We start from the raw sequence: 56,127 nt of genomic DNA, 5'->3' as shown, positions 1-56,127 counted from the left end.
GTTTTTGCAGTTCGGGCGAGCGGTCGCGCGTCGCCGTTTCCAGCAGGGGGCGGTCCCCGGGTCGCAGGTCGCGGCGCACCAGGGCCAGCAGTTCCCGGCGCCGGTCGGCGGGCTGAGCGGCCCACAGCTCTTGCAATTCCTGGGCAGCCCGCGCCGGGTCACTCCGGCGCAGCTCGGCCAACGCTTCCAGTCTCGCGGCCCAGGCGGCTTCTTCCCCGGCCTTCTGCGCCTGCCGGTGCAGGGGATGGGCGTCCAAGGTGGCCCGCGCCCGCACGTCGGCCAGGGTCCACAGCGAGTGGGCCAGGTCGGGATTCTGACCATGCAGGGCCAGCACCTGCGCGGCATTCAGGGTCCAGCCGTGCGCCGACACCGTCTCCAACGCCGGGGCGGTCAGATCGGCTCGGACCAGCGTGGGCAGCAGGGCCGCCAGGGCGGGCGGCAGCGGACGGTCGGGGCCAGGCAGAGGTGTGGGCGGCGGCGCGGCAGCCTTCAGCAGGGGCGTGCCGGCGCGGGCGTGCAGGCCCAGCAGGGCGGCGCGGCCCAGCAGCCGGGCCTCGGGCGTGTCGCCGGGCACACTCGACAGGGCCTGGGCCAGCGCCCCGGCGGGGGCAGGCAACTCGGCCCGGCTGGTGCCGCGCGTGGCGACCACGGCCAGATCACGCAGGTCGCGGCTCATGCGGGCACTCCAGGTTCGTGCAGGGTTCCGGCGGCCCCCGGCCGGCCCACTTCCGTGGAGACGGCCCCTATCGGCAGGAAGGTCACGCCGTCCCATTCACCGAAATAGGTCCGCATCTGCGTTTCCGCCTGTGCCAGCATGACCCAGAGGTCGGCCTGCTCCACCCGCGCACTCAGGGGAACGGCGTGGCCTTCGGCGTCGCAAAGCTGCGGCGGGTCGAGATGGAGGTACGCCGGGCCGACAAAGGCGCCGATGCGCTCCAGCCAGGGGTTCAGGGCCAGCGCCGCCGCGTACCGCTCCTGCAATTCTGCCAGTGTTCCGCCGGGGAGGGGCAGTGGGGTGGCCGCCACCGCCGCTTCTCCCTGCAGGATGGCCCGCTGGGCGTGGGCCGAGGGCGCGTAGGCCACGGCCGCCGTGAAGGGCTGCTGCGGGGCCAGGGGCAGGGGCAGCGCCTGTCCCGCCGGGGCGAAGTCGAGCAGCAGGGCCAGCCGGGGTTCCTCGCCGGGCTGGCCTTCCCCCAGCAGCCAGGTGCGGCGCACGTTCAGTTTCCCCTCCTCCTCCTGCACCGAGCCGAGGGCCTGCCAGACCTGCGGCGCGGCCGGGGGCAGGCTGGCACGGTCAAGCGGTGCGCCCAGCGCCGTCAGGAGGTCGGCACGCTCAGCTGCGCCCAGGGTGTCCCGCACGCGCCAGCCTTGCGTGAGCAGCCACAGCTGTCCCAGGTGGGCGGTGAGAGCTTCGCCCCCAGGGTCGGCACGGCCCTCGTGCAGCAACTCCGGAAGCTGCCGGACCTGCCGCGCCGCGCCCGCCAGCTGGGCATCGACCAGCCGCGCCGCCTGCCGGTCCCAGTCGCCGTAGGGGCGGGCACGGGCGGCCTGAAGCCCCTCGCGCACGAGGTCACTCAGCCATACTTCGAGGTCCTCCAGCCCCGCCGAACGCTTGCGGTCGCGGGCGGCCTGGGCTTTGGCCTGAGCCTTGGCCTGTGCGGTAGGGTCGGCAGGTTGGTCATCGGGGGGCTGCGCGGCCTTCTCGGCGCGGGCCACGCGGCCCCCCAGCCACCTGGCGAGGTCGGGGGGCGGAGAGGAAGCCTGCCACTCCCCCACCCGTGCGGCATGCAGGAGCAGCAGCCCCAGCGCGTGCTTGCAGGGAAATTTGCGGCTGGGACAGCTACATTTGCTGGCGATCTCGGCGCTGCGGGCATCCACACCCACCAGGTAGGGGTGCGCGCCACTGCCCTGGCATTCGCCCCACAGCACGTCGCCGTCGCGGGCCAGCGTGGGCCATCCGGACGGGCGGGCGAGCTTCTGGGCGGCTTTGGCGCTGCTGCTGTCAGGTGCGAGGGCCAGCGCGATGTCTGCGGTCAGTTGGTCGAGGATCGGGGACAATACGTAAGCTCCTTTTAAATTACGCTTATGACGTAATAGTAATATACAGATCATTTTTCCGCAAGACTGCCTGGCCCCGCACAGCACAGGGCTGGCGGAGGGCTACCGCTCTTTTGCAGTTCCTCCACGGAGGCCACGCGGCGGGTCAGCCGGTGAGCAAAACACGTGGGCGGAGAGGTTCAAACCGCCGCTGGTTTTTAGGCGGCATCAGGAAGTCCGCCGGGATGAGGGTGGAGGTCCTGCCCGCTTCCGGCCTGAGTTCGTTGGCACAAACGAAATCGCCGGTCAGGTCCTCGAACCGGTATCCCTCGTGCTGATTGGCAAGCCGCAAGGTGCCTTCCCCGAACGCCGTGTGGGACGTTCACAGACAAGCCCCGCGCCGCCCTTCCTGGCCGCGCGGGACTCCCGGGAAGACGGCCTTACTCCCCGATCCAGTCGATGGTCTGGGCGGCCTCACGCAGGTTCTTGACTTCCCCAGTCGGCCCGGTGACCTTGAGGGCCGCCGCAGTGCTGGCCGCCGCGTTCAGCAGCAGGGCCGTGATGCCGTCCGGGCCGGTGGTCGTGGTCCCCTTCCAGGTCTCGCCCGGCGCGATGGTGGTCCCCAGGAGCTGTTCGGCCCCGCCACTCTGGCTGGAAATGACGTACACCGGGGCCTTGCCCGTGTTCTTGACTTCCCAGTCGATGGAGACGCCCGCGACCGGCCGACCGTCCTTGTCGGTGGCCCGCAGGGGAATGGAGACTTCACCCACGTCCTCGCTGGCCACCGTGGGGGACGTGCCCGTGCTGACCGGCGAGGTCACCTCCACCTCCTGAATCTCGACCTTCTGGACGGGACCGGCCGGGGTGGCCGGGTTGCTCTGGGCGGGCGGCTGGCTGGGGGCCGTCATACCCGGCGGCAGCGCGGGGATGCTGAAGATGGTGACCTGCGCGGTGGCGCTGGAGAGCAGCAGGGCGGTGGACAGGAACAGGTGGCGCATGGGGTCTCCTTGGGAGGGGGGTGGGTCAGGCGGGCAGGATGTACAGACCGTTACTGCGGAAGGACAGGCGAACGTCGGTCCCGTTCGGCAGCACCGTCGCCTCGGAAGGCGGGGCGATCAGCACCTCACCGGCCGGTGTGTCGATGGTGTATTCGGTGGTGGCCCCCAGATAGGCACCGGACGTGACGCGGCCAGCCAGCCCGGTGTGGCTGAAGGCGATGGCCTCCGGGCGGACCAGCACGCGCACGTTTCCGGTGGGCGCGCCCGGCTGGGTGTAAGGCAGGGTGACGCTCCCGAACGCCAATTGCTGGCCGTCGTAGGTGGCCTGGAGCAGGTTGGCTTCCCCGATAAAGTCGGCCACAAAGGCGTTGGCGGGCCGGCGGTAGAGGTCTTCGGGACTCCCGACCTGCTCGATGTTCCCCGCACTCATCACCACGACCACGTCCGAGATCGCGAGCGCCTCGGCCTGATCGTGCGTGACGTATACGGCGGTGATGCCGAGGTCCTGCTGGATCGCGCGAATCTCGTTGCGCATCTTGCGGCGCAGCTTGGCGTCCAGGTTGCTGAGGGGTTCGTCGAACAGCAGCACCTTGGGCTTCATGACCAGCGCGCGGGCCAGGGCGACGCGCTGTTGCTGCCCGCCCGAAAGCTGGGAAGGCGCGCGGCCCCCGTACCCGCCGAGGCCGACCAGGGCCAGGGCTTCTTCCGCCGCCGTGAGGGGCTGGGGGTGGCGGCCGACGCGCAGGCCATACGCGACGTTTTCCAGCACGCTCAGGTGCGGGAAGAGGGCGTAACTCTGGAACACCATCGTCACGTCCCGCTGGGCCGCCGAGAGCTGGGTCACGTCCTCCCCGTCGATGGAGAGCTGGCCTTCCGTGATGGTTTCCAGCCCGGCGATCATCCGCAGGATGGTGGTTTTCCCGCAGCCGCTGGGACCCAGCAGGGTAACCAGCGTTCCGGGCTGGATATCGAGGCTCACGCGGTTCACGACGGTGTTCCTGCCGAAGCGTTTGGTGATGCCTTCCAGCCGGACGGGGGCGGCCTGGCTGGCCTGAAAGCGGGCGGTCGGGCGGGGTGCGGGAAGCGTGGTCATGAGGTCACCTTGACGGGCGTACCCAGGCGGCTGACGAGCAGGTTCGTCAGGGCGATCACGGCGGCGAGCGTGAAGACCAGCAGGGCGGAGAGGGCGGCGGCGTCCCCGAGCTGCCCGCGTTCCACCATGCTGAGAATCTCGCTGGTCACGACCTTGTGATCCGGGGAGATCAGGAAGATGATCTGCGAGATGGCCGTCATGGCGCGCACGAAGGCGAAGATCAGGGCCGACACCAGCGCCGGGCGGATCAGCGGCATCACCACGCGCAGCAGGGTGGTCACGCTGCTGGCGCGCAGGGTGGTGCTGGCCTCCTCCAGGGCCGGGTCGATCTGCCGCAGGTTGGCGACGGCCGAGCGGATGCCGACGGGCATGTTGCGGAAGACGAAGGCGATCACCAGGATGATCATGGTGCCGGTCAGGTACGCGAAGCCGCTGTTGAGCGCCATCACGTAGCCGATGCCGATGACCGTGCCCGGAACCGCGAAGGAGAGCAGCGAGCCGAGTTCGATGAAGCCCCGCCCGAAGAACTTCTGCCGCGTGATCAGAAAGGCGATCACCACGCTGAGGAGCAGCACCGGCACGCTGCTGATCGCGGCGATCTTGAGGGTATTCAGGAACACCGCCATCGAGCCGGAGGACAGGTTGAGGAGGTGTTCCACGGTGAAGGTGTTGTTGAAGCCCCACAGTTTCACCAGGGCGCCGAACAGCATGCTTCCGTACACCGCGCCGACCAGCAGCACCCAGAGCGTGAACAGCACGAGCAGGGAGCGTTCCAGCGCGGGAGGCAGCGGCGTCACGCCGCCCTGGGTGGGCTTGCCCGTCACGGTTGTGAAGTTGGTGCGGCCCACCCAGGCCTGCTGCACCAGAAACGCCGTGATGCTGAGGGCCAGCAGGACCGTGCCGTACACCGACGCCTCGTTGGGGTTGAACTCGACCGCGAAATACACCTCGGTGGCCAGGAACGACCCGCCCATGATGAAGGGGTTCCCGAAGTCCGCGAGGCTCTCGATCACGGTCAGCAAGAAGGCGTTTGCCAGGCCGGGCCGGACCAGCGGCCAGATCACCGTTTTCAGCACGTGCCAGCGGTTGGCGCCGAGGGTCACGGCGGCTTCTTCCAGCGTGCCGTTCAGGCTCTGCACCACGCCGACCAGCACCAGGTACGCGATGGGCGTGAAGGCCAGCGTCTGCGCGATGCCCACACCCAGCGGCCCCAGCAGCGCGTCGGTGTCCAGGCCCAGGATACTGTGGGTAATCAGCCCCTGGCGGCCCAGCAGGAAGATCAGCGCGAAGCCGATCACGAAGGGCGGCGTGATGATGGGCAGCAGCGAGAAGACCCCCAGCAGCCGCGCCGCCGTGACCCGCCGCCGGGTCAACCACCCCGCCAGCGCGAGGCCCAGCAGGACGCCCAGCCCCTTGAACAGCAGGCCGTAAGCCGCCGTCGTCGGTGTGCTGGACGCCAGTGAACCGACGGCGTACCCGGCCAGCGCCAGCGGCAGGAACAGGTAGGGACCGAAGGGTGCCCGGCTGCGAGCCCCCAGCAGCGCGAAGGCGAACGCGAGCGCGGTCGAGGCGGCGGCCACACTCACCGAGAGCAGCAGGCTATTCCGCAGTGCCCCGAAACCCAGCAGCAAGCTGGCCAGCACGCCGGCACCCAGGGCAGCCAGCAGCGTGTTCCGCAGCACGGCGAGCGCGGGACGGCGCCGCCACAGCGAGAGGGCCAGACCGCCCAACGCCCCCACGGCGGTCCAGATCAGGGCCAGCGTCCCCTCACTGCGCGGCGTGGTGTCGTTTTCGAGGACGAAGAAGGCGGGCGAACCGAGCACCGACCGGAAGGCTTCCAGGCTGAAACCCGTCTCACCGAAGGCCGTCCGCAGCACCTTGACGAGCGGGAACATCACGAACAGGATCAGGAACAGGCCCACCCACAGGGTCGCGCCCGCGATGAAGCGGTCGGCCTTGATGATGCCCGTGTCCGAGAGGGCCATCCCGGTGAGCGACAGCAGTGACAGCGCCGTAACCAGCGCCCCCAGGTCCACCGGCTGATTCCGGAAGACGATGAAAGAGGCCGTGACCAAGAAGCCCGCCAGGCCCACCACCAGCGCGGGCCAGGCCCGGACGGCGCGATTCAGGAAGCCGGCGGCCAGCGAGGCCACCAGGGCCAGCAGCGGCACCCACAGCCAGGGCGCGGCGGGCAGCAGTTCCAGCGCCGTGTCGCCCCCGGCCAGGAAGGCGCGCCCGCTGCGCTGCCAGGGCAGGAACGCGAAGGCGAGCAGCCCCAGCACCGGCCAGACCAGCAACGCGAGCTGAAGGGCGCGCGGCCGGGTCAGGCGGCCCAGCGGGGGATTCAGCGACGTGGCAATGGGAAGACCTCCTTCGTCCAGCGGGAGATGATGCGGTTCCGCGTGGCCGTCTCGCCCCACTTCGCGAAGTCGTAGTCGATCAGCTTGATCTTGTCGAGGTTGGGGGCGGCGGCGGGCACGGGCGTCTTGCTGTTCGACGGGATCTGGAAGGACTCCACCGTGGCGGCGAGCTTCTGAATGTCGGGCCGCAACACGAAGTCGATGAACTTCTTGCCGCCTTCGGGGTTGGGGCCGCCCGTCACCAGGCTCACGCCGCCGATCTCGGTGCCGGTGCCGCTTCTGGGCGCGGCGGCCCGCACCGGGAAGCCCCGGACGTTCTGCGCCACCGCGTCGTGCATGAAGGTCACGCCCACGGCCACCTCACCACGGGCCGCCAGGAATGCCGCGCCCGAGCCGGGGCGGGTGTAGCCGTTGCGGGGAACGTTGTTGTGGATCTTCTTCAGCAGGTCGAAGGCCCTGTCCTCGCCGTAGATCTGGATCAGGGTGGTGATCATGGTGTAGGCCGTGCCGGAGGTGTTGGGGTTCGGCATGGCGATCAGGCCCTTGTAGCGGGGGTCGCCCAGGTCGGTCCAGTCCTGGGGCGCCGGCAGGTTCCGCCGCTTGAGAACCGTGTCATTGACCGCGAAGCCCAGCGCCCCGGTGTACAGCGGGATATAGGCGTTCTTCACCTGCTGGCGGAGTTCGGGATACAGGTCGTTCCAGGCCCTGGGTTTGTAAAAGGTCAGGAGCTTTTCCCTGGTGCCCGTCTCGTGAACGTCGCCGGTGCCGCCGAACAGCACGTCGAAGCCGGGATTGGCCTTCTCGGCGCGCAAGCGGGCCAGCGACTCGCCGGCGGACAGCCGCAGGAACTTGGCTTCCTGGCCCGTCTCCTTCTTGTAGGCGTTGGCGACCACCTGGCACCAGTCGGCCTGTGCGCCGCAGATAAAGGTCACGGCTCCCTGGGCCGAAGCCGTGGCCGCCGAGAACAGCGCGAGCGTGAGCAGACGTTTCATAGCAAAACCTCCTGAACAGAAAGGGGACGGGCGCTGGACTGGCCGCCGTGAGGTCGGCCAGCGAAACGGATTGTGGTGTTGCCTTCAAAGTCTGCGGCCCCAGGCTGGCCCGCTCAAGCTTTGGTTCATAGAGTTCATGTGCCGGGGTCCGCCGCCCCCGGACGGGCGCTCTACACTGTGGGGCAGCATGTTTCCAAGCTTGTGGCGCAGAGTGGTCGTCCTGTGGCGGCTGGCGCTGGCGCTGGCCTGCCTGGGAAGCGCCAGCCTCGCGGGGCCGGTCCGGGTGGAGTTCTGGCACATTTTCTCGGACGCGCCGCGTGCCCGCTGGATGCAGGAACGGGCGGACGCCTTCAACCGCGCGCATCCGGACATCCAGGTCGTTCCGGTCGCCCACACGAGCTACCCGCAGGTCTTTCAGGCCCTGGCGACCGCCGCGCGCACAGGCAAGGCCCCCGCGCTGGTGCAGATCTCGGAGGCGGGCACGCAACTGGCCGTGGACAGCATGCTGTTCCGCCCGCTCCCGCCCCAGGTGGCCCGGCAGTTCGGGGATTACCTGCCCGCCGTCCTGCGCTACTACACCGTGGGCGGGCGGCTGTACGGCATCCCCTTCAACACGTCCTCCCCGGTGCTGTACGCCAACCGCACCCTGTTGCGGCGTGCCGGCCTCGGCGACGCCCCGTTGCCCCGGACCCTGGAGGAACTGACCCGGACCTGCGACGCGCTGAAACGGGCGCGGGTGCCGGCCAGGTGCCTGACCTTTCCGGTCGACGCCTGGTACTTCGAGCAGTGGGCCGCCCAGGGGGGGGCGCTCTGGGTGGACGGGCAGAATGGCCGCCGGCAGCGGGCCACGCAGGCCTACCTGGACAGCGAGGCGGTCGCCCGGCCCCTGCGCTGGCTCCAGCAGATGAACGCCGCCGGGTATTACCTGAACCCCGGGAAGCCCGAGGACAACGCCGGCTCGACCCAGCTTTTCCTGAAAGGGAACGTGGCGTTCCTGCTGACCTCGTCTTCGCGGATCGGTCAGGTGCTCGCGGGCAGCCGGCAGGGCGGCTTTCAGGTGGACGTGGGCGTCATGCCGGTCCCGCAGGGCAGCCCCCGGCAGGGTCTGGTGGTGGGGGGCAGCAGCCTGTGGATTCCGCGTGAGATTCCCGCCCGGACCGCTGCCGCCGCCCAGGCTTTCGCGCTGGACCTGACGGGCACCGCCAACCTGGCCGCCTGGCACCGGCTGAGTGGCTACGACCCGCTGCGGGCGAGCAGCGTGAAGCTGCTGCGGCAGCAGGGGTGGTTGCAGCCCGGCACCGCGCATGCCGCCGCGTTCGAGCAGTTCCGCGCGACCCGGCCCACACCCGCGACCTCCGGCGCCCTGTTCGGCAGTTTCTATGAGGTCAGGGCCGTGCTGCACGCGTCCATCGACCGGGTGCTGAAGGGGGCCGACGTGACCGGCACCTTGCGGGCCGCCAAGGCGCGGGCAGACCAGATTATCCGGGCCTACAATGCGCGCTTCTAGCCTGCCTGCCCCCCGCCCCCGGCGGTCCGCCGCGAGGGAACTCGCCGCCGCCACCGTCCCCCCGGCCCGCTGGCGGCGCCTGAGGATGTGGCAGCGCTTCTTCCTGAGTCAGGTCGGCGCGTTCACGCTGCTGATGCTGGTGCTCGCCGCCGTGCAGTACACCTCGCTGAACGACCGGACCCGCCTGGAGTTCGGCGACCGCGCGCTGATGATCTCCCGCACCCTGGCGGACATGCCGCTGCTGGTCACCTACTTCACCCGTCCCGACGTGCCCGTCACGCTTGACCCCCTGCTGGAGCGGGTCCGGCAGGACATCGGGGCCGACTTTCTGGTGGTCGGGGGGCGGCTGGGCATGCGCTACGCCCATCCCTTTCCGCCCGCGCTCGCCGCCCGCCTCAGTGAAAGCGGCAGCGACGACGTGCTGGCCGGGGGGGACCCGGTCGAGGTGGGCGTGGGGCAGTTCAGGGACTTCATCTGGGGGAAGGCGGAAATTCGCGGCGCGGGGGGTGAGGTGATCGGCCTGGTTTCTACCGGTTTCCTGCTGCCCACCGTCCAGGCGGGCATCGGCCGCGTGATGCGGGGGCTGCTGCCGTGGTACGCGTTCGGGCTGCTGTTCGCCCTGCTGAGCAGCCTCTACCTCAGCGGGCGCCTGCGGCGGGATCTGTTCGACCTGGAACCCGATCAGATCTCGGGGCTGATGGCCCAGCACCACGCCGTTCTGACCGCCCTGCGCGAGGGCGTGCTGGTGATCGCCGATCAGCAGGTGATCCTGGCCAACCAGCGGGCGCTGGATCAGCTCGGCGTGACGGGCGTCGCCGCGCTGCCGCCCCTGCCGGTCCTCTGGCCGGAGCTGCACACGCTATTGCAGTCAGAAGGAACCCGGCCATTCCGTGAGCAGCCGTCCTCCTGGAAGAGGCAGGCCATGCTGGTTTCCCGCTATCCCCTGCCCCACGCGCAGCAGGTGGTCCTGTTCCGCGAACGTGCCGAGGCGGTCCAGCTCGCCGAGGAGCTGACCCAGACGCGGCAGTACGTGGACCTCCTGCGCTCCCAGACGCATGAATTCACCAACCGCCTGCACACCATCGCGGGCCTGATCCAGCTGGGCCTGCCAGAGCTGGCGCTCCAGATCATCGGGCGGGAAGCTGTTCAGGCCCAGCACGCCAGTGACAGCGTCGCCGGCATCGCCCCGCCCCGGCTGGCCGCCCTCCTGGTGGGCAAGATCGCGCGCGCCCGTGAACTGGGTGTGGCGTTTGGGGTGGACGCCGCCTCCGCCCTGGGGGATCACTGGCCGGAGAACGTGGTGGACGTGCTGGTGCTGACCGTGGGCAACCTGATCGAGAACGCGTTCGACGCGGCCCTGGGGCAGCCCCAGCCCCAGGTGACGGTGGTGGTGGGCGAGGACGCCGAGGGGTTACAGGTCGAGGTGCGCGACAACGGCCCCGGTATCCCGCCCCAACAGGTGCCCTCGCTGCCTCTGCGCGGCTTCAGCACCAAGGGCGAGGGACGGGGCCAGGGCCTGCACCTTGCCCATCAGCAACTGCTGACGGTCCAGGGCGCACTTCAGTATCTCCGTGTTCAGGAGGAATCCGTGTTTATTGTCAGTATTCCCAGCCTGCCGGAGGGCGGGGCATGAGTGCGCCGCCCAGCCGCGTCCTGATCGTCGAGGACGACGAGATCGTCCGCACCATTCACCGGACGCTGGTCCAGGCCACGCCCGGCTTTCTGGTCGTGGGCGAAGTGGGGACGCTGGCGCAGGCCGAGCGCGACCTGGGCACCGTGCCCGTAGACCTCCTGATCGTGGATATCTACCTGCCGGACGGTTCCGGCCTGGACTGGGTGCAGCGCCTCCCACGGACCGGCACCGCGCCGGACACGATCATGATCACCGCCGCCAACGACCTGAGAACGGTGCAGACGGCGGTGCGCAGCGGTGTGCTCGACTTCCTGATCAAGCCCTTCGATCACGCCCGGCTGGCCGCGGCCTTGCAACGCCACCAGCAGCGCCGGTTGACACCTTCGCCGGCGCAACTCACCCAGCACGCCGTGGACCGTTTGCTGCGCCACGATCCCGTGACGCGTCTGCCCAAAGGCATCGATGCCCTGACCTTACAAAGAGTGCAGCTTCTCCTGGAAAAGCGGCCGGAGGCGCTCAGTGCCGAGGCGGCCGGACAATGCCTGGGGGTCAGCCGCATCACCGCCTGGCGCTACCTCGAATACCTGGTGACGCTGTCCCTCGCCGAGGTGGATGTCCAATACCAGCCCACTGGACGGCCCCTGAAGCTGTACCGGCACTGCGTGCCCAGAAGTGGCTGAGGCGGCCATGCCCGCTTTCCCTGTCCGAAGCGCCCGGCGCGCAGTGATCAGCTGGCGCATGTAGAGAGCCGCCCGGCCCGCCCTACTTTTCCTCGCCCGGCAGTAAGAATGGCGGTTCCTTCGACTCGGTCCCGGTCGGTTCCGGGGGCGCTGGGGACAGGGCAAGACGATGGCAGGCTTGCGTCTCAAGGTCGCGCGCCTCGTCCTGGTGCACAGCCTCAAGTTCCTTTGTTCGCGGTTAATCACCAACCCGCTTCTGACGTCAGGTTGGGGTTAACCCCAGGTACGCGTGCGCTCGCTGTGCACCGGGCTGGTGGCCCTGGTGTCCGCCGTGGTCATGCGTCGTCACGTCTGCCACCTGTCCAGCGGTTACCGCGGCCGGTGCTGCCCACTTCTGCCCAGGGTCAGCCGAGGAGGGCTTCGATCTTTGGCCGCTGCTGGTCAAAGGTGCCGTAGAAGAACTGCTCGCCAACCACCGTGATGGGGGCGACGCGCACGCCGTACCGCGCTTTTGCCTCGTCCGCGACCGCCGGAATGGTCAGGTCCCGTTCCTCGAAGGGAATGCCGCGCCGGTTGAACCAGAGGCGCAGGGCATGGCAGTCCGGGCAGGTGGGTGTGGCGTACAGGATGACGTTTGGCATGGGGAACCTCACGACAACAAGGGGGCAGACCCGCGTCCGCCCCCTTGAGAGATATGACATGTGGGTGGCTTCAGATGTACTTGAAGACTTCCATCAGCTCGTCGACGATTTCCTTCTCGTCGCCGCGCGTCGCCGCGGTCGCCACGTGCGATTCGAGGTGCCCGCGCAGGATCACATTTGCCGCGCCGTCCAGCGCGCCCTGCACGGCCTTGATCTGCCGCAGGACATCCACGCAGTACACGTCCGGGTCTTCCAGCGAGCGGCGGATGCTTTCCAGGTGCCCGCGGGCGATGGCGAGACGACGCGCGGCGCGCTTGCGGCTGTCCTCCGGCATGCAGAGGTGATGGCCCGTGTGGCAGCTCTCCCCCTGGGGGGAGGTCATATCCAGCAGCTCGGCGGTCGTCTCCCCCGCCATTACGGGTTCGCCACCTGGGCGCCGTAGCCTTCCTCGACCACGGCGGCGACAAGCTGCTGAGGTTCGGCGTTGCCCTGCACGACGGCCTTGCTGGCCCCCAGGTCCACCTGGGCATCGGTCACGCCGGGAACGCTCTTGAGGGCCTTGGCCACACCTGCCTGGCAGTGGCCGCAGGTCATACCGGTGATGTTCAGTTCAATCTGGGTCATGGCTTTCCTCCTGAAGAAAGATTATACCCTCCCCCCTGGGGTGTCAAGGCGGTTACACAGGAAGTGCGTCTTACGCGGACCTGTAGCCGCAACCTCTTGACCATCCCCCTCCCACGGGCTTATCTTCTGGGTATCGGTAATCCCCCCAGGGGGGATAGGAGGAAGTGAAGATGACAAAGACCATCGAACTCGGCGTGCAGGGGATGACCTGTGCCAGTTGCGTCGGAAGGGTCGAACGCGGCCTGAAGAAGGTGGCGGGGGTCGAGAGTGCCAGCGTGAACCTCGCCACCGAGCGGGCCACCGTCGCCTACGACCCGGCGATCACCACGCCTCAGGTTCTGCTGGACAAGGTGAAGGACGTCGGCTACGAACCCGTGGTCAGCAGCGTGGAACTGGGCATCCAGGGCATGACCTGCGCGAGCTGCGTCGGCCGGGTCGAGCGGGCGCTGAACAAAGTCGACGGCGTGCTGAGTGCCAGCGTGAATCTCGCCACCGAACGCGCCAGCGTGACTTACCTTCCCTCCAGCGTCAGCCCCGGTCAGCTCAAGGCGGCCATTCGTGACGCCGGGTATGAGGTGCTGGAAGAACAGGCGGGCGTGAGCCGCGAGGACCAGGAACGCGAGACGCGTGCGCGGGAAGTGAACCACCTCCGCAATCAGGTGCTGTTCAGCGCCGTCTTCGCCGTGCCGCTGATGCTGCTGGCGATGGTGCCGATGCTGGTCCCGGCCGTGAACGACTGGCTGATGACCACCTTCGGTCCTGGCGTCATGACGGCCCTGAACTGGGTCATGCTCGCCCTGGCGCTCCCCATCCAGTTCGGCCCCGGGCTGCGCTTCTACCGCCTGGGCTGGAAGAGCCTGAAAGGCAGGTCGCCCGACATGAACGCGCTGGTGATGATCGGCACCACGGCCGCGTTCCTGTACTCGCTGGTTGCCACCGTCCTGCCCGGCATCTTCCCGGAAGGCACCGCGCACGTGTATTACGAGGCGTCGGGCGTCGTCATCACGCTGATCCTGCTGGGCAAGTACTTCGAGGCCATTGCCAAGGGGCGCAGCAGCGAGGCCATGAAAAAGCTGCTCAGCCTGCAAGCCAGGACGGCGCGGGTCGTGCGGAACGGGCAGGAACTCGAACTTCCGACTGACGAGGTGCTGGTGGGCGACCTGATCTCCGTCCGCCCTGGGGAGAAGATCCCGGTGGACGGCGAGGTGGTGCAGGGCGCCAGCTTCGTGGACGAGAGCATGATCACGGGCGAACCCGTCCCGGTGAGCAAGCAGGCCGGTGCGCCTGTGGTCGGCGGCACCATCAACCAGAACGGTGCCCTCACCTTCCGTGCAACTCGCATCGGTGCCGACACGGCGCTCGCGCAGATCATCAGGCTGGTGGAGACGGCCCAGGGCAGCAAGCCGCCCATCCAGGGCCTGGCCGACCGGGTGGTCGCGGTGTTCGTGCCGGTCGTGCTGGGCATCGCCGCGCTGACCTTCCTGCTGTGGCTGATGTTCGGTGGGCAGACGGCCCTGAGCTTCGCGCTGATCACGACGGTCGCGGTGCTGATCATCGCCTGCCCCTGCGCGATGGGCCTGGCGACCCCGACCAGCATCATGGTGGGTACCGGCAAGGCCGCCGAGTTGGGCGTGCTGTTCAAGGGCGGCGGCGCGCTGGAAGGCTTGCAAGATGTACAGGTAGTCGCCGTGGACAAGACCGGCACCCTCACGAAAGGCCGGCCCGAACTCACCGACCTGGTGACGGCCCCCGGCTTCGACCGCGTCAACGTCCTGAAGTTGGTTGCTGCCGCTGAAGAGCAGAGCGAGCACCCCATCGCCCGCGCCATCGTGGACGCGGCGAGGCGCGAAGGTGTGGCCGCCCTGAAGCCTGAGGCCTTTGAAGCAGTGCCCGGCTACGGCCTGGAAGCGCGCGTGGAGGGCTGCCTCGTGCAGGTGGGGGCGGACCGCTACATGACCCGGCTTGGCCTGGACGTGAACGCCTTCGCGGGGCAGGCCGAACGTCTGGGCGACGAGGGCAAGAGTCCGCTGTACGCCGCCATTGACGGCCAGCTGGCCGCCGTGATCGCCGTCGCGGACCCGATCAAGGACGGCAGCCAGGAGGCCGTGAACGCCCTGCACCGCATGGGCCTGAAGGTCGCCATGATCACCGGGGACAATGGGCGCACCGCGAACGCCATCGCCCGTCAACTCGGCATCGACGAGGTGCTGGCCGAGGTGCTGCCCAGCGGCAAGAGCGACGCCGTGAAGGCGTTGCAGGCGAAAGGCAGCAAGGTGGCCTTCGTGGGGGACGGCATCAACGACGCGCCCGCCCTGGCCCAGGCCGATGTGGGTCTCGCCATCGGCACCGGGACGGACGTGGCCGTAGAAACCGCCGACGTGATCCTGATGTCGGGCGACCTGCGCGGCGTACCGAACGCCTTCGCGCTCAGCCGCGCCACCCTAAGGAACATCAAGCTCAACCTCTTCTGGGCCTTCGCGTACAACATCATCCTGATTCCCGTCGCGGCGGGCGTGCTGTACCCGGCCTTCGGCGTCCTGCTCAGCCCGGTTCTCGCTGCGGCGGCGATGGGCTTCTCCAGCGTCTTCGTCCTCTCCAACGCGATGAGGCTGCGCGGCTTCCGGCCCCCCGTGAAGCCTGACGCCGTTCCCGTAGCGCAGCCCACCCCTGTCCACGCCTGAAGTTCCCCGGCGCGGGAGGCACGCCGCTTCCCGCGCTTCATGCAGGAGAAAACCCATGACCAGGCTCAACGTCGGCCCCTACGTCGCTTCCCTGAAGACCGGCCCCGCCCTCGTCCGTGACCGCCAGGCGTTCCTGGCCCGTGCCCGCCTGCGCGACGAGGTGCCCACTGTCGCCGGCCTGCCCCTGGTGGGGTTGGGTGGCTCGTGCGGCAAGCCCGCCTTCCTGCTGCCGTATCTGGTCCGCTGGAACGAACAGAACACCCTCACCCTGGAGCAGGTCACTCAGGCGTTCGGCTGCTTCGTGGAATACGGCGCGTACCCGCACCTGAAGTTGGAGGAGGGTGGGCAGGAGGTCGCCGCCGTGCAGGATTGGAGCAACATGGCGATGGTGTTCGTCCGGCCCGGGTACGAGCGCGGGGAGGAACTGCTCGTGCGCCTGCGGGATGCGCTGGAGTCCACCCCTCCTGAAGCTTGAGCCAGCAGAAAGACAAGGCCCCCTCGCCGAAGGGGGTCTTTTCGTCGAGGCACCTGGGAGGCCTCAGCCTTCAGGCCCCCGGCAGGGTGAAGGTGAACGTGCTGCCGCCTTCGTCCGACGTGACACCCATGTGGCCGCCCATCTGCTCCACCAGGCCGCGCGCGATGGTCAGGCCGACGCCGCTCCCCTCACCGCGCGTCCGGGCCGGGTCCACCCGGTAGAAGCGCTCGAAAATCCGCGCGAGGTGTTCAGCGGGAATGCCGCTCCCAGTGTCCTCGACGCTGAACCCGACCTGTCCTCCAACCGCCTGCACCGCCAGCGTGACCCGGCCGCCCTGCGGCGTGTGGCGCAGCGCGTTGGAGAGCAGGTTGGACAGCACCTGCAAGGCCCGCTCGAAGTCCGCCCGGACCTGTGCGTCGTCTGGGAGGGCCTGGGCAGTCAGCGTGACCCCGCGACCGGCGTAGGCGTCCCCGAAGCGCTCCAGGGCCGCGGCCAGCAGGGTCCGGGCACCAAAGGTCGTGGGGTGGAGTTCCACCCGGCCCGCCTCGATCCGGGACACCAAGCTCAGATCGCTGGCGAGGCGCTCCATGGCCCGCACCTCCCGCCGGATCGCGGGCGCGGCCTGATCCGGCGTCATCACGCCGTCGGTAAGGGCTTCCGTGTATCCGCGCAGCGCCGCGAGCGGTGTGCGCAACTCGTGCCCGACGTTCCCGATCAGGGCCACCCGGTCCTGCTCCACCCGCTCCAGTGAACCGGCCATGACGTTGAAGTTGTGCGCGAGACCCGCCAGCTCGTCCCGACCAGGTTCAGGAAGCCGCCGGCTGTACTGTCCCGCGGCGAGCGCCTGGCTGCCTTCCGAGAGCAGCCGCACCGCCCGCACGATGCGCCGGGAGGTCAGCGAGGCCGTGATCGCGGCGACGGCCACCGCGAAGGGCAGCGCGGCCAAGAGGGCGCTGTTGAGGGTGCGGCGCATGCCGCGTTCCAGGTCCGGGCGCAGGGCGCGCCCCTCGGGGCCGATCAGGGTGACCATCTGCTCGACGTGGTGCCGGTAGAAGCTGGGCGCGATGAGTTCCACCACCAGGAACAGCGCGCCCAGCGCGACCAGAATCACCAGCAGGTGCCCCAGGAAAAGGCGGGGAAAGAGCTTCACGCCTCCTCCCGGAAGCGGTACCCCACCCCGCGCACCGTCTCGATGAAGCGTGGCCGCTCCGGCTGTTCGCCCAGCTTGCGGCGCAACCCGGCCATGTGGACGTCCACCACCCGCTCCACACCGGGGAAGTCGGCTCCCCACACCCGTTCGAGCAGGCGATCCCGCGACCACACGAAGCCGGGATGGCGGGCCAGGGTGAGCAGCAGGTCGAATTCCAGCTTCGACAGGGCGAGTTCCCGGCCGTCGAGGGTCGCGGTGCGGGTCCGCTCGTCCAGTTGCAGGCCGCCCGCCGACACGCTGTCCTGAAGACGCGCCCGGCGCAGCAGCGCCCGCACGCGCGCCACGACCTCGCGGGGCGAGAAGGGCTTGGTGACGTAGTCGTCCGCCCCGACCTCCAGGCCGCGCAGCTTGTCCTCCTCCTCGCCCCGCGCCGTGAGCAGCAGGATCGGGAAGTCCGGATGGTCACGCCGCTGCTGCCGCGCGAGTTCCAGACCGCTCGTGCCCGGCAGCATCCAGTCGAGGATGGCGAGGTCGGCCTCCGCGAGTTTCAACTGTCCCGCCGCCCCATCCTGCGCTTCCAGCACCGTGTGCCCATCATTGCGCAGGTACGCCCCGAGAATCTCCAGGATGGCGGGGTCGTCGTCAACGATCAGAATGCGGGCCATGACTGCCCCCCAGGGTAAAGGTCCCGCCGGGGGGCGAAGGGTTCGGACAGCAAGGTGCGACCCTGCCTGAGGCACAGGGCCGCACGCGAGGTTTCGCTCAGCCGCGCCGGGCGAGCCACTGCCGATAGGTGTACATCTCGTCGGCCTGCGCCTTGATGATGTCGCGCGAGAGCTTCAGCACGCGGGGATCGCTGCTCTTCTGCAACGCGAGGTTCGCCATATCCAGCGCCGAGGCGTGGTGGGGCAACATCCCCTGCACGAAGGCCACGTCCGGGTTCTTCGCGGTCTTCAGCGGCGTGACCATGCCCTTCATGCCGCTCGCCATCATGTCGCGCATGCCCGTATTCACTCCACCCAGGGGCTTGAGCCAGGTACTCATGTCGCTGATCTCGCGGGTCTGGTCGCGGATGACGTTCGCCACCCAGGTCTTCACCTGCGCGTCCTTTACCCGGCCCTGCACGGCGCGCGCCATGTCCACGGCTCCCTGGTGGTGCGCGATCATCATGGAGAGATAGGCGCGGTCGAAGGCTTTCCCGCTCAACCCGGCGAGGCCGCCCATGTCGTTCATGCCGTGAGACATCGATGTCGTGCTGCTTGCAGGTGTGCCGTGCATGCTGTGGTCCATCTGTGCGAGCGCGGGGGTCGCCGCCAGGGTCAGGGCCGTGAGGGTGCTCAGAAGGAGGCTCTTGCTCTTCATGGCCTGACGCTACCGGGCGTGTGTTCAGCCTGTGTAAAGGCGGACCCGGCCGAGGAATCTCCGTGCGGCGAGGGCAGAAAGCGCCTGTCTTCATCCGTCCTTCAGCCCAGCGTTACAGAAGCTGAACACGGCCTTCTTACGGTGGACGGGTCGAGTGACCCAGAAGCCCCCATTCCACCGAGGAGGACACCATGCCGCAAGCCACCCAGGCCATGCTCGCCACCCATCCCCAGCGGGAATCCGCTGCCTTCAACATGCAGGCCCTCACCGCCTGCATCGAGGCCTGCTTCGAATGCGCGCAGGTATGTACCTCCTGCGCCGACGCCTGCCTGGGTGAGCAGGAGCACCTGATGCATCTGGTGCGCTGCATCCGCCTCAACCTCGACTGCGCGGACATCTGCACGGCCACCGGGCGGGTCGTGACGCGCCTCACGCAGGCGGACCCGGCGGTGCTGCGCGCCCAGCTCCAGGCCTGCGTGGCGGCCTGCCAGGCCTGTGGGGACGAGTGCGAGATGCACGCCCGCGAGATGAATATGGAGCACTGCCGCATCTGCGCCGAGAGCTGCCGCCGCTGCGAGCAGGCCTGCCAGCAACTGCTCGGCGGGATGAACGCTTGAAGAAGCTGACGCTGGCCCGACCGACTGCCCCGCAGCTCTGATGGAAGAGCGAGAGCAGGTGTCAAGGTCTTGGCACCTGCTGCCTACCGCGCATCTCAGAACACCTTGCTGCCCAGCTTCGCGTCCCGCTCGGGGGTCAGGAACGTCGCCTCACCGCTCGCCGCGCCCGGCACCTGCACCCCGAGGATCAGCACCTCGCTCATCACCTCCCCCACCTGCCGCGCCTCAAAGTTCAGCACGCCGACCACCTGCTGCCCCAGCAGTTCCTCCAGCGTGTGCTGCGTGAAGCGCCCCACGCTCACCCGGCGTCCGTACTTGCCGAAGTCCACGGTCAGCCGGTACGCGGGCTTCGGCGCGCTGGGTTCCAGGGCCACCCCCACCACCCGGCCCAGACGGATGTCCAGCTGCCCCAGCGTCTCCTCGTACGTCACGGTCTCCTTGAGTTCGGTTGCCATCACTCACCACGCTCCTGTCTCCACGATGTCGAGAGCAAGCCTACGGCCACCGTGGACAGCGAGAAAGCCGCCGTGAGTGACACCAGTGGGGACGCGAGCGGCGCGAGGGCAGGACAGGGTAATAGTGGCGTAGCTCAACGCCGCACCCAGCGCCCAGAACGCGCCGATGATGAGTCCCGGACCTGATCTGGACCGACATGACCCACAACGAGACGCGGCTGACCGAGGCCTACCGGCCCCCGCCCTCGCAGCCACCGGGAACAGGTCGCCAGGGTACGGGCCGAATTGCCCTGGCTGCCCCCGAGGACATGGCCCCGATGGTGGTGTTTCTGGCGTCCGACGAGGCGAAACACGTTACCGGGGCCAGCAGCGAGTCCACCGGCTGAGCCGCAGCAAACCCCTCAACCCACCGGCTGAAGTCGCGGCCCCACTTTGCGACAACGGTGGAGGGGGAAGCCCAGCCCACAGCACATGCAGTCTGCCGCCGCCTCCACGCCCTGACGCACGATCATCCCACCACCGCACCCTCCCGGGTCAGAGAGCCGCCTGCGGACGGTGTGGGCTTCCGTGCGGCAGTTGTACCGGGTCAAATGGTGAGACCACCCCGCGCCTATGCTGAACGTTAGCTATGAGCAGCACCATGGCCGTGCTGGGTCAGCGGCTGCGCGCCTTACCCGCGCGCCGGGTCGGTCTGGCCGCCTGGCTGTGGGGAGAGGCGGGCATCGGCAAGACCCATGCCAGTCGGGCGCTGCTGCGCGAGGCCCCCTGCCGCAGCCTGACCCTGGCGGCGACGCTGCCGCTGGCCGAGCTGGTGCGCGCCCTGCCGCGCCCCGCGCGCCTGCGGGTCTGGACCCAGATCGCGCTGGAGGGGGTTCAGGAGGGCCGGGCCGTCGCCGCGCCGGCAGCCGACATCCTGGCGGCCCTGCTGGCCCAGCTCGCGCCCTTCGTGCTGCACCTCGAAGACCTGCACGGGGCGGACGCAGCCCGATTGGAGCTGACCGGACAACTCGCCGCCGCCGTGGCCCGGACGCGCGGGGCCGGATTGCTGGTCACCAGCCGCCTGCCCCCGCCGGACACCTGGCCCGAGGGGGACAGCGTGGTGGCCCTGGAACGGCTCTCGCCCCGGGCCGCAGCCGCCCTGCTGGACGCCGAGGCCGGGGCCGAGCTGCCGCCGGGCGCCGCCGCCTGGGTGTTCGAGCGGGCGCGCGGCAATCCCCTCTTCACGCTGGAATACTTCCGGCTGCTGGCCCGGCAGGGCCACCTCTGGAACAGCGGGGACCGCTGGCGCTGGCGGGCGCCCGGGGATGAGCCGCTGCCGGTCACGGTGGAGGCCATCATCGAGCAGATTCTGGAAGGGGTGGGCGCAGCGGGCGCGGCAGGTCGGCTGATGGCGGCGCTGGCCCTCCTCCCCCCCGGAGTCGACGACGCGCGGCTGACCGCCATCACGGCGCTGACACCCCAGCTTCTGGCCGAGGCCCGCCTGGAATTGCAGCGCCGGGGCGTGCTGGCACCGGGAGGGTTCGCCCATCCGCTTTACCGGGAAGTGGCCCGGAAACAGCTGCGCCCGGAGCAGCGTCAGGCCCTGGCCCGGCAGGCCATCACCGTTTTCCGGCACGACCCACAAAGAGCGGCCCACCTGATCGACGAGGCGCAGCTGGAGCCGCGCGAGGCCGCCGCGCTGTTCCTCCAGGCGGCGGAGGCGGCCGGGGCTGGAGATGGAGATGGACCCCACAGCGCCCGTCTGCTGGCCCGGGCGGCGCAGCACGCCAGCGGTCCCGAGCAGGTCCACCTGGCCTTGCGGGCGGCGCGGGGGCTGCGGGAAGCCGATCTGCCCGAAGCGCTGCGCCTGGCCGAACTGGCCCATCACCTGGCCCCGCAGCAGGCTGGGGCGGCGGGCCTGTATGCCGAACTGCTGGCCGGTCAGGGGAGGCTGGCCGAAGCCGAGGCCTGTCTGCAAGGCCTCCCCGCCGAAGAAAGGACGGGCCGGGCTTGGTGGTCGCGCCTGATCCGGCTGCGGGGAGCCGCCCGGCACCACGGCGGCGTGCTGGAGCTGTGGCAGGCCCACCCTGAACTGCACCGGCAACCGGACCCCGGGGTGGTCTACGCCGTGGCTTTTGCCTCGGCCCACTCCGCGCGGCTGGGGCAGGCGGCGAGCCTGGCGGGCGGCGCGCTGGCCCAGCCTGACCTGGACGCGCCGACCCGCTGCGACCTGATCAATGTGCTGGGGATCGTGCGCTACAACCAGAACGATTTTGAGGGCGCGGCACAGTTTTACGCGCAGGCCCTCGAACAGGCCCGCGCCGCCGGGCTGACCCACCTGGAGGCGGTGTATCTGAGCAACCGGGCGATGGCGCTGGGCGAACTCGGGCAGTCCCGGGCGCGGCTGGCCGACCTGGGAGAGAGCCTGCGGCTGTACCGGGCGCAGGGGCAGTTGCTGCAGGCCACCCGCACGCAGGTGGCCCTGGCCGACGCCTACCTGGACCTGGCCCGGTACGAGGAGGCCGAGGAACTGCTGCTGGAATCGCGCGACTTTCTGGCCCGGCTCGGCCCGTCCGAACACCTCATCGAGTGCGAGTACCGCCTGAGCGTGCTGTACCGGCACTGGGCACCGCCGCACGGGGGCCTGCTCTCGCTCCGGCATGCCCGCGCGGCCCTGGCGCACGCCCGGCAACTGGCCCTGCCCGGCAAGCTGGCCTGGGCGCTGTGCTACGCCTCCACCGCCGAATCCTGTTTTGCCGGCGCCGGGGAAGGCCAGCGGCTGGCCCAGGAGGCGCTGACCCTGGCGACCCAGCTGAACGCACCCGGACCAAGCGGCATGGCGCGGTTCGCGCTGGCCTTTGCGCTGGAGGCCGCCGGTCAGCCGGACGAGGCGTTGCGGGCGTTCGAGGCCACCGAGGCGGCCTTGCTGGCCCAGGGCATCGTGGACGCCGCGCAGGAGGTCGGGCTGGAGGCAGACCGGCTCTCGGGCCGCCGCCAGCGCGCCGCCGAGCGCCTGGCCTGGTTCGAGCAGGCGGGAATGAAGAACCTGGCGCAGGTGACCCGGCGCTACTTCCCGGGCCTGGGGGAGGCCGCAGGCCAGGGCACCCCTCCGGGCAGCGCACGGCCCCAGGCTTCCCCGGCACACCTGCGTCTGGAAGTGCTGGGCGAGATGCGTTGTGGCCCACCCGGCGCGTGCGCGGCGGTCCGGGGCCGCAAGCGCCGCGAACTGCTCGCCGGCCTGCTCGGGGGCCGCCTGCGGGGCCGGCCGGACGTGTCCCGGCCAGCGCTGATGGACGCGCTGTATCCGCACGCCGGGGAGGATCAGGCGGCGGCGGCCCTCAAGGAACTGGTGCACCAGACCCGCGCGGCGCTGGGGGCGGGCGTCATCCGGACCACCGGGGACGGCTACGCGCTGGGCGACCTGGAATCCGACGCCGAGACCTTCCTGAAGACCGGGGACACGGCCCTGTGGCGCGGCCCTTACCTGGCGGGCGAGGAACCGGCCTCGGACGGCCTGATCACGGACACGCTGTATGGCGCGCTGGGCACCCGCGCCCAGGCCCTCAGCGCAGATCAGCCCGCCGAGGCCGCACGCCTGGGCCGCCTGCTGTGCGAGGCCAATCCCTACGACCTCGCGGCCCTGGCACTCACCCTGAACGCCCTGCGGGCCGCCGGCAACCACCGCAGCCTGGGCCGCTTCTACCACGCGGCCCGCCAACGCCTGCTGGAAGTCGGCGAACGCCTGCCCGAAGAGTGGACGACTTTTCTGCAAGGCCACGTCGGGGCCTGAATCCGGGAAGCTGTGCAGGGACCACCACAGGCCACGCGGCTGGTGCCCCAGAGGGTGAATGCGGCGGCGCACTCTCCCCTTTTCCTGACCGCCGCATAACCGGGGGCAGCTCACCCTGTAGGCACGAGGAGGGCCGGGACACCGGCCACCCCGGAAGACAGGTCGGCCCGGCGTCCGCCCGCACCGCTCCCCTGGAAAGAGGGCCGTCCCTGCACTTTCCGCTGCGGTCACCATCAGGGACAGGGGGAACACCATGTTCGCCAAGATGTTGCTGTTCTGCGCCGCCGGCCTGCTGGTGTCGGGCGCGGCGGCCCAGGCTCCGCGCTATTACCGCCTGCAACTCAAATCGGACGGGCAGTATCTGGACGCCGACCACTGCGCCTCGCCCGTCACGCTCAATCCCGGTTCGACCTTCGCGGGCGGCGCGTGCGAACTGTGGCGGCTCGTCCCAGCGGGCGGCGGCTATTACCGGCTGCAACTCAAGTACAACAGGCAGTATCTGGACGCCGACCACTGCTCGGCACCCATCGGCCTGAATCCCGGCTCGACGTATGCGGGCGGGGCCTGCCAGCTCTGGAAGCTCGTGCCCAACGGCGACGGCTACTACCGGCTGCAACTGAAGATCAACAACCAGTATCTGGACGCGGTGAACTGCACGCCCACTCTGGGCCTGAATCCCGGTTCGACGTATGCGGACGGCGCTTGCCAGCTGTGGCGGCTGGTGCCCGAGTCGGTGCGGCTCGACTGATCCCGACTCCAGGTGAGTCGAAGACGCGGGGCGAGCGAAGCGGGCAGGCGTCCTCCCGGGGGGGGCAGGCTTGCTCAAGCGAGTCCGTTCTGACCGACCGTCCGTTCGGCTGGGAAAGCGAGAAGAGGAACCTCCCGGCCGGCGGCGACACAAGACCCCATGGGGGTTTGCCCGGATGTTCTGGAATCAGAGCCAGCTGGTAGAGCGGCCCCGGGCGGCGGGACGCCGTGAACCGTTCCCCGCTGCCCACAACGACACCTGAGCCAGGGGCAAGGAAGCCGCATGGATGATCTTCCCATCACATCACCGGGCCTGACCTACCGGCTCTGTCCCCGCTGCGCCCGCGCCGTGCCCAGCCGTTCAGGCGAGCGGTACTGCGTCAACGACGGCACGGAACTGCTCGGCGCCTGCCCACGGTGCGGCGCGCCCATCACCTCGCCCTATGCCCGCTTCTGCGTGCGCTGCGGGACCGACCTCACGCACAGCCTGAAGCCCGGGCCGGCCTGACCCGGCGCCCGCCCCAACCTCCCCGAGCTGACGAGAACAAAGGAGAACCTCATGTCCAAGCTGCATCCCCTCCTGCTCCTGCTGACCCTCGGTCTGGCTGCCTGCGGCTCGTCTGGCCCTGCGGGGGGCGACGACCCGGCCCAGACCGCCTTCTTTAAAGCCCAGCCCGAGTTCGGCGCGGCCGTGCCCCCCGGCAGCGAGCCGGTCACGCCCGCCCAATTCATGGAGGCCGTCAAGAACGGCGGCAAGGTCATCACCGCCCAGGACCTCGCCAACGAAAAGGCGGCCCAGGAGCGGCAGGACGCCCAGGACGACGCGGATGCCCGGACGTACATCGCGGCGCACCCGGAGTTCAGTTCGCTGCTTGATCCCCCGGCGGCGGACGCGATCAACGCCGACGGCGACCGCCTGGTGAGCGTGCCGACGGCGGGCGGTCCCAAGACGATCATGCTGATGGGCAATGCCTTTGGCCGCGCCGTGCTGGCAAACCACGCGCGGACCTTCCCCAGCCAGGCCAACCAGTACAGTCTCTACAGCCAGCTTTACGCCGATCTGGACATCACACTGAAAAAGCTCAACAACAGCGTTCAGCAGTTCGGCTTGCCTGCCCCGGACGAGGTGAAGAGCTACAGCGCCGAGCGGCTGCTGGTCCTGAACCGGCACGCGGGCGAGGTCATCAACGAGTACCGCGACTCGATCTACAACATCAGTTACCTGCTCGACCCGGCCAATGGGGAAACCGGATCGAAAGACCAGCTCGACCGCACCCAGAAGGGGGCCTGCGAGCCGCCCGCCGCCGGGGGCATCTACCAGAACTTCGACTGGCCGCTGAAGGCCCTGACCACCACCGTCAAGGATCAGGGGCAGCGCGGCACCTGCTGGGCCTTCGCCACCGTCGCCGCCCTGGAAGCCGAGATTGCGCGGCGCGATCACAAGGAGGTCAACCTCTCCGAGCAGGCTTACGTCGGTCACCGCTTCATGGACTGGGCACCGCGCGCCTTCGGTGAGGGCGGCGATCCCCTCTTTATCGCGCAGAAGGCGAGTGCGGCGAACTACGTCTTCGCCTATGAATCGGGCTGGCAGTACAACAAGAGCCTCAGCCGCGTGGTGCCCAAGAACACCCAGACCTACACGCACTCCTGCGACGGCTACCGGGACGGGGCGGTGAATTACGGCGCGTGCTCGGACACCAACGACCAGGGCAACTGGTTCACCGTGACGGTGGGCGGCCGGATTTACCTGCTGAGGAGCCTGCCCAACACCGGCGCGGGCAGCGGCTACCGGATGAGGTCGCCCACGGATTTCTGGAACCAGGATGACAAGGATCAGAGCATGGTGATCCTGCTGCTGCGCTCGGTGCTGGGCCACGCCACCACGCTGACGCTGGACATGCGCTACGTGGCCCCCGACGCCAACGGCTACGCGCCCAACAAGAGCATGGGCAAACTGCCGAACGGCAAACCGGACTTCCAACTCACCCACGTGATGACCGTGACGGGCTTCATCTCCAGCCAGAACCTCCGCAAGACGCTGCCGGGCGCGCCTATCGCTGACGACTACGGCTACTTCATCGTCAAGAACTCCTGGGGCGATTGCTGGGGCGACCAGGGCTATGTGTACCTGCCCTGGACCTGGGTGAAGACCTTCACCGGGCAGGCCAGCACCGGGATTCTGCCGCAGTAGCAGGCGTGCGGGAAGGGTGAGCGGTTCGGCACTCGCCCCTCCTGCACGCAAAGGAGGCTCCATGTCCCCCGTCCTCCGGCTCCTGACGGCCTCCCTGCTGGCCGCCTCTTGCGGCGTCACCCTGGCCGGGCAAACCCCCTCGGAACCCGCGCCTCGCTCGCTGCTGCTGGGCCTGAAGTTGTCTGACGCGCCGCGCCGCATCACCGGCGGGCCAGGCTACGCCGCTGAAACCGCCCAGATGAACAGGGGTGCCCTGGCCTGGACCCTGGGCCGCTGCACCCGCTCTGAGCTGCTGTACTGGACCACCGCGCTGAAGGTCCGGCCCGGGGAGGACGGCGCGTGCTGGCCTCGGTGGTCCTGAACCCCGGCCCCCACCTCTCGCTGTGCGAGCTGGCCCGCTGACCCTGCCTTGATCGCCGCCCTCGCCGCCGTGGGCCGCGCAGAAACCCACCCAGGAGAACCCATGTCGCACCTGAAAGTGTCATATCTCAAAGGGCACGTCCTCGCCCTCCTTGCCCTCGCTCTTCCCACGCTGGCCGCCGCCCAGAGCTATTCGCTGGTGGTGAACGGCCAGGTGGCCCCGGCCCAGGCCATCGTCGTGAAAGGTCAGACGTATGTGCCGCTCTCGGCGCTGCAATTGCTGGGCATTCCCAGCAGCCTGAAGGGCACTACGCTGACGCTGGGCACGGGCACGCCACCGGCCACCACGCCCGGCGGGGCCAACCAGCGCACCGCGCTGGAGGGTTGCATCGGTGAAACCCTCTTCAACGGCGTCTGGCGCCTGACGGTCAGGAAGGTCGAGCGGATCGGCGCGGAGGCCGGGCACGGACCCGGCTGGGGAGTCACCATCGAACTCAGGAACGGCACCGCGACCAAAACCAACCTTCAGGACACCGGCCTGGAAGCCATTGAGCTGGTCGGGGCGGACGGCAACACCTTCTTCTTTCAGGAGCGGGCAGCGGAAGAACCGCTTATCTACAACACGGTGACGCAGGCAGGCGGCATCACGTACCAGCTCAAGTTCCATGTGCAGGACTACCGCGCGCCCGCCTCCAGCGTCCCGGCGGCGGCAAAACTGGTCATCACTCTCAATCCCCAGAAGATGACGGCGGGCTACCTGAAGGAGGGCCACGTGGCCTACACCACCCCGGCTCCCAGCTTCCGGGTGCGGCTGAACTGTTCCAGGTGAGGCCGCCGCCGGGACGCTGTGCGGCCGGAACTTCACAGCGTCCCGGAACTTCACCCGTGACCGTCCGGGGCATCCTCCGGAGTGGCCGCCTGCCGGGCGCCGGGCTGCCCGGAAGGGCGGGGGAAGGTCGGTGGGGGGCCGCCGTAGGCCAGCCGGTAGCGTTCCCAGGAAACCTGCGCGTCGGCCACCTGGCCGCGCCGCAACAGGAGCCGGATCAAGGCCTCGTACGCCTCAAACCGGTTGGGGTCGATGGTGAGAATGCGCGAGTAGGTGGCCTGGGCATCCTGCCACTGCCCTCCGGACGTTTGCAGCTCGGCGCTGCGGAACAGGGCACGCAGGGCGAGTTCACGCAGGTAGTCGCGTTCGAGGGCGTACCAGTCGGTAAAAAGGTCGTCTTCCAGAAAGTCGCCCCGGTACAGCCGCAGGGCCTGCTGGTAGGTGGCGACGGCTTCCGCACCCGCTTGCGTGTCGCCCCGCTGCACCAGCAATTCGAACTCCTGAACGTCCAGGCGGTAGGGCAGCAGGGGGGCGAAGCGGTAGGTATTCCCGTCGCGCAGCAGCACCTGGGCCTCGGCACTGCCCGGCGGCTCCAGCACCTGCCGCAGGGCGTTCAGGGTGACGTGCAGGCGCGCCAGGACGCGGCCGCTGACCTCCTCGCCCGGCCACAGCGCGTCGCAGAGTTCCTCGACCGACACCGGGCGGCCCCAGCGGGTCACCAGCAGCTTGAGCAGGGCGTAAGCCTGCCGCCGCTTGAAATCGCGGGGAGACAGCACCTGCCCCTGACGGCGCACCCGGAAGGCCCCCAGGGTTTCGAGGTCCAGCCACGGCGCGGCGGGCGGCCCGGGGGGCGCGGTGCCCAGGTCCAGGGCACCGGCGGCCAGGCGGGTCATCCACAGCAGGGGCGCCGCCGCCTCGGTCATCACGCCTTCGGGCAGGCTGCGGGGAAACTGCACGGTTTCCACGCCGCTGACCTGCCCGCCCTGCCAGACCGGCAGGCAGATGGTCCGCACGTCGTCGGGCTGGAGGGCGCAGTGCAGTTGCGGATGCCCGGACACCTGCACCAGCCCGTGCAGCGCCGGGCAACGCTCGGGACCGGGGCAGGGGCGGATCTGGCCCGGGTGCGTCTCGGTCACCTCGCCCTGCCGGGGATGCAGGGCCGCGCGCAGGGCCGAGGTGGCGTGCAGGTTCTCTTCCAGCAGCCCCAGCGCCCGTTCGCCCGGCGTCGCGCCCTCCTGCACCCGCTCCAGCGCCCGCTCGCCCAGCGAGGTCAGCACGGCGTACAGGCTGGCGGCCAGCAGCGGGGCCACCCGTTCCAGCGTGTGCTGCGCCCGCGTGAGCTGCCCTGCATCGTGCGCGGCCAGATTCAGCACCCCGATCACGGCGTGGGGCAGCGTCAGGGGCACACTGACAAAGACCTGATACCCCAGCGCCGTGACCTCTTCGCGCAGAAACCGGGCGTCCCTGCCGAGCGCCAGACTCACCTGCGGCTCGCGGGTCTGCGCCGCCCGGCCCGGAAACCCGTCCCCGAACCGGAAGACCGTGCGCTTAAAAAAGGCGCGGTGGTCGGGTCCGGCGTACCCGCTCAGAAAGAGGGTGGTCTGCTGCGGATCGGCCAGAAAGAGTTCCGCCACGTCCATCCCGGTGGCCCGCGTCAGGTCGGCCAGCAGCACCCGCAGCACGTGGAACAGTTGCCGGGGATCACGGCTGAGGGTCGCGGCTGTCCAGCTCACGGTGTCCAGCACGTCAGCAGGCATGTGGTCCAGTATGACCCGTCCTGTCTGGGCGGTGGCCCCCGGTCCTTCCTAAAGTGGTCTTTACCCTGCCGCCCGCCCACGGCTCACCCGCATCAGGGAAACTCGGCCATGACCCAGCGCAACGACGACAGGCCGCAGTCTCCCCCTCCGGGCGAGCACGTTCGCCCTGATCCTTTCGGTCCTGGGCCGGGCGAGTCCCCCGAGGCCGACACGCCACAACCCACGCAACGTGGCCCGGCCGGGGCTGAAACCGACAGCGGCGACCAGACCACCGAGGCAGGCCACTGACCACCAGCGAGAGGGCGGGGAAACCGGAGTCTCTCCCGCCCCCATTGCAGGTTTCCTAGCTGGGTTTTTCGGCTCCCCTGCGCCCGTAGAAGTACCAGTTCAGGGCCAGGTTGAGGGCGCAGAACACCGCCAGGCCGAAGAAAAAGGCCTTCACGTTCCCGCTGGCCGCCAGGTTGGCGCTGATCAGCATGCTCACGATGAAGGGGCCGAACGCCGCGATGGCTGCCGTCCAGCCGATCACGCCCGCGCTCTGGGGCGGATTGAAGATGATCGGCATCTGCCGGAAGGTGCTGGCATTCCCGATGCCGCTGAACAGGAAGATGGCCAGCATTGCCGCCACGAAAAAGGGGAAGGAGTCCAGGCTGGTGGGCGTGACAAAAAAGGTCACGGCGACGGCCCCCAGCCCCATTCCGAGGGCGCTGATGGTGGTCAGGACCGCGCCGCCCGTCCGGTCCGCGACCATGCCGAACAGCACGCGCACCGCCGAGCCGATCAGGGGACCGTAAAAGGCGAACTTCAGGGGCAGGGGCGGATTCTCGAAGCCGCCGTACAGCTCCTTGATCAGCAGCGGAAAGGCCGCCGCCAGACCACTGAACGCGCCGAAGGTCATCATGTAGATGCTGGTCATCACCCAGGTGTGCTTGTCGCGGAAGATGGCGAACTGCTGCCCGAAGTTGGCCTTGACGGGCACGCTGCGAATCAGCAGCCAGGTCAGCAGGGCGGCCAGCAGCAGCCAGGGGATATACACCCAGGAGGCGTTTTGCAGCCAGATGTCCTGGGTCTTGTTGGCCCAGGTCCAGGCCTGATAACCGCCGGGCACGAACCAGAACAGATTCACGCCCACCACCCAGGGCGTCAGGAACTGCGTCAGCGACACCCCGAAGTTGCCGATGCCCGCCTGAATACCCAGCGCCGTGCCCTGCATGTGCTTGGGGAAAAACAGGTTGGTCGAGGGCATAAAGGAACTGAAGTTCCCGCCGCCCAGACCCGCCGCGAAGGCCAGCAGCATCAGCACCCAGAAGGGCGTCTGGGGATTCTGGACCGCCACGCCCCAGCCGACGGCGGGAATCAGCAGGCTGAGGGTCGCCAGCGTCAGCGTGTGGCGGGAACCGTACATCGGAATCAGGAACATGTGGACCAGCCGCAGCAGGCCCGCCGCGAGGCCCGGCATGGCGGTCAGCCAGAACAGCTGGCTCTTGCTGAGGTTGAAGCCGATGCCGTTGAGCCGCACCACGATGGCGCTCACCATGAACCAGGTGGCAAAGGCCAGCGTAAGCGCGAAGGTGGTCACGGCCAGCGTCCGCCAGGCGCGGGCCTTGCCTCCGGCTTCCCAGAAGGCGGGATCGTTGGGTGCCCAGCTCGGCAGCCAGCTGGAGGAGCGGGATTTGGACGGGGTGGTGGTCATGAACCTTTCCTTTTACTCGCGCGGCTCGCGCGGAATGAGCCTCACCAGGCCGAGCGTCAGGGCCGCCAGCAGCAGGCTGGACAGCGCGGCGGGCCACAGCAGGGCGCGCTCGTGCCCCAGGTAGGCGTCGAGGCTGGTCATCAGGATGAACAGCTGGATGCTCCAGAGAATCAGGATGAACGCGAGGACGATGCCCACGATCAGGCTGCGCTGCGCATAACGGGGCTTGCCGGGGCCGGTCAATGCCCACCTCCCCCCACGGCCCAGACCTCGCCGTCCCGCAGTTCGAGTTCGACCCGGTTCAGCCCGCGCTGGGGCGGCCCCGAGATCACGTCCCCGGTCCGGGCATTGAAGAAGCCCTCGTGGCAGGGGCATTCCAGCTTGCGGCTGTGCGGGGCGTAGTACACCGCGCAGCCCAGGTGCGGGCACTTCTGCCCAAAGGCGCTGAAGGTGCCGTCGTCGTGGCGCACCAGCAGCGAGAACTGGCCCTTTTGCGGGTACTCAAAGGCCTGGGAGGTGCCGGGCGGAAAGTCCTCCACGCGGCCCAGCCGGACCCGGGGGGCCTGCGGCGTTTGCCGGGGCAGGCTGCCCGCCACCGCGACCAGTGTGGTCCCGGCGGCCAGCCCCGCGCTCGACAGCCCCAGGAACCGGGTGAACTCGCGCCGCGAGACGTAGTCAGTGGCGTCCCAGTCCACGCTGAAATCGGTTTTCCAGTGCGGCTGCCTGGGGCGGGGGTCTTCGAGACGGTCTTTCTGGGCAGGCGTTGCAGGCTTGGGGGTCACAGGTGCTCTCCCATCGGCAGCGGTTCGAGGTGGGCAAAGGGGTCCAGGTGGTCGAAGGCGTCCGGCTCGAAGCGGGCGTCCATATGCGAGAGCACATCCATGTTCAGGCCGACGTCGCCTGCGGGCAGCACCAGAAAGACCTTGGTGGTGATGGTCTGCGCGCCGAACTGAAAGGTGTTGCTGGGCGTGCCCTGCCGCCGCGACTGGAACTCTTCCAGGGTGCCGTAGAACAGGGCCTCGCTGGGGCAGACGCTGGCGCACATGGGTTTCTTGCCCAGCGAGGTCCGGTCGTAGCACATGTCGCACTTGAGCATCTGGTCGATTTCGGGGTAGTAGCGCGGCACGCCGAAGGGGCAGGCATTCACGCAGTTCGAGCAGCCGATGCAGCGCGGGGCCTGACTGGACTGCACGATGCCGTCCTCGGTGCGCTTGATGGCGTCGGCGGGACACACGGCGGCGCAGGTGGGCAGGTCGCAGTGCATACAGACCATCGGGGCGGTCTGGGTACTCGTGCCGCGCTCGATGTATTCGAGGTGAATCATGCTCTTGCCCCGGTGGGTGGCGCACTCGCTGCACCCCTGCATACACGCCTTGCAGCCGATGCAGCGGACCGGGTCCACAAAAAAGCGCATCTCGCTCACCTTCGCAGCTCCTGTCTTCTGGCGTTCAGGCCGTAGCCCGCCGGGAGGTTCTTCTCGGTCACGGCGCTCAGCCGCCGGGCGTTTTCCCCCTCCACGATCTCCTCGGGGGTGGCGAGGCGCACCTGGCAGGTGGACACCTTGAACTCGGGAATCTTGGAGATGGGGTCCAGCGCGCGCTGCGTGAGCAGGTTCGCGCTCTGGCGCCCGCCCCAGTGGTAGGCCATGAACACGGTGTCGGGGCGGATGGTGTTCACCACGTTGGCCTGGATGGTCACCTGGCCGCGCCGACTGGTCACCGTGACCCAGTCGTCGGTCTGGATGCCCAGCTGCCGCGCCAGGCGGGGGTGAAGCTCCAGCTTGGGGTGCGGAAACTGGTCGACCAGCGGCCCGATGCGGCGGGTCTGGGTGCCGCTGAGGTACTGGCTGACCACCCGGCCCGTCGTGAACCACACCGGGTACTCGTCGTCCACGACCTCGGCACTCTCGCGCCACTTGACCACGTTGAAGCGCGCCCGCCCATCGGGGAAGTAGAACTGCCCGCCCTCGAACAGCCGGGGCGTGCCGGGGTGAACGCTGTCGAGTTCCTCGATGTGCATGGTGGTGTTGCCGCGCTCGGTGACCTGCGGGCAGGGCCAGAACACGCCCTGGTTGTTCACCACCTTTTCCCAGGTGATGCCGCTGTAGTCCGCCGTTCCGCCGCGTGACGCCAGGCGCAGCTCGTTGAAAATCTCCTGGGTGCTGCCGTACTGAAAGTACCTGCCGCGTCCCAGCCGCTGCGCGATGTCCAGCAGGATTTCCCAGTCGCGGCGGGCCTCGCCGGGCGGCGTGACGGGCGCGTTGATCTTGATCACGCGGCCCTCGCCGCTGGTGGAGGTGCCCTCGTCTTCCTCGTGCAGGCTGCCGGGCAGCACGATGTCGGCGTGTTCGGCGGTTTCCGAGAGGAAAAAATCGATCACGCTGTAGTGTTCGAGTTTGTTCAGCGCCTCGCGGTTGAAGTTCGCGTCGGGCAGCGATACCAGCGGGTTAAAGCAGATGGAGAGCAGGCCCTTGATCTCGCCTGCGTGAATGGCGTTCAGGATTTCCTGGGCGGTCAGGCCCTTGCCGGGCAGTTCCTCTTCGGGCAGGCCCCACACGTCGCAGATGTAGCGGCGGTGTTCGGGGTTGGTGATGTCGCGGTTGCCGGGAAGCTGGTCGCACTTGTGCCCGTGTTCGCGCCCGCCCTGGCCGTTGCCCTGCCCGGTGATGGTGGAGTGGCCGCAGCCCTCGCGCCCGATCTTGCCGGTGGCGAGCGCCAGGTTCGCGCAGGACATCACGTTCTCCACGCCCTTGGTCTGGTGCTCCAGGCCCCGCGCGTGCAGGATAAAGCCCGTCTCGGCCTCGCCGTACCAGCGGGCGGCCAGCTCGATCTTTTCGGCGGGCACCCCGGTGATCTCGGCGGCCCATTCGGGCGTCGCGTGGCTGACCGCCGCGCGCACGTCGTCAAAGCCCACGGTGTGCGCCTGGATAAACGCCTCGTCGGTCAGGCCGTCGCGGATAATCACGTGCAGCATGCCCATCAGCAGGGCGCTGTCCGAGCCGATCCGCAGCGGCAGGAAGAGGTCGGCGGTGCGGGCCATCGGCACCATGCGCGGGTCGGCGTAGATCAGCCGTGCGCCCGCGTCCCGCGCCCGCCAGATGTAGTCGGTGGTGATCGGAAAGCACTCGGCGATGTTGGTGCCGATCGCAAAGATGACCTTGGCCCTGGGAATGTCGTCCCAGGCGTTGCTGGCGCGGTCGATGCCGTAGGCTTTCTTGTTCCCGGCCCCCGCCGACACCATGCACAGGCGGCCGTTGTAGTCGAGGTTGGCGGTTTGCAGGGCCACGCGCGCGAACTTGCCCACCAGGTAACTCTTCTCGTTGGTGAGGCTCACGCCCGAGAGCATGGCGAAGCTGTCCTTGCCGTATTTGGCCTGAATCTCCCTGATCTTGCTCACGGTTTCCGAGAGCGCCTCGTCCCAGGTGACGCGCTCGTAGCCGTCCGGCGTGCGGCGCATGGGATGCAGCAGGCGGTCGGGGTGGCTGCCCTGGAGATAGCGCTTGATGCCCTTGGGGCAGAGTTTGCCCTTGTTGAAGGGAAACTCGTACCTCGGCTCGAAGCCGACCACCGCGTTGTCCTTGACCTTCAGGCGGATGCCGCACTGCTGGCCGCAAAAGCAGCAGTGGGTGTCCACCAGCGCCGCGTCGTCGTCCACGGTGCGGAAGCCGCCGGGCGGGGCGTAGTGCAGCGTGGGGCCGAATTCCTGGAGAAACTCTTCGCGCGAAAGGGGCGGCCTGGCCATTACATGAACTCCTTGCCGGTGACCCGGAACTGGTTGAGGGTCATCAGCTTGCGGCGGCAACCGGGGCAGAGGTTCTGCCAGTTGTCCACCGCCTGCTCGTTGTTGCGGTAGTCGAAGCCCAGGTCGGGCAGGATGGCTTTCAGGTCCTCGCGCTGCATGGCGGACGTGTACGCCTCGCCGCAGCGGGCGCACTCGGCCTGGGGGCCGTTCGCCCCAGCAGCCTTGTAAAACCACACGCCGACGTTGGCGATGCGCTGGAAGATGTGGAAGAACTTCCCGAAGGGCAGGTACAGCAGCCACAGCATCACGGTCACGGCGTGGGTGGTCGTGATCCAGTAGTAGAACTTACCCTCCAGGAACATGTTGGAGACGGTCAGCATCATCCCCGTCACCGAGACGGCGAACAGCAGCACCAGCGGCATGATGTCGTTGTCGAACCGCTGGGTGCTGATCTCGGCCTCGTCCTTCACGCGGCGGCCTACCGCGAGCGAGATGCCCGCCAGGCACAGCACCGCCGCGATGTTCAGCCCGTGCATGAAGAGCCAGCCGATCACGCCGCGCGCCGGAAAGGTGAAGAACTCCAGCCGCTGCCCGAACAGCACCACCAGGTAGTTGCTGGGGTGGGTAAAGTCGCTCTCGAACCGCAGCCAGCCGAACGTGAGCGGGAAGGTGATCAGGATGGCGATCACGCAGCCCCAGAAAATCAGCTGGTGGGCCAGCCAGCGGTCCCGCGAGCGTTTGCGGATAAAGCGCTGCTCCAGCATCTTTTCCCAGCCCATCTTGAAAAAGAGCAGGGTGTTGCGCAGGCGCTGGCCCGGCTGCCAGAACAGCTCCCAGCCGCGTTTCCAGTACACCCGGGTGGCGGGGCGCTGGAGCCACACCGCGTAGCGGTACACCACCCCGAACAGCGCGAAGACCGTGGCGAAGCAGTACCCGGCCAGCGCCCCGTCGAAGCCGTGGAAGCGCTGCGACCCCAGGTACACGGCCAGCGTGAGCAGCAGCGAGAACACCACCCCGGCGATCAGCCCGCGCCGGTCCAGCGTCACGTCCATCACGGGCACCATCACGGGGTCGGGGTCGTGCCGGGGGGGCAGCGCCGCCCCACTAGGTTTGAGCATGGTCGTCCTTTCCGGCAGAGGCCGTCCCCAGCACCGCCAGGAGTTCGCGCAGGTCGGCGACCAGGCGTTCCTCGCCGTCTCGCAGCGACTTGAGGCGGCCCTGCCAGGTGCCCTGCGGGCCGCGCCACAGCGTCATCACGAACTGTGGCCGACCATGCGGCGCGGGGAGAGTGTCTGCCATGCGCGGAGTCTGGCGGCGGGCACTTACAACCCACTAACACGCCGCTTGTTAACGCCTTGTAAGTGCCGCGTGGCCTCCTGTGCCCAGGCCCGCGCACCCCGGGCCACGGAGGTTCCCGACATGTCCACCCCGACCCCCACCGAACGCCCGGAACCGCCGCGAGGCCGCCAGCGGGTGCTGGCCCTCTCCACGGCCGGCTTCACGCTGATGTTTGCCGTCTGGCTGATGTTCGGCATCCTGGGCCTGCCCATCCGGCAGGAATTCGGCCTGTCCGACCTGCAACTGTCGTGGCTGACCGCTATCGCCATCCTGAACGGCTCGCTGTGGCGACTGCCCGCCGGCATCCTGACCGACCGCCTGGGGGGCCGCCGGGTTTTCAGCGCCATGCTGCTGCTGACGGCCATTCCGGCTTTTCTGGTCGCCTATGCCGGGAGCTACCCCGCCCTGCTGGTGTACGCCTTTCTGGTGGGCTTTGCCGGAAACAGCTTCTCGGTGGGCGTGGCCTGGAACAGCGTGTGGTTTCCGCGCGGGCAGCAGGGCGCGGCGCTGGGCACCTTCGGCGCGGGCAACGTGGGTGCCAGCGTCACCAAGTTCATCGGCCCGGCCCTGATCGCCAGCTTTCCGGCGGCGGGGCTGCTGGGCGGCCTGATTCCCGGGGGCTGGCGGGCGGTGCCCTTTCTGTACGGCGTGCTGCTGGTGGGCATGGGGCTGCTGACCCTTCTGCTGGCCCCCCGTCAGGACCGCACCCCCGGCCAGGGCCGTCCGCTGCGCGAGATGCTGGCTCCGCTGCGCAATCCGCGTGTGTGGCGCTTCGGGCTGTATTACGTGGTGTTTTTCGGGGCGTATGTGGCGCTCTCGGCGTGGCTGCCCAAGTACTACGTGGACGTGTTCGGGCTGCCGCTGTATCAGGCCGCGCTGCTGACCGCGCTGTTCATCTTTCCGGCCAGCCTGCTGCGCCCACTGGGCGGCTCCCTCTCGGACCGCTTCGGGGCACGCCGCGCGATGTACGGCGCGTTCGGGCTGATGCTGCTGTGCCTGCTGATCCTGAGTATGCCCAGCGGCCACATCGTCCTGAATGTTCCCGGCGCGGACGGCAGCGTCACCCCGCGCGAAGTGCTGCCCTTCACGATGACCCTCTGGCCCTTCACGGCCCTGCTGTTCCTGGTCGGGGTGGCGATGGGCGTCGGCAAGGCCGCCGTGTTCAAGCACATTCCCGAATACTTCCCCCGCGACGTGGGCGCGGTCGGCGGGCTGGTGGGCACGCTCGGCGGCCTGGGCGGCTTCTTTCTGCCGCCGCTCTTCGCCGCGACCCGGACGATCTTCGGCTTTCCGCAGACCACCTTCTTCGTGGTGTTCCTGATCACGCTGGTCGCGCTGGTCTGGATGCAGGCCACCATCACCGCCATGCTGCACCGCGCCGCGCCCTCCCTCAGCGGACAGATCGAGGGACCCGCCGGGCCGTCTGCCCCCACCGCCTGAGCCTTCTTTTCCCTTTCCCGAGGACCTCCCATGACCCTGACTCTGCCTGCGGCCCCCGGCCTCCCCGACTCCCTCGAACCCCTGCTCCAGCAAAGCGCGGCCCTGCACGGCCACCTCTGTCCCCGCCAGATTCTCGGCGTGAGAATGGGCCTGCTGGCCGGACAGGTCCTGGGCCTGCCCTTTCCCCGCAGCGACAAACGGGTGATGGTCCTGATCGAGACCGACGGCTGCTTTGCCGACGGCGTCTCGGTGGCGAGCGGCTGCTGGCTGGGACGGCGAACGCTGCGCCTGCTGGACTATGGGCGGGTCGCGGCCACCTTTGTGGATGTGAAGACCCGCCAGGCCGTGCGGCTGGCCCCACAGGTAGACCTGCGACAGCGCGTGCGGGATGCCCGCGCCCACGGCGAGCGGCGCTGGGACGCTTATCACGCCGCCTACCGCACGCTTCCCGACGAGGCTCTGTTCAGCGTCACACCGGCCGAACTGACCCTCGACCTGACGGCCCTGATCAGCCTGCCCGGCAAACGGGTGATCTGTGAGGCGTGTCAGGAAGAGGTCATCAACGGGCGCGAACTCAGCGAGCAGGGCCGGGTGCTCTGCCGGGCCTGTGCGGGGGACGCGGCCTACCTGGGCTGACGCCGGCAGTCAGGCCGCCGCTCTCACCCGGTACCGGCCCTGTCCGGTCCGCTCGGCCTCCCGGGCAGATCCAGGGCAGAAAGGCAACGCGGACGGCTCCCCACAACCGTCCACGTCGAGAAAGCAAGCGCCCGCGTCAGTCCCTGATCTTGAGGGTGTCCCCCTGCCACTCCAGCGACATCACCTGCGGGGTCGCCTGGCCTCCCTGCAACTCGCCGCCCACCAGAATCACCTCATCGCCGTATGGCACGGCCAGGCCGTAGCCCTGCGCCTGGGGCAATGCCCCGACGTTCTTCCACTGCCCGCCGACCAGGGCGTACACGTCCTTACGCCAGGTCTTGGTCAGGCCCTCGTGGGCGTAGTTCACGCCGCCGGCGAGCTTGGCCCGCGCGCCGGGAAAGTTGGCCCCGCCCGTCACCAGCAGCGTGCCGTGGCTGTAGCCGGCGTAGGCCCCGGCCAGCCCCTCCTGGGCTTCACCCGCCGCCGGGCCGACCAGGTCGGGCAGCGAGCGCCAGGTGAGGCCCGACGGACCCACCTGACCCTGGCGCACGGCGGGGGTCCGCACGCCGGGCTTGATCTCGCCGTTCAGCAGGGTCAGCGTGTTGCCGCGCGCCACCAGCGCCGAACCGGCGGTGCCCCCGAAGGGCAGGATGTCCACCTGTTTCCAGCGGTTGTCGGCGGGCGCAAAGCTCATCACCTCGCGGCCCAGGAAGTAGTCCTGGGGGCGCTGGTCGAAGTAGGCGCGGCTGACCTGGTCCTGCTCCGCCTTGTTGCCCTCGCTGGCGGCCAGGTCCCTGAAGTAGCCGTCGAAGATGTTCCTGTTCACGCCGCCGAACATCAGCACCGCGCCGCCCTGGCTGACGGCCACGCCGCCCGCGATGTCCCGGGGCGCGCGGGTGGGCAGCTGGCTCCAGGCATTCTTTGCCGGGTCGTAGACGAAGACCTGATTGAAGACCGCCGTCGTGGCCGCCGGCGTGGCCTTGCCGATGCCCCCGAACACGTAGAGCTTGCCGTCCACCGCAGCACTGACCGCCTGATCGCGCGGCATGTCGGGAAAGGGGGCGATGGGCACCCATTGCCGCACGGGCTGCGAGAGGTCCAGGGCAAACCACGCGTTGCCCGCCGTGCCCAGACCCACGTAAATGGTCTGGCCGATCAGCGTGCCGGTCCCGTTCTTGATGGGGGTGGGCAGATCCGGGTAGACCTGCGTCTGGGCCTGCGCTGAACCCAGAGTGGCAGCGGCGAGGAGGGCAAAGGCAAGACCTGTTCTGTACATGGTTCTCCTTGCTGGACCCTGACGCGGGACGCGCCAGCCCCCAGAAACGCCTCGACACCAGATATTAGATATCTGACATCTGATTTGAAAGTGAGACCGATCGTAGCTGGCCCGACATTTTCTGTCAAGACAGGTCGGCTGTGGCCCGTGCAGGGCAGGTCCGTGGTTCACGCCCGAGGATGCAGCGCCCCGCGCAAGGCGGCATTGCGCTCGTGTTCGAATTGCCGTGAGAGGTCCGCCCCGGGAACCAGCCGGTCGAAGCCGTGGTAGGCCCCCGGGTAACACCGGAACACGGTGGGCACGCCGGCCCGGGCCAGGCGCGCGGCATAGTGCCGGTTCTCGGCGTAGAAGAGGTCCAGGTCCCCCACACCGACCCAGGCCGGGGGCAGGGCCGTGAGGTCGGGGACGTGGACCGGTGAGGCATAGGGCGCGTCTGCGGGGTCCGCGAGATGGCCGGTGTACGCCTGCCAGGCCAGGCGGTTGTGGTGGTGCGGCCAGAGGGGATGTTCGCCCACCCCCGAGACCAGCGCCGGGTCGCGGGAGGTGTCCCGGTCCAGCATGGGATAGCTCAGCAGCTGGAGGCAGGGCCTGGGGCCGCCCCGGTCCCGCGTCAGGAGGGCCAGCGAGGCCGCCAGCCCCGCCCCGGCACTCGCCCCGCCGATAGCGATCCGGCCGGGATCGATCCCCAGTGCCCTGGCCTGGGCCGCGACCCAGCCAAGGGCCGCGAACGCATCCTCCAGGGCCGCCGGGTAGGGGTTCTCGGGTGCGAGGCGGTATTCGGCGGACACCACCACGCACCGCACGTCGCGGGCCAGGTCCTCGCAGAGGGCGTCGTCCATCACCACCGTGCCGCCCACATAGCCCCCGCCGTGGAACCAGAGCATTGCGGGCAGCACCCCGGGCACGTCGGCAGGCCGGTACAGCTTGAGCGAAAGTTCGCCCTCCCCGTCCGGACAGGGGAGCGGATGTTCTTCAGTCTGGATGTCCGGGCGGGGCAGGGGGGCCTGTGTCCGGTAGCGGCGCAACTGTTCGGCCCGTCGGGCGGACAGCCCCGCGAGGGTGAACGGCAGCGGCTCGACCAGCGCCAGGGCGGGTTCGAGCTGGGGATCGGTGGGGCTGAAGGGAAGCAAGGAAACCTCCTGATGGGATTAAAGTGGCGGGTAATCTATCAGACATCTGATGGGCGGGAGCAGAGCAGCGGCTTCCTCTCGCCCATCCGGCGCGTCCCCGTAGAGCGCATAGGTGCAATCCCACCTCTCCCCCTTGACGCCAGCTCTACAGCTCCCTATGCTTCCTTATCAGACATCTGATATGAAGGAGGCGAAATGGCCGCTCGAGTTCCGGCGTACCGACAGGCGCAGATTGCCATCAAGCGCTATATCGAAGAACACCATCTCAAGCCCGGCGACCTGCTGCCCCCCGAGACGCAGCTGGCCCGCGACATGGGCATGAGCCGCCTTTCCCTGCGCGAGGGCGTCAAGAGCCTGGAGGCGGTCGGGATTCTGGAAGCCCGGCAGGGCGAGGGCATCTACGTCAAGGCCTTTACGTTCGACAGCATCTTCGAGAACCTGCCCTACTCCTTTGCCGTGGGTGGCAAGTCCCTGCGGGACCTCCTGCAGGTGCGCACCGCACTCGAAGAAGGGCTGATCGGCATGGTGGCCCACCGGGCGACCCCCGAGCAACTCGACCATCTCGAACGGCTGGCCCGGCAGATGCTCCAGAAGGCCCAGGCCGGCGAGACCTTCGAGGACGAGGACCGCGAGTTTCACCTGGCCCTCTACGGGCCGCTCCAGAATCCCTTTCTGAACCGGCTGGTCGAACTGTTCTGGGAAGTGTTTCGCCGCCTGCACGGCAGCGCGAACGTCACCCACTGGAACCTGGAGCAGACCGCGCAAGACCACCTCGCCATCCTGAACGCCCTGCGGGCCGGGGACCCTCACCGCATCACCGAGGCGATGCACGCCCACTTCCAGCAGATTCGCGAGCGGCTGGGACCCGAACTGGAAACCCCGCCCACCGTCACCGATATCCTCCCGCCCCCGGCCCAGACCCCCACTTCTTGAAGGAGAGTTCTATGCTGAAACGTTCTCTGCTTGGCCTGACCCTCGCCTGCGCCTCGCTCGGCACGGCCGCCGCCGACAAGGTCATCACCGGCGCTTTTGATGTCGGCCCCGGTGGCGCCCCGCAGGCCTTCAATCCTCTGACCAACTCGGCGGGCTTCACCTGGCTGAACAAGTACTTCGGCACGCTGGTCCTGTACGACGTGAACTTCAAGAAGATCAGCGGGGACCTGGCGTCGTCGTGGACGGTCGCGGACGGCGGCAAGAAGTACACCTTCGTGCTGCGCCCGGGCGTGAAGTGGCACGACGGCCAGCCCTTTACGTCCAGGGACGTGAAGTTCTCCATCGATCTGGCGATGAATCCCGACTCGGGCAGCCCCTTCGCCTCCAAGTTCGCCAACATCAAAAACGTCCAGACGCCCAACGACCGCACGGTGATCCTGACCCTCAGCAAGCCGAATGCGGCGCTGCTCGACGGCCTGACCAACTTCATGATCCTGCCGCAGCATGAGCTGGCGAAGATTCCGGCCAAGGAACTGCGGAACTCGGCGTGGTGGCGCACGAACCCCGTCGGCACCGGCCCTTTCATGTGGAGCAAGTACGTGCCCGACCAGTACGTGGAACTCAAGGCCAACCCGGGCTACTACCGGGGCAGGCCGAAGGTGGACCGACTGGTCAACCGCTACTTCAAGGAACCCGCCGCCGCCGTGCTGGCCCTCAAGTCCGGCGACATCCACTTCACGTACCTCAGCCTGGACGACACCAAGACGGTGGGCAACAACGCGACCATCATCGCCGGGCCGTCGCAGGTGGTGAACTACATCGGCTTCAACGGCACCGACCCGCGCTTCAAGGATCCCCGCATCCGGCAGGCCGTGATGTACGCCATCGACCGCGCGACCATCGTCAAGCAGCTCTACGGCGGCGGGGCGGAACTCGCGGGCTGCGTGGTCACGAACGCCAAATATGTTCCCAAGGGCCTGAACGCCTATGGGTACGACCCCGCCAAGGCGCGGCAACTGCTCCAGGCCGCAAAGTGGAACCCGAACGAGAATGTCGAGCTGCTGACCTACTACGGCGACCAGCTCAGCAAGGACGTGCTGGTGACCATCCAGCAGATGCTGGCGCAGGTCGGCATGAAGGTCACGCCCCGTTTCGTGGACGCGCCCACCTTCGGCCAGACGACCGACAAGGCCAAGCCCACCTTCGACCTGGTATACGCGGGCAGCGCCAACGGCCCCGACCCCGACGTGATGTATGCCAACCTGCACTCGGACTTCACGCCGCCCAACGGCACCAACCGCATGCGCGTGAACATCCCGGCCATCGACAAGGCCTTCGAGGCGGGCCAGGCGGAAACCAGCCCGGCCAGGCGCGCCACCATCTACCAGGACCTGTGCAAGGCCAGCAACGCCCAATTGCCCTGGGACACGCTGTGGGTCGCCAAGCGGTTTGGCGGGGCCAGCAAGAACCTGGTGAACTTCGTGTGGACGCCCGCGCCCGGCGGTGGCCGCTACGACGACCACGCCGAGGACTGGGACATCCGGTAAGCCGCTCCGGGCGGGAGGCCCGGGGCAACCCGGCTCCCGCCCCATCCACAGGTGACCTATGGGAATCTACGCACTGCGGCGTCTGCTGATCAGTATCCCGCTGCTGCTGGTCATTACCGCCATCATCTTCACGCTGCTGCAATTCACGCCCGGCGATCCGCTGGACGCCTACATCCCGCCGGATCAGGTCGTGACCGCCGAGCAGCGCGCCATCATCCGGCATGAGCTGGGCCTCGACCAGCCCAAGGCCGTGCAGTATGCCCGCTGGCTTCAGCACGCCGTGCAGGGCGACCTGGGCTACCGCATCAAGAACGGCGAACCCGTGGCCGCCGAGATCGCCCGGCGGCTCCCTCCCACGCTGCTGCTGATGGGGGCGGGGATGGGCCTGGGCGTGGTGCTGGGCGTCCTGTTCGGCGTGATGGCCGCCGTGAGGCGCTACACGGCCCTCGACAACGTGCTGACCGTGTTCGCGTTCCTGGGCATCTCCACCCCCGCCTTCCTGGCCGGGCTGCTGGGCCTGTACGTCTTCGCGCTGAAACTGAAGTGGTTTCCCGCCGGGGGCTACCAGACGCCGGGCGACGGCGGCGTGCTGGACATCCTGTCGCACCTCGCCCTGCCCGCCCTGATCCTGTCCGTGACCTACGTCGCGGTCTTGATGCGCTACACGCGGTCGAGCATTCTGGAAGTCATTCACCAGGATTACGTCCGCACCGCCAGCGCCAAGGGCGTCGCGTACCCGCGGGTGGTGAGCAAGCACGTGTTGCGCAACGCACTGATTCCGGTCGTGACCGTGATCGGGGCCAACGTCGCCAACCTGATCGGCGGGGCGGTCTTTCTGGAATCCATCTTTTCCTGGCCGGGGACCGGGCAACTGTACCTCGACGCCATCGACGCCCGCGACTACCCGATGATCATGGGCACCACGCTGGTGCTGGCCGGGACCATCCTGCTGGCGAACCTGATCACCGACCTGATGTACGGCCTGATCGACCCCCGCATTCGTTACACGTGATACAGGTTTGGCTTCATTCCACAACAATCGGGAAAGGGCCGCTTGTTGTTCCATTCTGCGAAACCTGTACTTTCTCCTTCTCCCTCCGGTCGGATTTTCAGGTTGACCAGTCAACCTTTCAATCGGAGTGGTTATGAGGCTCCCGATGACCACTGCCGCTCCTGCTCCTACCGCCGTCCGCACCCCCGCCCGGATGGCCACCACCCGCTTCCTGCGTCACCGGCTCGCGGTGGCCGGGCTGGTCCTGCTGGGCCTGATCGTGCTGCTGGTCGTGTTCGGCCCCGCCGCTTCCCGCTTTACCCCCGAACAGATCGACCTGCTGGCGCGCAACCAGCCGCCAGGTGCCATCCACTGGCTGGGCACCGACCAGACTGGGCGCGACATCTTCGCGCGCACCCTGTCGGCGGGGCGGGTGTCGCTGCTGGTGGGCCTGCTCAGCACCCTGATCTCGGTCGTGGTCGGCACCACGCTGGGCGCGCTCGCCGGGTATTTCGGCGGCTGGGTGGACAACCTGATCATGCGCTTCGTGGACGTGGTGATGACCTTTCCCAGCATCATCGTGCTGCTCACGCTGGCCGCCATCGTCGGCCCCGGCATCGACAAGACCATCCTGATCATCGGGCTGCTGGGTTGGCCGCTGGCCTGCCGCCTGGTGCGCGCCAAGCTGCTCTCGGTCCGCGAACTGGAATTCATCGCGGCGGCGACGGCGCTGGGTGCCCCCGACCGCCGCATTCTCCTGAAACATGCGCTGCCCAACGTGGTGGACGTGCTGGTGGTGTTCGTCAGCCTGGGCGTGGCGAGCGCCATCCTGCTGGAAGCGGGCCTGAGCTTCCTGGGCCTGGGCGTGCAGCCGCCGCAGGCGAGCTGGGGCAACCTCCTGACCGCCGCCCGCGAACTCACCGTGCTCGAAGCCTACCCCTGGCAGTGGATGCCCGCCGGCGCGTTGATCGTCCTGACCGTGCTGGCGACCAACTTCGTCGGGGACGGCCTGCGCGACGCCCTCGACCCCAAGGCCAAGGCCTGATCCCCCTTCCCCCCCACGCTCCTCCGAGGTTTTCCATGCAACTCCACGGCATCATTCCCCCCGTCGTCACCCCCCTTACGCCCGATTTCCAGGTGGACGAACCCGCCCTGCGGCGCGTCCTCCGGCACCTGCTGGACGGCGGCGTCCACGGCCTCTTTCTCCTCGGCTCCAGCAGCGAGGTCGTCTTCATGGACGCCCCCCAGCGCCGCGAGGTGCTGCGCATCGCGGTGGACGAGGTGGCGGGGCGGGTGCCGCTGCTGGCCGGCGTGATCGACCCCACCACCGACCGCGTGATCGCGCACGCCCGGGACGCGCAGGCGGCGGGTGTGGACGGCCTGGTGGTCACCGCGCCCTTCTACACCCGCACCAGCCAGGCCGAGATCGTCGAGCACTTCCGGGCGGTCCGGCAGGCCGTGCCGCTGCCGATCATGGCCTACGACATTCCCGTGTGCGTCCACGTGAAGCTGGAACGTGCCACCCTGCGGCAGCTGCGCGCCCAGGGCCTGATCGAGGGCCTCAAGGACAGCAGCGGCGACGACACCAACTTCCGCCTGTTGGCGCTGGAGTGCCAGGGTGACCCCGACTTCCGCCTGTTCACCGGCTCGGAACTGATGGTGGACACGGCGCTGATGATCGGCGCGCACGGCTGCGTGCCGGGTCTGGGGAACGTGGACCCGGCGGGGTACGTAGCCCTGTACGACGCCGCGCGGCGGGAAGACTGGCGGGAGGCGCGCCACATCCAGGAACGCCTGATCCGCCTGTTCGCGATCGCCCTCCAGGGGACGCCCCGCACCAGCCCGAACGCCTCGGGTGTGGGCGGCTTTAAGACGGCGCTGCGGCTGCTGGGCCTGATCCCCCAGCACCACATGCACCGCCCGAACGCCCCCCTGAATGCCGACGAGACCCGCCGCGTCGAGGCTATCCTGGCCGCCGAGGGCCTGCTCGCCCATGCCTGAGGGGCGCGTGCCGGAGCATGCCGTGCTGGAGCGGCTGCGTGGGCGTCTGGTGGTGTCCTGCCAGGCGAATCCGGACAGCCCCCTGCGCGACCCCTACATCATCAGCCGCCTGGCCCTGGCGGCGGAACGCGGGGGGGCGGCGGGGCTGCGTCTCCAGGGCTTCGGGGACATGCAGGCGGTGCGGGCCGTGACCGACCTGCCGATCATCGGCCTGACGAAGACCGACCGCGAGGACACCGAGATCTACATCACGCCGACCGCTGCGGAGGCCGTGCGGCTGGCAGAGCTGGGGGCAGAGATCGTCGCGCTGGACGCCACGCTGCGTCCCCGCCCGGAACCGCTGGCGGAGATGTTCGCTGCCGTTCACGCTGCGGGTGCGCTGGTGATGGCGGACATCAGCACCCTGGAGGAAGCCCGCGCCGCGCTGGCCCTGGGGGCCGACATCGTGAGCACCACCATGAGCGGGTATACACCCTACAGCCGCCAGCTCAGTCAGCCGGACTGGGCACTGCTGGACGAACTCCGTGAGACGGGGCTTCCTTTCGTGGCGGAGGGCCGGCTGAATACGCCCGCCGACGCGGCCCGGGCGCTGGCGCAGGGGGCCAGTTTCGTCGTAGTGGGCAGCGCGATCACCCGGCCCGACGTGGTGACCCGCTGGTTCGCCGAGGCCCTGCAGGGCTGAAACTGTGCTCGCGGTAGATGGCCACTGGGTGGCTATGGCCGGGAGGACCGCCCTGATCCGGCGGCTCGACCTGCTCGGAGGTCTGGCCCCGGCCCGCAAGCGTGAGCGTGGCTCGCACCGGACAGGTTCACGGCAGGCACGTGATGGTGGTGAATCCGGCGACCATGCCGGACTGAAACACGATTCCCCTTCAAACTGCGCTGTGTGCCGCGATCGGCGTTCCTGTCCGGGCGATCAACGCCGCCCGAGCCGCCACCCTGGGGAGTGGCAGACCCGGGCGGGAGCACCGGACGGAAACTTCAGCGCCCGGGGAAGTCGTTGAAGCCCCGCCTGCAACAGTCTGTGTAACGTCTTCGGATGTTCCAGTCCCCTATCGCTCGGGGAAGTCGTTGAAGAGCAGGATGGCGGTCTGGAGGCTCACTTCATCGCCGGTTTCAGTCCCCTATCGCTCGGGGAAGTCGTTGAAGGAAGAAGGTCGCCATGTCTGGGAGTTCAACAGTAAGGTTTCAGTCCCCTATCGCTCGGGGAAGTCGTTGAAGATCTTCACACTCCCACTCCCGCGCACGGCCCCGGAGTTTCAGTCCCCTATCGCTCGGGGAAGTCGTTGAAGGCCGCCAGGAAGGGCGCGGTCTACGCGCGTGAGGGCGTTTCAGTCCCCTATCGCTCGGGGAAGTCGTTGAAGTTTCTGTAGGTTCAGAGCAGTGCCCCCAGCCAAGCGCTGTTTCAGTCCCCTATCGCTCGGGGAAGTCGTTGAAGTCGATCAGCGAGCTGTAGGCGCGCTTGAAGGCACGTTTCAGTCCCCTATCGCTCGGGGAAGTCGTTGAAGCGGGTCGCGGTTGCTGGCGGAGGCTCACTCCAGCCGTTTCAGTCCCCTATCGCTCGGGGAAGTCGTTGAAGGGTGTCCAGACAGAGGAAGAAGCGGCGGCCAGCAAGTTTCAGTCCCCTATCGCTCGGGGAAGTCGTTGAAGCCCCGGCCCGCAGCCCATCCGTCTCGGCCGATGCCGGTTTCAGTCCCCTATCGCTCGGGGAAGTCGTTGAAGTCGACCACCGTGCTTACCTCGGTTCTCTCGGTGTGGTTTCAGTCCCCTATCGCTCGGGGAAGTCGTTGAAGTCGGTCGCTAACCCCCGTCCTTTCGGGACGCCCGTAGTTTCAGTCCCCTATCGCTCGGGGAAGTCGTTGAAGACACCAGCCCTCGCGACGCACAAGCGGCACTCTCAGTTTCAGTCCCCTATCGCTCGGGGAAGTCGTTGAAGGTGGCTCAAAATCGGGTGGCGTGAAATTCTCCAGGTTTCAGTCCCCTATCGCTCGGGGAAGTCGTTGAAGTCGCAATTCATTTCGACGTGTACAACGCGCGGAAAATGTTTCAGTCCCCTATCGCTCGGGGAAGTCGTTGAAGGGGAGACACGTGCGCCTGGAGATCGCCGAACACCTGTTTCAGTCCCCTATCGCTCGGGGAAGTCGTTGAAGCCCGCACCCGCGCGCCGCGACCCCCCAGGAGATCGAGTTTCAGTCCCCTATCGCTCGGGGAAGTCGTTGAAGTCACACTCCACACCCCCGGCGTCGTGTCGATCTCAAGTTTCAGTCCCCTATCGCTCGGGGAAGTCGTTGAAGCGCGCTGTCCCTGGACTGCCGCACGCTGGGCAGCCAGTTTCAGTCCCCTATCGCTCGGGGAAGTCGTTGAAGTTCACCGAAGGCAACGCCCTTGACAGCTTCAAGGCGTGTTTCAGTCCCCTATCGCTCGGGGAAGTCGTTGAAGGCCCTTCCCAGTGATGGTGTCGATCTTGCTTTGCAGTTTCAGTCCCCTATCGCTCGGGGAAGTCGTTGAAGCTGGCTCGACCGCCCCGACCAGCCCGAGCAGCAGCGCGGTTTCAGTCCCCTATCGCTCGGGGAAGTCGTTGAAGTTACTACCGTGCCGACGGCACTCCCGACTTTGAGGGTTTCAGTCCCCTATCGCTCGGGGAAGTCGTTGAAGTGGCTCGACCGCGCCGACCAGCCAGAGCGCCAGCGCGTTTCAGTCCCCTATCGCTCGGGGAAGTCGTTGAAGGACGCGGCGGGGCGGGCGGCCATTGCCGTTTACACGTTTCAGTCCCCTATCGCTCGGGGAAGTCGTTGAAGGCGCGCTGGTGTTCGTGCGGGCCTATCACCCGCTGGTGTTTCAGTCCCCTATCGCTCGGGGAAGTCGTTGAAGGCGCCTCGCTGCCCAGCGTCTCCACCAGGGCCGCGCGTTTCAGTCCCCTATCGCTCGGGGAAGTCGTTGAAGATTGGCCTTTGAACTTGTTCAGCTTGAAGACCAGTTTCAGTCCCCTATCGCTCGGGGAAGTCGTTGAAGCCCTCGGCGCGGCTCTGATCTGCGCGGTCACGCTGAGTTTCAGTCCCCTATCGCTCGGGGAAGTCGTTGAAGGAGGCTAAGATGAGGGTACAGAGAAGTCTGCAAGAAGTTTCAGTCCCCTATCGCTCGGGGAAGTCGTTGAAGCTGCTGGAGACGGAACCGGCGAGACCGCTGGGAGTGCAGTTTCAGTCCCCTATCGCTCGGGGAAGTCGTTGAAGAGGTGGCCGCGTGAGGCCCGCTCTGCGGCTGCGGGCGTTTCAGTCCCCTATAGCTCGGGGAAGTCGTTGAAGCAGGCGGAGCGCGGGGAGGTCCTGCCGATAGTTGGGGTTTCAGTCCCCTATCGCTCGGGGAAGTCGTTGAAGGGCGCAGCGGCGGCGGGGCAGGGACGGGGGACTTCTGGTTTCAGTCCCCTATCGCTCGGGGAAGTCGTTGAAGGCGGTAGGCCAGAGCCAGATCTACCGCGCTCACGTTGTTTCAGTCCCCTATCGCTCGGGGAAGTCGTTGAAGTCGGGCGACATTAAGACGGCAGTCCTGACTATCCTGTTTCAGTCCCCTATCGCTCGGGGAAGTCGTTGAAGCTCAACCTCGAAGCGCAAGAGCGCATGTACAACACGTTTCAGTCCCCTATCGCTCGGGGAAGTCGTTGAAGTCAACGGCGGGCGAGTCCACCAGCGCGGCCAGCACGGTTTCAGTCCCCTATCGCTCGGGGAAGTCGTTGAAGCTGCTGCTGTCTCAGCGCGGCCCCGGCCAGTTCCAGTTTCAGTCCCCTATCGCTCGGGGAAGTCGTTGAAGGGACCCGGCGACGATCCTCGACCCGACGGCCATTGCGTTTCAGTCCCCTATCGCTCGGGGAAGTCGTTGAAGTCGCAATTTGCGCGGCTCACACGCCAAAAAACCGGAGTTTCAGTCCCCTATCGCTCGGGGAAGTCGTTGAAGCTGCAACGTGCGGGATTCGACGGTGACGTTTTCGGTTTCAGTCCCCTATCGCTCGGGGAAGTCGTTGAAGGCCTGCCCGTACAGCAGGCTCCCCGCGCAGTAGCGTTTCAGTCCCCTATCGCTCGGGGAAGTCGTTGAAGCGCGGCCCTCGCCCTGTGGTCCCTGGGTGGTGACGTTTCAGTCCCCTATCGCTCGGGGAAGTCGTTGAAGGGCTACCCCGCCGAGCGGGGGCAGCAGCGCAAGGGGTTTCAGTCCCCTATCGCTCGGGGAAGTCGTTGAAGTTGGCAAGCGCACCTTTGACGTAGAAGTTGCGGCTGTTTCAGTCCCCTATCGCTCGGGGAAGTCGTTGAAGTCGGTCACGCGGTCGTCCATCAGCAGTACGCGGTAGCGTTTCAGTCCCCTATCGCTCGGGGAAGTCGTTGAAGAGGTCAATTATCACGGCTGGCGTGATGTGTGGTGGCGTTTCAGTCCCCTATCGCTCGGGGAAGTCGTTGAAGCCCGCCGATCTGGATAACACGAGTATCGGAACCACGTTTCAGTCCCCTATCGCTCGGGGAAGTCGTTGAAGGCCCTGCACGTTTGCCGCGTGCAGGTTTTCTTTTGCGTTTCAGTCCCCTATCGCTCGGGGAAGTCGTTGAAGATGGTCCATTCCTCCGCAGGTCGAGAGGATTCGCGCGTTTCAGTCCCCTATCGCTCGGGGAAGTCGTTGAAGGGTGGACGGTCGGCAGGCGGAGAAGCGGTGCAAGCGTTTCAGTCCCCTATCGCTCGGGGAAGTCGTTGAAGCACCCGCTGCACGTCTGCGGACAGCCCCTTACCCCAGTTTCAGTCCCCTATCGCTCGGGGAAGTCGTTGAAGCTCGTAACGGTCACGGCAGGCCAGCACCAGGCGGAGTTTCAGTCCCCTATCGCTCGGGGAAGTCGTTGAAGGATGCCCCAGCGGGAGAGAAGGCCCTTCTTCTTCTGCTGTTTCAGTCCCCTATCGCTCGGGGAAGTCGTTGAAGTTGCCCGCCTGCCCGTGCAGGGCCTCCGTGAACTGCTGTTTCAGTCCCCTATCGCTCGGGGAAGTCGTTGAAGTTGATCCCGGCCGTGTCCGCCGCACCGCGCAGGGTGTTTCAGTCCCCTATCGCTCGGGGAAGTCGTTGAAGGCGGGCACTCCCCCGCCTCACGTCGCGCGCTGGCAGTTTCAGTCCCCTATCGCTCGGGGAAGTCGTTGAAGATGGTGATTACCTGCATCAAGGCTATGACCCTGAGCAGTTTCAGTCCCCTATCGCTCGGGGAAGTCGTTGAAGCTTAACGCAGAGTGGAAGGTGCGTGCTCGGTTCGTGTTTCAGTCCCCTATCGCTCGGGGAAGTCGTTGAAGACGGCCAGCCCCTCGCTTTGGAGGTACTGAATGATGTTTCAGTCCCCTATCGCTCGGGGAAGTCGTTGAAGGCCACCTCGACGCCGGGAACCTCGCGGAAGTCGTGGCGTTTCAGTCCCCTATCGCTCGGGGAAGTCGTTGAAGCTGCGCCTCGGTCGCCAGGACCGCGCTGCTGGCCCCGAGCGTTTCAGTCCCCTATCGCTCGGGGAAGTCGTTGAAGAAGTCGTGATCTGCGCGGTCCCGCCGTAGAGCTGGCGTTTCAGTCCCCTATCGCTCGGGGAAGTCGTTGAAGACTTCAGCGCCCGGCTGCTGACCAGCTTCTCAAAGAGTTTCAGTCCCCTATCGCTCGGGGAAGTCGTTGAAGAGGCGCTTCATGAAGTTCTTTCAGCCCGGAAGCTGGTTTCAGTCCCCTATCGCTCGGGGAAGTCGTTGAAGGAGCGGCCCACGCTGGGGGACTTCGCCATGTGGCGGGGTTTCAGTCCCCTATCGCTCGGGGAAGTCGTTGAAGGCACCTGGCTTGCGCCCCACGCGGCGGCGGTGTTCGTGTTTCAGTCCCCTATCGCTCGGGGAAGTCGTTGAAGGCGGCGTGGCCTATCTGGTGGACCGGCGAAAGCACAAGTTTCAGTCCCCTATCGCTCGGGGAAGTCGTTGAAGCAGGACCAGTTCATAGGTCCCGTCCCCCAGCGCCCTGTTTCAGTCCCCTATCGCTCGGGGAAGTCGTTGAAGGAGCTGATTCCGGACGCCGGGGTCCTGTTCCAGCCGTTTCAGTCCCCTATCGCTCGGGGAAGTCGTTGAAGACCCCCGGTACACCTCGCAAGCCTGCAATCAATGCGTTTCAGTCCCCTATCGCTCGGGGAAGTCGTTGAAGGGCTTATTCCACGTGCTCGGCCATTCGCTATCTCGGCTGTCATGGAACACGCAGCGCGATAGCTGCGGCATCGAGCATAGCTCATCGGGTGGCTCCGCAAATTGCTGGTCTCGGCGGCAGCACCCCGAATTGCGGACCGCACTCAACGCCTCTTCCTCCCCCACGCGGTGGACCCACAGCCACCGCCAGTCGGAAAACCCCGGAAACTCTGTCCTGTACGTCTCGCAAATTGGCGGCCATTCGGAGCAGCCCAGGCTCTTGCGGCGTCACAGGGTATCGCCGCAGAAGTTCCGCAGCTCGCATTCCAGACATTTGACCGGCTGGGACGTGGGCGGCGGGCAGCGTTCGGCCAGGATGAAGCCGCGCACCGTCTCGATGGCCGCCCGCGTGCGGTTTCGCAGCCGGGTGTCGAAAGGGATGGTGTGCGTCTGGCGCGTGCGGCTGCTATGCCAGTATCCGTGCGGGCAGGTGAGGTCCAGTTCGGCCTCGACCAGCAGGGCGTAGGCGCACAGTTGCAGCTTGTGGCCGGGGTCGGGTGGGCGCGAGGTGTGCTTGAACTCGACCGGAAAGGCCCGCGTGCCGTCCACGATGAGGAGGTCCAGCTCGCCGGTCAGGCCAAGTGCGGGACTGGTGAGGCGCAGGTCGTAGCGGCGCTCACCTTCAGTCAGTTCGTAGCGGGAAAGGGTGCGTCGCCGCTCCCGCAGCAGTTCGGTCTGGTGCTTCTCGCGCCCGTGGGTCATCAGCACGGTCTCGCGCCGCCGCACGGGTGTGCAGCGTTCGAAGAAGACCACGCGGGGGCAGTAGTGGTGCTGCCGCAGTTCGGTGGGCGTGATGAGGAGCGGTTCAGTCATCTTCCGCCTCCTGGTGGAGAATGGTGGCGTCATCGATCTGCCACTGTTCAAGCTGGAGGACGGCGATCAATCCGGGGCTGTCCCCCATTGCCTTTTCCAGCCGCGTTTCCAGTTCGCGGCGAGCCGCTCCCGTCAGCCGCCCGTGATAGGCGCTGTACTGCCAGCGGGCGAGGCCGTAATCCTTGCAGGCGTTCATCACTTTCGTGCGGCGCCTGTCGTCCTGCACGTCGTACAGCACCAGGGTGGGCTGTCCGGCCTTGCGGGGGTCTTGCAGCAGCTTCGGCACGGCTCACCAACTGGCGACGTAGACGGGATAGTCGCCCTCCCCGCGCAGGAAGCCAGCGAGGCGGCGGGCCTGCATCACCATGATGTTCTGGAGGCGGAAGCGTTTGCCGCCCACCACGTCGCGCGTGTCCAGCCGGTCGTTGACAGCGGTGGCAATTCGCTGGCGCGTCTCTGGCGTCAGCTTGCCGTGCTCGTCCGTCTCGGGCCGCCAGCCGCGCCCCAGCAGGGCGAGGACGGGACGGTCCACGCAGGCGGCGCGGAAGCCTTCCACGAAATCCAGCACCAGGCTGGGTTTGCCGGGCCGGTCGGTGTGCAGGAAGCCCGCGAAGGGTTCCAGGCCCGCCGTCGCCAGCACCCCCGCCACCCGCGCGTAGAGGATGCCGTACCCGTAATTCAGCGTCATGTTGGCGGGGTCGGACGCGCCGCGTCCCAGGCGGCCCGGAAAGGCGAGGTCGGCGGGCAGCAGCGCCGCTACCGCCCCCCAGTACACCACGCCCCCGCGCCCCTCGATGCCCAGCAGCACGTCACGCAGGTCGTCGATACATGCACCCTGCTGCGCGTCCAGCTCGGCCTCCAGCGCGGTCAGGCCGGGGAGGGCACGCTGGATCGCCGCATACGCGGTGGGGTCGGCCTCCTTGCGGTACTTGCCGAAGTATTTGAGCAGGCTGGCTTGATTCCTCAGCCGGGCGCGGATGGCGTGCCGGGCGACCTCCACGCCTGCCGGGGTCAGGTAAGCCTGCATCTGCGCGCGGCGGGTACTGACGGTACCCACGAGGTACGGACTGCTGAACTTGGCGTAGGGTGCGCCCAGACCATCTACCAGATCGATCTGCACCCCGAACTTCGCGCAGGCACGGATAGCCTCAGCGCTGAGGGTGCAGGCGGTGGTCGTCACCGTGACCGTTTCGAGGTCGCGCAGGGCCACTTCCTGCGTCTCCTGCTGCGGGTGCCGCAGTTGTAGCCTTTCACTCCGCAGGGCCAGGAAGGTGCCACGCTCCGAGATGACGAGGTTCATGCCGGGAGCGTGGCACAGGGGGGCGTCATTGGGTGACGTTGAGAAGCTTGGTCCTGTCCCCCTTCCAGAGCTGGATGTCGCTGTTCTTCTCTGCCAGCACCTTCAGGGCTTGTTTGGCCCGCTTCTTGACCTGCGCTCCCCCCATACCCGGGTTACGCCAGTAGCCCCAGGCCATCGGCATCAGGCCCTTGACCACCGCAATGACACCTGCCGGAAGCTGCTCGGCGAGGTCGCACACGGCGTAAAACCCCGCCGGAGCCTCATAGACGCGGCGAAAATCCACCCCGTTTCCACGCACCCGCACCAGTGGCCCCTTGACCTGGAGTTCGTACACCCTGCGGGGGCGGTCTTCCAGACTGCGGTAGCGGGACAGGGCGGGCCAGTGGGCGCGGTTGTCCGCCGAGGCGACCCTGACCACCTCCAGATCAATCCCTCGCGCCCCTGCCAGGGCCAGAATGCGCTCGCCCAGGCCCATGAAAGCGGCTCCCTGCCCATGTCTTCCCGTGAGGGCATGAATCACGAAAGGATTGTCCACGTGGAGCCGCAGCGGCAGGTGGGCGAGAGCGTGCAGCACGGCGAGTTCGGCGGCCAGCAGCTCCGCCTCGGCAATCGAAGTGACCGGAGCTTCCTGCACGACGCTCTTCTCGTGGAGCACCGCCGCGAGAACCGCATGCCGGGCGTAGGGTTGCATACTCGCGTCGCTGTACGCCCAGTTGATGTACGGCTCATCGGGCAGCGGGAGGCGCAGAGCTTCACTCATGCGGGCAATGTGTCATGAGGAGGCGTCACTGGATGACGTTCAGAATTCTCCCCACTCGTCACTGTTCCTCGGCTTTTCCTGCGGCTTTTGCAGAAGCAGGCCCAGAGTGTCGTCGTAAGGCAAATCCGCCACCCACAGCTTCAGCTCGTCGTCCCAGCGGATATGCTGCCTGAAACGGCCCTTTTGCTGTGCGCTCATGGACACCAGCAGGGAGCGGGCCTGAATGGGAGAAACGTCCTTCTCAGCCACGTACTGATCGTAAAATTGCTTCGGCAGGACTTCTACACCGTCGAACAAGTCTTCAAAGCTCTGGCGCAGGTCAGCGTCACTGCAAAACGGCTTAAGGTCGCGCATGAAGAGGGACACCTCGCGGTCGCCCTGGTCATACTGCCGCTGCAACTCGGCCAGATATTCGCCCGCGTAGATGCGCTCCAGCCAGCCGCTCAGCAGGTCGTCGTGGAGCAGGCCGCCCGCCGCCGCGCACTCATGCAGGATTTCCAGCGTGCGCTCAACCAGCGTGTCCTCGTAAACGTGCTGTCCGCTGGCGGGCTGGGTCAGGACGGTGACGGGGACGACGCACACTCCGTGGCCTTCCAAGCACATTTTTTCGCCCTTCTCCCCCCGGCGGTTCACCCGCCCGAACCGCTGAATGAGGGCTTCCAGCGGGGCGGGTTCGGTCACGATGCCGTCAAAATCCAAATCCAGCGAGACTTCGATGACCTGCGTGGCGACGACGGCGAGAGGTTGGCCGTCCGTGCCCGCTTTGAGGGCCTTCAAAACCTCATCTTCCACCCTGCGGCGACCTCGCCCGTTCAGGCGGCTGTGGAGAAGGCGCACCTGCTCCGGCCCCAGACGGCCTTGCAATTCGCCCATCACCCACTGCGCCTTCCGCACCGTATTCACAGCCACCAGCACGCTCCCACCCGCCTTCACATGGGCAGCGATGTCGTCCAGCACGGCGGGGTCTTCCAGGCTACTCTCCCGCAGTTCCAGGCGGTGACGGCAGTTTTGCAGCGCGATTTCACGCGGGGCGCTGAGGGTTTCCACGTTCAGCAAGCCTTCCAGTTTTCCACGCAACCACCCAGGCATGGTCGCCGTAATCACGCAGGCCCGCACGCCCCAGCGATTCACGAGGTCTCCCAGCAGCGCCACGAACATCCCCAGACGGCGCGGCTCGTAGGCGTGAATCTCGTCCAGAATCAGCGCACTGCCCGCGACGCTGGCGATGATCGTTTCATAGCCGGGGAGCCGGTAAGCGGCCCGCAGGAGTTGGTAGGGCGTGACCACAGCGACGGCGGGGCCATGCAGGCGGGCATGGTCGTTGACGCGCCGCGCTTCGCGGGTGAGGTCGGCCAGCGTG

General features: G+C 67.8%; 50 protein-coding genes and 1 CRISPR repeat array (1 of these 51 only partly in view). Of the genes, 22 read left to right on the top strand and 28 right to left on the bottom strand.

What is annotated here, in order from left to right:
- The 6 genes from DEIPH_RS13525 to DEIPH_RS13500 form a co-directional block, all read right to left on the bottom strand.
- Positions 1 to 676 carry the beginning of a DUF5691 domain-containing protein gene (locus DEIPH_RS13525; RefSeq protein WP_034358996.1) on the bottom strand. 779 nt of this gene lie to the left of the window's left edge, so only the first 676 of its 1,455 coding nucleotides appear in the window; its start codon is at positions 674 to 676; its stop codon lies off the left edge, out of view.
- Entirely contained in the window at positions 673 to 2,058 is a 1,386-nt protein-coding gene (locus tag DEIPH_RS20840) for an SWIM zinc finger family protein (protein ID WP_081790924.1), read from the bottom strand. Before DEIPH_RS20840 ends, DEIPH_RS13525 begins: the two co-directional genes overlap by 4 nt.
- Positions 2,059 to 2,477: 419 nt before the next feature.
- Complete coding sequence (locus DEIPH_RS19900; RefSeq protein WP_034358995.1) at positions 2,478 to 3,035, bottom strand: hypothetical protein; 558 nt, start codon at positions 3,033 to 3,035, stop codon at positions 2,478 to 2,480.
- A 25-nt stretch (positions 3,036 to 3,060) separates the two neighbouring features.
- Positions 3,061 to 4,128, bottom strand: coding sequence for an ABC transporter ATP-binding protein (locus DEIPH_RS13510; protein WP_051517385.1), 1,068 nt, complete (start codon positions 4,126 to 4,128; stop codon positions 3,061 to 3,063).
- Positions 4,125 to 6,548, bottom strand: coding sequence for an iron ABC transporter permease (locus tag DEIPH_RS13505; protein ID WP_051517384.1), 2,424 nt, complete (start codon positions 6,546 to 6,548; stop codon positions 4,125 to 4,127). The genes DEIPH_RS13510 and DEIPH_RS13505 overlap by 4 nt, the downstream gene beginning before the upstream one ends.
- Positions 6,473 to 7,480 (bottom strand): ABC transporter substrate-binding protein, encoded by a 1,008-nt coding sequence (locus tag DEIPH_RS13500; RefSeq protein WP_034358994.1) that lies wholly within the window; start codon positions 7,478 to 7,480, stop codon positions 6,473 to 6,475. The genes DEIPH_RS13505 and DEIPH_RS13500 overlap by 76 nt, the downstream gene beginning before the upstream one ends.
- A gap of 187 nt (positions 7,481 to 7,667) precedes the next feature.
- On the opposite strand from DEIPH_RS13500, the gene DEIPH_RS13495 reads away from it, so the two are divergent.
- From DEIPH_RS13495 to DEIPH_RS13485, 3 genes are read left to right on the top strand one after another with little or no spacing between them, the layout of a single operon-like run.
- Complete coding sequence (locus DEIPH_RS13495; RefSeq protein WP_161636070.1) at positions 7,668 to 8,987, top strand: extracellular solute-binding protein; 1,320 nt, start codon at positions 7,668 to 7,670, stop codon at positions 8,985 to 8,987.
- Positions 8,974 to 10,620: a sensor histidine kinase gene (locus DEIPH_RS13490; RefSeq protein ID WP_081790922.1), complete on the top strand. Its 1,647-nt coding sequence runs from the start codon at positions 8,974 to 8,976 to the stop codon at positions 10,618 to 10,620. The genes DEIPH_RS13495 and DEIPH_RS13490 overlap by 14 nt, the downstream gene beginning before the upstream one ends.
- Positions 10,617 to 11,300, top strand: a complete 684-nt coding sequence (locus DEIPH_RS13485; protein ID WP_034358993.1) for a response regulator — start codon at positions 10,617 to 10,619, stop codon at positions 11,298 to 11,300. Before DEIPH_RS13490 ends, DEIPH_RS13485 begins: the two co-directional genes overlap by 4 nt.
- 404 nt (positions 11,301 to 11,704) lie before the next feature.
- On the opposite strand, the gene DEIPH_RS13480 is transcribed toward DEIPH_RS13485, so the two are convergent.
- The 3 genes from DEIPH_RS13480 to DEIPH_RS13470 form a co-directional block, all read right to left on the bottom strand.
- Positions 11,705 to 11,941, bottom strand: coding sequence for a glutaredoxin family protein (locus DEIPH_RS13480; protein ID WP_034358992.1), 237 nt, complete (start codon positions 11,939 to 11,941; stop codon positions 11,705 to 11,707).
- A 70-nt stretch (positions 11,942 to 12,011) separates the two neighbouring features.
- Positions 12,012 to 12,356, bottom strand: coding sequence for a metal-sensitive transcriptional regulator (locus DEIPH_RS13475; protein ID WP_407636512.1), 345 nt, complete (start codon positions 12,354 to 12,356; stop codon positions 12,012 to 12,014).
- Positions 12,356 to 12,565: a CopZ family metallochaperone gene (locus DEIPH_RS13470; RefSeq protein WP_034358990.1), complete on the bottom strand. Its 210-nt coding sequence runs from the start codon at positions 12,563 to 12,565 to the stop codon at positions 12,356 to 12,358. Before DEIPH_RS13470 ends, DEIPH_RS13475 begins: the two co-directional genes overlap by 1 nt.
- A gap of 170 nt (positions 12,566 to 12,735) precedes the next feature.
- On the opposite strand from DEIPH_RS13470, the gene DEIPH_RS13465 reads away from it, so the two are divergent.
- Together DEIPH_RS13465 and DEIPH_RS13460 are read left to right on the top strand one after the other, a co-directional pair.
- Positions 12,736 to 15,246 (top strand): heavy metal translocating P-type ATPase, encoded by a 2,511-nt coding sequence (locus tag DEIPH_RS13465; protein WP_034358987.1) that lies wholly within the window; start codon positions 12,736 to 12,738, stop codon positions 15,244 to 15,246.
- A gap of 55 nt (positions 15,247 to 15,301) precedes the next feature.
- Positions 15,302 to 15,721, top strand: coding sequence for a hypothetical protein (locus tag DEIPH_RS13460; RefSeq protein ID WP_034358985.1), 420 nt, complete (start codon positions 15,302 to 15,304; stop codon positions 15,719 to 15,721).
- A gap of 70 nt (positions 15,722 to 15,791) precedes the next feature.
- On the opposite strand, the gene DEIPH_RS13455 is transcribed toward DEIPH_RS13460, so the two are convergent.
- The 3 genes from DEIPH_RS13455 to DEIPH_RS13445 form a co-directional block, all read right to left on the bottom strand.
- Entirely contained in the window at positions 15,792 to 16,871 is a 1,080-nt protein-coding gene (locus DEIPH_RS13455) for a sensor histidine kinase (protein ID WP_034358984.1), read from the bottom strand.
- Positions 16,868 to 17,536, bottom strand: coding sequence for a winged helix-turn-helix domain-containing protein (locus DEIPH_RS13450; protein WP_034358982.1), 669 nt, complete (start codon positions 17,534 to 17,536; stop codon positions 16,868 to 16,870). The genes DEIPH_RS13455 and DEIPH_RS13450 overlap by 4 nt, the downstream gene beginning before the upstream one ends.
- Positions 17,537 to 17,633: 97 nt before the next feature.
- Positions 17,634 to 18,233: a DUF305 domain-containing protein gene (locus DEIPH_RS13445; protein ID WP_034358980.1), complete on the bottom strand. Its 600-nt coding sequence runs from the start codon at positions 18,231 to 18,233 to the stop codon at positions 17,634 to 17,636.
- A 191-nt stretch (positions 18,234 to 18,424) separates the two neighbouring features.
- Here DEIPH_RS13445 and DEIPH_RS13440 point away from each other — a divergent pair, with 191 nt between their 5' ends.
- On the top strand, positions 18,425 to 18,850 hold the full coding sequence (locus DEIPH_RS13440; protein WP_034358979.1) for a four-helix bundle copper-binding protein: 426 nt from the start codon (positions 18,425 to 18,427) through the stop codon (positions 18,848 to 18,850).
- A gap of 95 nt (positions 18,851 to 18,945) precedes the next feature.
- Here the strand turns inward: DEIPH_RS13440 and DEIPH_RS13435 are convergent, their stop codons facing one another.
- Positions 18,946 to 19,305 carry a tRNA-binding protein gene (locus DEIPH_RS13435; protein WP_034358977.1) on the bottom strand — a complete coding sequence of 120 codons (360 nt, stop codon included), beginning with the start codon at positions 19,303 to 19,305 and terminating at the stop codon, positions 18,946 to 18,948.
- A gap of 197 nt (positions 19,306 to 19,502) precedes the next feature.
- On the opposite strand from DEIPH_RS13435, the gene DEIPH_RS13430 reads away from it, so the two are divergent.
- The 7 genes from DEIPH_RS13430 (at position 19,503) to DEIPH_RS18865 (ending at position 27,201) form a co-directional block, all read left to right on the top strand.
- The gene (locus tag DEIPH_RS13430) at positions 19,503 to 19,691 is read left to right on the top strand and encodes a Rossmann-fold NAD(P)-binding domain-containing protein (RefSeq protein ID WP_034358975.1); all 189 of its coding nucleotides are present in this window, start codon (positions 19,503 to 19,505) and stop codon (positions 19,689 to 19,691) included.
- Positions 19,692 to 19,933: 242 nt separating this feature from the next.
- Entirely contained in the window at positions 19,934 to 23,074 is a 3,141-nt protein-coding gene (locus tag DEIPH_RS13425; RefSeq protein WP_034358973.1) for a tetratricopeptide repeat protein, read from the top strand.
- Positions 23,075 to 23,327: 253 nt separating this feature from the next.
- Positions 23,328 to 23,822 carry an RICIN domain-containing protein gene (locus tag DEIPH_RS13420; RefSeq protein ID WP_034358971.1) on the top strand — a complete coding sequence of 165 codons (495 nt, stop codon included), beginning with the start codon at positions 23,328 to 23,330 and terminating at the stop codon, positions 23,820 to 23,822.
- Positions 23,823 to 24,104: 282 nt separating this feature from the next.
- The gene (locus DEIPH_RS13415; RefSeq protein ID WP_034358970.1) at positions 24,105 to 24,329 is read left to right on the top strand and encodes a zinc ribbon domain-containing protein; all 225 of its coding nucleotides are present in this window, start codon (positions 24,105 to 24,107) and stop codon (positions 24,327 to 24,329) included.
- Between the two features lie 51 nt (positions 24,330 to 24,380).
- A complete protein-coding gene (locus DEIPH_RS13410; protein WP_034358968.1) occupies positions 24,381 to 26,012 on the top strand; it encodes a C1 family peptidase in 1,632 nt (543 codons plus the stop codon).
- A gap of 61 nt (positions 26,013 to 26,073) precedes the next feature.
- Positions 26,074 to 26,373: a hypothetical protein gene (locus DEIPH_RS13405; RefSeq protein WP_034358966.1), complete on the top strand. Its 300-nt coding sequence runs from the start codon at positions 26,074 to 26,076 to the stop codon at positions 26,371 to 26,373.
- A 102-nt stretch (positions 26,374 to 26,475) separates the two neighbouring features.
- Positions 26,476 to 27,201, top strand: coding sequence for a hypothetical protein (locus tag DEIPH_RS18865; protein WP_235183251.1), 726 nt, complete (start codon positions 26,476 to 26,478; stop codon positions 27,199 to 27,201).
- Positions 27,202 to 27,251: 50 nt separating this feature from the next.
- Here DEIPH_RS18865 and DEIPH_RS13395 read toward each other — a convergent pair whose 3' ends face one another.
- On the bottom strand, positions 27,252 to 28,955 hold the full coding sequence (locus tag DEIPH_RS13395) for a BTAD domain-containing putative transcriptional regulator (protein WP_051517381.1): 1,704 nt from the start codon (positions 28,953 to 28,955) through the stop codon (positions 27,252 to 27,254).
- Positions 28,956 to 29,063: 108 nt separating this feature from the next.
- Here DEIPH_RS13395 and DEIPH_RS19895 point away from each other — a divergent pair, with 108 nt between their 5' ends.
- Complete coding sequence (locus DEIPH_RS19895) at positions 29,064 to 29,243, top strand: hypothetical protein (RefSeq protein ID WP_152544943.1); 180 nt, start codon at positions 29,064 to 29,066, stop codon at positions 29,241 to 29,243.
- A gap of 55 nt (positions 29,244 to 29,298) precedes the next feature.
- Here the strand turns inward: DEIPH_RS19895 and DEIPH_RS13390 are convergent, their stop codons facing one another.
- The 7 genes from DEIPH_RS13390 to DEIPH_RS19890 are packed head-to-tail and all read right to left on the bottom strand — an operon-like array spanning position 29,299 to position 35,688.
- Positions 29,299 to 30,648, bottom strand: coding sequence for an MFS transporter (locus tag DEIPH_RS13390; protein ID WP_034358965.1), 1,350 nt, complete (start codon positions 30,646 to 30,648; stop codon positions 29,299 to 29,301).
- A gap of 12 nt (positions 30,649 to 30,660) precedes the next feature.
- Positions 30,661 to 30,891, bottom strand: coding sequence for a DUF6755 family protein (locus DEIPH_RS13385; protein ID WP_034358960.1), 231 nt, complete (start codon positions 30,889 to 30,891; stop codon positions 30,661 to 30,663).
- On the bottom strand, positions 30,888 to 31,430 hold the full coding sequence (locus DEIPH_RS13380) for a Rieske (2Fe-2S) protein (protein ID WP_051517380.1): 543 nt from the start codon (positions 31,428 to 31,430) through the stop codon (positions 30,888 to 30,890). The genes DEIPH_RS13385 and DEIPH_RS13380 overlap by 4 nt, the downstream gene beginning before the upstream one ends.
- Positions 31,427 to 32,062: a 4Fe-4S dicluster domain-containing protein gene (locus tag DEIPH_RS18860; protein WP_081790926.1), complete on the bottom strand. Its 636-nt coding sequence runs from the start codon at positions 32,060 to 32,062 to the stop codon at positions 31,427 to 31,429. Before DEIPH_RS18860 ends, DEIPH_RS13380 begins: the two co-directional genes overlap by 4 nt.
- 5 nt (positions 32,063 to 32,067) lie before the next feature.
- Positions 32,068 to 34,389: a molybdopterin oxidoreductase family protein gene (locus tag DEIPH_RS13375; RefSeq protein ID WP_051517379.1), complete on the bottom strand. Its 2,322-nt coding sequence runs from the start codon at positions 34,387 to 34,389 to the stop codon at positions 32,068 to 32,070.
- Complete coding sequence (locus DEIPH_RS13370; RefSeq protein WP_152544942.1) at positions 34,389 to 35,507, bottom strand: MFS transporter; 1,119 nt, start codon at positions 35,505 to 35,507, stop codon at positions 34,389 to 34,391. The genes DEIPH_RS13375 and DEIPH_RS13370 overlap by 1 nt, the downstream gene beginning before the upstream one ends.
- The gene (locus DEIPH_RS19890; protein WP_152544941.1) at positions 35,494 to 35,688 is read right to left on the bottom strand and encodes a hypothetical protein; all 195 of its coding nucleotides are present in this window, start codon (positions 35,686 to 35,688) and stop codon (positions 35,494 to 35,496) included. The genes DEIPH_RS13370 and DEIPH_RS19890 overlap by 14 nt, the downstream gene beginning before the upstream one ends.
- 120 nt (positions 35,689 to 35,808) lie before the next feature.
- On the opposite strand from DEIPH_RS19890, the gene DEIPH_RS13365 reads away from it, so the two are divergent.
- Together DEIPH_RS13365 and DEIPH_RS13360 are read left to right on the top strand one after the other, a co-directional pair.
- Entirely contained in the window at positions 35,809 to 37,167 is a 1,359-nt protein-coding gene (locus tag DEIPH_RS13365; RefSeq protein ID WP_034358958.1) for an MFS transporter, read from the top strand.
- A 30-nt stretch (positions 37,168 to 37,197) separates the two neighbouring features.
- Positions 37,198 to 37,803: an FmdE family protein gene (locus DEIPH_RS13360; RefSeq protein WP_034358957.1), complete on the top strand. Its 606-nt coding sequence runs from the start codon at positions 37,198 to 37,200 to the stop codon at positions 37,801 to 37,803.
- A gap of 136 nt (positions 37,804 to 37,939) precedes the next feature.
- Here the strand turns inward: DEIPH_RS13360 and DEIPH_RS13355 are convergent, their stop codons facing one another.
- Positions 37,940 to 39,079: an N-acetylneuraminate epimerase gene (locus tag DEIPH_RS13355; protein WP_034358956.1), complete on the bottom strand. Its 1,140-nt coding sequence runs from the start codon at positions 39,077 to 39,079 to the stop codon at positions 37,940 to 37,942.
- A gap of 167 nt (positions 39,080 to 39,246) precedes the next feature.
- Positions 39,247 to 40,209 (bottom strand): alpha/beta hydrolase, encoded by a 963-nt coding sequence (locus DEIPH_RS13350; protein ID WP_034358955.1) that lies wholly within the window; start codon positions 40,207 to 40,209, stop codon positions 39,247 to 39,249.
- Between the two features lie 195 nt (positions 40,210 to 40,404).
- Between DEIPH_RS13350 and DEIPH_RS13345 the strand changes: the two genes are divergently transcribed.
- The 6 genes from DEIPH_RS13345 to DEIPH_RS13320 all read left to right on the top strand — a co-directional run bounded on the left by DEIPH_RS13345 (position 40,405) and on the right by DEIPH_RS13320 (position 46,363).
- Complete coding sequence (locus tag DEIPH_RS13345) at positions 40,405 to 41,142, top strand: FadR/GntR family transcriptional regulator (RefSeq protein ID WP_034358954.1); 738 nt, start codon at positions 40,405 to 40,407, stop codon at positions 41,140 to 41,142.
- 11 nt (positions 41,143 to 41,153) lie between these two features.
- A complete protein-coding gene (locus DEIPH_RS13340) occupies positions 41,154 to 42,689 on the top strand; it encodes an ABC transporter substrate-binding protein (protein ID WP_034358952.1) in 1,536 nt (511 codons plus the stop codon).
- 58 nt (positions 42,690 to 42,747) lie between these two features.
- Complete coding sequence (locus DEIPH_RS13335) at positions 42,748 to 43,701, top strand: ABC transporter permease (protein WP_034358950.1); 954 nt, start codon at positions 42,748 to 42,750, stop codon at positions 43,699 to 43,701.
- A 145-nt stretch (positions 43,702 to 43,846) separates the two neighbouring features.
- Positions 43,847 to 44,725, top strand: coding sequence for an oligopeptide ABC transporter permease (gene opp4C / locus DEIPH_RS13330; RefSeq protein ID WP_034358948.1), 879 nt, complete (start codon positions 43,847 to 43,849; stop codon positions 44,723 to 44,725).
- 35 nt (positions 44,726 to 44,760) lie between these two features.
- A complete protein-coding gene (locus DEIPH_RS13325; protein ID WP_034358946.1) occupies positions 44,761 to 45,681 on the top strand; it encodes a dihydrodipicolinate synthase family protein in 921 nt (306 codons plus the stop codon).
- 7 nt (positions 45,682 to 45,688) lie between these two features.
- Positions 45,689 to 46,363 (top strand): N-acetylmannosamine-6-phosphate 2-epimerase, encoded by a 675-nt coding sequence (locus DEIPH_RS13320; RefSeq protein WP_235183250.1) that lies wholly within the window; start codon positions 45,689 to 45,691, stop codon positions 46,361 to 46,363.
- Between the two features lie 359 nt (positions 46,364 to 46,722).
- Positions 46,723 to 51,856: a CRISPR direct-repeat array (repeat unit 36 nt; unit sequence GTTTCAGTCCCCTATCGCTCGGGGAAGTCGTTGAAG).
- A gap of 266 nt (positions 51,857 to 52,122) precedes the next feature.
- On the opposite strand, the gene cas4 is transcribed toward DEIPH_RS13320, so the two are convergent.
- The 5 genes from cas4 to cas3 all read right to left on the bottom strand — a co-directional run.
- Positions 52,123 to 52,707, bottom strand: coding sequence for a CRISPR-associated protein Cas4 (gene cas4 / locus DEIPH_RS13315; RefSeq protein WP_034358944.1), 585 nt, complete (start codon positions 52,705 to 52,707; stop codon positions 52,123 to 52,125).
- Positions 52,700 to 52,993 (bottom strand): CRISPR-associated endonuclease Cas2, encoded by a 294-nt coding sequence (gene cas2, locus DEIPH_RS13310; RefSeq protein ID WP_051517376.1) that lies wholly within the window; start codon positions 52,991 to 52,993, stop codon positions 52,700 to 52,702. Before cas2 ends, cas4 begins: the two co-directional genes overlap by 8 nt.
- A 3-nt stretch (positions 52,994 to 52,996) precedes the next feature.
- Positions 52,997 to 54,007, bottom strand: a complete 1,011-nt coding sequence (cas1, locus tag DEIPH_RS13305; RefSeq protein WP_034358942.1) for a CRISPR-associated endonuclease Cas1 — start codon at positions 54,005 to 54,007, stop codon at positions 52,997 to 52,999.
- A 25-nt stretch (positions 54,008 to 54,032) separates the two neighbouring features.
- Entirely contained in the window at positions 54,033 to 54,767 is a 735-nt protein-coding gene (locus tag DEIPH_RS13300) for a hypothetical protein (protein WP_034358939.1), read from the bottom strand.
- A gap of 39 nt (positions 54,768 to 54,806) precedes the next feature.
- A partial coding sequence (gene cas3 / locus DEIPH_RS13295; RefSeq protein WP_034358938.1) for a CRISPR-associated helicase Cas3' occupies positions 54,807 to 56,127 on the bottom strand: 1,321 nt, incomplete at its 5' end.

The organism is Deinococcus phoenicis, from assembly GCF_000599865.1.
GTDB lineage: Bacteria > Deinococcota > Deinococci > Deinococcales > Deinococcaceae > Deinococcus > Deinococcus phoenicis.
Note: the sequence above shows the minus strand (reverse complement) of the source record. Positions and strands in the feature narration are given on the sequence as shown.

Bases quoted from the DNA above. Each gene is read 5' to 3' on its own strand.
- DEIPH_RS19900 (WP_034358995.1), bottom strand. From the start codon at position 3,035: ATGCGCCACCTGTTCCTGTCCACCGCCCTGCTGCTCTCCAGCGCCACC.
- DEIPH_RS13510 (WP_051517385.1), bottom strand. From the start codon at position 4,128: ATGACCACGCTTCCCGCACCCCGCCCGACCGCCCGCTTTCAGGCCAGC.
- DEIPH_RS13500 (WP_034358994.1), bottom strand. From the start codon at position 7,480: ATGAAACGTCTGCTCACGCTCGCGCTGTTCTCGGCGGCCACGGCTTCG.
- DEIPH_RS13495 (WP_161636070.1), top strand. From the start codon at position 7,668: ATGTTTCCAAGCTTGTGGCGCAGAGTGGTCGTCCTGTGGCGGCTGGCG.
- DEIPH_RS13490 (WP_081790922.1), top strand. From the start codon at position 8,974: ATGCGCGCTTCTAGCCTGCCTGCCCCCCGCCCCCGGCGGTCCGCCGCG.
- DEIPH_RS13485 (WP_034358993.1), top strand. From the start codon at position 10,617: ATGAGTGCGCCGCCCAGCCGCGTCCTGATCGTCGAGGACGACGAGATC.
- DEIPH_RS13480 (WP_034358992.1), bottom strand. From the start codon at position 11,941: ATGCCAAACGTCATCCTGTACGCCACACCCACCTGCCCGGACTGCCAT.
- DEIPH_RS13475 (WP_407636512.1), bottom strand. From the start codon at position 12,356: ATGGCGGGGGAGACGACCGCCGAGCTGCTGGATATGACCTCCCCCCAG.
- DEIPH_RS13470 (WP_034358990.1), bottom strand. From the start codon at position 12,565: ATGACCCAGATTGAACTGAACATCACCGGTATGACCTGCGGCCACTGC.
- DEIPH_RS13465 (WP_034358987.1), top strand. From the start codon at position 12,736: ATGACAAAGACCATCGAACTCGGCGTGCAGGGGATGACCTGTGCCAGT.
- DEIPH_RS13460 (WP_034358985.1), top strand. From the start codon at position 15,302: ATGACCAGGCTCAACGTCGGCCCCTACGTCGCTTCCCTGAAGACCGGC.
- DEIPH_RS13450 (WP_034358982.1), bottom strand. From the start codon at position 17,536: ATGGCCCGCATTCTGATCGTTGACGACGACCCCGCCATCCTGGAGATT.
- DEIPH_RS13445 (WP_034358980.1), bottom strand. From the start codon at position 18,233: ATGAAGAGCAAGAGCCTCCTTCTGAGCACCCTCACGGCCCTGACCCTG.
- DEIPH_RS13440 (WP_034358979.1), top strand. From the start codon at position 18,425: ATGCCGCAAGCCACCCAGGCCATGCTCGCCACCCATCCCCAGCGGGAA.
- DEIPH_RS13435 (WP_034358977.1), bottom strand. From the start codon at position 19,305: ATGGCAACCGAACTCAAGGAGACCGTGACGTACGAGGAGACGCTGGGG.
- DEIPH_RS13430 (WP_034358975.1), top strand. From the start codon at position 19,503: ATGACCCACAACGAGACGCGGCTGACCGAGGCCTACCGGCCCCCGCCC.
- DEIPH_RS13425 (WP_034358973.1), top strand. From the start codon at position 19,934: ATGAGCAGCACCATGGCCGTGCTGGGTCAGCGGCTGCGCGCCTTACCC.
- DEIPH_RS13420 (WP_034358971.1), top strand. From the start codon at position 23,328: ATGTTCGCCAAGATGTTGCTGTTCTGCGCCGCCGGCCTGCTGGTGTCG.
- DEIPH_RS13415 (WP_034358970.1), top strand. From the start codon at position 24,105: ATGGATGATCTTCCCATCACATCACCGGGCCTGACCTACCGGCTCTGT.
- DEIPH_RS13410 (WP_034358968.1), top strand. From the start codon at position 24,381: ATGTCCAAGCTGCATCCCCTCCTGCTCCTGCTGACCCTCGGTCTGGCT.
- DEIPH_RS13405 (WP_034358966.1), top strand. From the start codon at position 26,074: ATGTCCCCCGTCCTCCGGCTCCTGACGGCCTCCCTGCTGGCCGCCTCT.
- DEIPH_RS18865 (WP_235183251.1), top strand. From the start codon at position 26,476: ATGTCGCACCTGAAAGTGTCATATCTCAAAGGGCACGTCCTCGCCCTC.
- DEIPH_RS13395 (WP_051517381.1), bottom strand. From the start codon at position 28,955: ATGCCTGCTGACGTGCTGGACACCGTGAGCTGGACAGCCGCGACCCTC.
- DEIPH_RS19895 (WP_152544943.1), top strand. From the start codon at position 29,064: ATGACCCAGCGCAACGACGACAGGCCGCAGTCTCCCCCTCCGGGCGAG.
- DEIPH_RS13390 (WP_034358965.1), bottom strand. From the start codon at position 30,648: ATGACCACCACCCCGTCCAAATCCCGCTCCTCCAGCTGGCTGCCGAGC.
- DEIPH_RS18860 (WP_081790926.1), bottom strand. From the start codon at position 32,062: ATGCGCTTTTTTGTGGACCCGGTCCGCTGCATCGGCTGCAAGGCGTGT.
- DEIPH_RS13375 (WP_051517379.1), bottom strand. From the start codon at position 34,389: ATGGCCAGGCCGCCCCTTTCGCGCGAAGAGTTTCTCCAGGAATTCGGC.
- DEIPH_RS13370 (WP_152544942.1), bottom strand. From the start codon at position 35,507: ATGCTCAAACCTAGTGGGGCGGCGCTGCCCCCCCGGCACGACCCCGAC.
- DEIPH_RS19890 (WP_152544941.1), bottom strand. From the start codon at position 35,688: ATGGCAGACACTCTCCCCGCGCCGCATGGTCGGCCACAGTTCGTGATG.
- DEIPH_RS13365 (WP_034358958.1), top strand. From the start codon at position 35,809: ATGTCCACCCCGACCCCCACCGAACGCCCGGAACCGCCGCGAGGCCGC.
- DEIPH_RS13360 (WP_034358957.1), top strand. From the start codon at position 37,198: ATGACCCTGACTCTGCCTGCGGCCCCCGGCCTCCCCGACTCCCTCGAA.
- DEIPH_RS13355 (WP_034358956.1), bottom strand. From the start codon at position 39,079: ATGTACAGAACAGGTCTTGCCTTTGCCCTCCTCGCCGCTGCCACTCTG.
- DEIPH_RS13345 (WP_034358954.1), top strand. From the start codon at position 40,405: ATGGCCGCTCGAGTTCCGGCGTACCGACAGGCGCAGATTGCCATCAAG.
- DEIPH_RS13340 (WP_034358952.1), top strand. From the start codon at position 41,154: ATGCTGAAACGTTCTCTGCTTGGCCTGACCCTCGCCTGCGCCTCGCTC.
- DEIPH_RS13335 (WP_034358950.1), top strand. From the start codon at position 42,748: ATGGGAATCTACGCACTGCGGCGTCTGCTGATCAGTATCCCGCTGCTG.
- opp4C (WP_034358948.1), top strand. From the start codon at position 43,847: ATGACCACTGCCGCTCCTGCTCCTACCGCCGTCCGCACCCCCGCCCGG.
- DEIPH_RS13325 (WP_034358946.1), top strand. From the start codon at position 44,761: ATGCAACTCCACGGCATCATTCCCCCCGTCGTCACCCCCCTTACGCCC.
- cas4 (WP_034358944.1), bottom strand. From the start codon at position 52,707: ATGACTGAACCGCTCCTCATCACGCCCACCGAACTGCGGCAGCACCAC.
- cas1 (WP_034358942.1), bottom strand. From the start codon at position 54,007: ATGAACCTCGTCATCTCGGAGCGTGGCACCTTCCTGGCCCTGCGGAGT.
- DEIPH_RS13300 (WP_034358939.1), bottom strand. From the start codon at position 54,767: ATGAGTGAAGCTCTGCGCCTCCCGCTGCCCGATGAGCCGTACATCAAC.